Annotated in this window: 64 protein-coding genes and 2 pseudogenes (1 of these 66 running past the window's edge); 21 read left to right on the top strand and 45 right to left on the bottom strand. The window is 35.2% G+C overall.

The features are described 5' to 3' along the window. Positions 1 to 133: the end of a YugN family protein gene (locus AC3WTI_RS23110; RefSeq protein WP_087958552.1), read on the top strand. Its footprint begins 233 nt before the window's first position; the window shows 133 of its 366 coding nt (coding positions 234-366); its start codon lies beyond the left edge, outside the window; its stop codon occupies positions 131 to 133. 37 nt (positions 134 to 170) lie between these two features. Here the strand turns inward: AC3WTI_RS23110 and ctaG are convergent, their stop codons facing one another. The 6 genes from ctaG to ctaB form a co-directional block, all read right to left on the bottom strand. Continuing rightward, on the bottom strand, positions 171 to 1076 hold the full coding sequence (gene ctaG, locus AC3WTI_RS23105; RefSeq protein WP_087958551.1) for a cytochrome c oxidase assembly factor CtaG: 906 nt from the start codon (positions 1074 to 1076) through the stop codon (positions 171 to 173). Between the two features lie 85 nt (positions 1077 to 1161). Continuing rightward, positions 1162 to 1494 (bottom strand): cytochrome c oxidase subunit IVB, encoded by a 333-nt coding sequence (gene ctaF, locus AC3WTI_RS23100; RefSeq protein WP_000985699.1) that lies wholly within the window; start codon positions 1492 to 1494, stop codon positions 1162 to 1164. Positions 1495 to 1497: 3 nt separating this feature from the next. Continuing rightward, positions 1498 to 2121: a cytochrome c oxidase subunit III gene (gene ctaE / locus AC3WTI_RS23095; protein WP_000557861.1), complete on the bottom strand. Its 624-nt coding sequence runs from the start codon at positions 2119 to 2121 to the stop codon at positions 1498 to 1500. Further along, positions 2121 to 3956, bottom strand: coding sequence for a cytochrome c oxidase subunit I (gene ctaD, locus AC3WTI_RS23090; RefSeq protein WP_176539115.1), 1836 nt, complete (start codon positions 3954 to 3956; stop codon positions 2121 to 2123). Before ctaD ends, ctaE begins: the two co-directional genes overlap by 1 nt. Before the next feature lie 60 nt (positions 3957 to 4016). Next, the gene (gene coxB / locus AC3WTI_RS23085; protein WP_048530648.1) at positions 4017 to 5066 is read right to left on the bottom strand and encodes a cytochrome c oxidase subunit II; all 1050 of its coding nucleotides are present in this window, start codon (positions 5064 to 5066) and stop codon (positions 4017 to 4019) included. 93 nt (positions 5067 to 5159) lie between these two features. After that, complete coding sequence (gene ctaB / locus AC3WTI_RS23080) at positions 5160 to 6083, bottom strand: protoheme IX farnesyltransferase (protein ID WP_087958549.1); 924 nt, start codon at positions 6081 to 6083, stop codon at positions 5160 to 5162. A gap of 497 nt (positions 6084 to 6580) precedes the next feature. On the opposite strand from ctaB, the gene ctaA reads away from it, so the two are divergent. Then, positions 6581 to 7516: a heme A synthase gene (ctaA, locus tag AC3WTI_RS23075; protein ID WP_001188732.1), complete on the top strand. Its 936-nt coding sequence runs from the start codon at positions 6581 to 6583 to the stop codon at positions 7514 to 7516. Between the two features lie 86 nt (positions 7517 to 7602). Here ctaA and pyc read toward each other — a convergent pair whose 3' ends face one another. From pyc to AC3WTI_RS23060, 3 genes are all read right to left on the bottom strand, one after another. Beyond that, on the bottom strand, positions 7603 to 11049 hold the full coding sequence (pyc, locus tag AC3WTI_RS23070) for a pyruvate carboxylase (protein WP_097840548.1): 3447 nt from the start codon (positions 11047 to 11049) through the stop codon (positions 7603 to 7605). A 334-nt stretch (positions 11050 to 11383) separates the two neighbouring features. Beyond that, on the bottom strand, positions 11384 to 12565 hold the full coding sequence (gene ftsW / locus AC3WTI_RS23065; protein ID WP_097840549.1) for a putative lipid II flippase FtsW: 1182 nt from the start codon (positions 12563 to 12565) through the stop codon (positions 11384 to 11386). A 125-nt stretch (positions 12566 to 12690) separates the two neighbouring features. Then, a complete protein-coding gene (locus AC3WTI_RS23060; RefSeq protein ID WP_000135695.1) occupies positions 12691 to 12978 on the bottom strand; it encodes an Fpa/YlaN family protein in 288 nt (95 codons plus the stop codon). Between the two features lie 150 nt (positions 12979 to 13128). Between AC3WTI_RS23060 and AC3WTI_RS23055 the strand changes: the two genes are divergently transcribed. Next, entirely contained in the window at positions 13129 to 13626 is a 498-nt protein-coding gene (locus tag AC3WTI_RS23055) for a molybdopterin-binding protein (RefSeq protein ID WP_097840550.1), read from the top strand. Between the two features lie 47 nt (positions 13627 to 13673). On the opposite strand, the gene AC3WTI_RS23050 is transcribed toward AC3WTI_RS23055, so the two are convergent. Both AC3WTI_RS23050 and AC3WTI_RS23045 read right to left on the bottom strand, forming a co-directional pair. After that, on the bottom strand, positions 13674 to 15002 hold the full coding sequence (locus AC3WTI_RS23050) for a PhoH family protein (RefSeq protein WP_087958545.1): 1329 nt from the start codon (positions 15000 to 15002) through the stop codon (positions 13674 to 13676). Positions 15003 to 15242: 240 nt separating this feature from the next. Beyond that, complete coding sequence (locus tag AC3WTI_RS23045; RefSeq protein WP_087958544.1) at positions 15243 to 15704, bottom strand: pyridoxamine 5'-phosphate oxidase family protein; 462 nt, start codon at positions 15702 to 15704, stop codon at positions 15243 to 15245. A gap of 145 nt (positions 15705 to 15849) precedes the next feature. Here AC3WTI_RS23045 and AC3WTI_RS23040 point away from each other — a divergent pair, with 145 nt between their 5' ends. Then, complete coding sequence (locus AC3WTI_RS23040) at positions 15850 to 16050, top strand: YlaI family protein (protein WP_033662466.1); 201 nt, start codon at positions 15850 to 15852, stop codon at positions 16048 to 16050. Between the two features lie 35 nt (positions 16051 to 16085). Here the strand turns inward: AC3WTI_RS23040 and AC3WTI_RS23035 are convergent, their stop codons facing one another. From AC3WTI_RS23035 to typA, 3 genes are all read right to left on the bottom strand, one after another. After that, positions 16086 to 16361: a hypothetical protein gene (locus AC3WTI_RS23035; RefSeq protein ID WP_087958543.1), complete on the bottom strand. Its 276-nt coding sequence runs from the start codon at positions 16359 to 16361 to the stop codon at positions 16086 to 16088. 14 nt (positions 16362 to 16375) lie between these two features. Then, complete coding sequence (locus AC3WTI_RS23030) at positions 16376 to 16678, bottom strand: YlaH-like family protein (RefSeq protein ID WP_087958542.1); 303 nt, start codon at positions 16676 to 16678, stop codon at positions 16376 to 16378. 149 nt (positions 16679 to 16827) lie between these two features. After that, a complete protein-coding gene (gene typA, locus AC3WTI_RS23025) occupies positions 16828 to 18672 on the bottom strand; it encodes a translational GTPase TypA (RefSeq protein ID WP_000914759.1) in 1845 nt (614 codons plus the stop codon). Positions 18673 to 18812: 140 nt separating this feature from the next. Here typA and AC3WTI_RS23020 point away from each other — a divergent pair, with 140 nt between their 5' ends. Continuing rightward, the gene (locus AC3WTI_RS23020; protein WP_000400130.1) at positions 18813 to 18992 is read left to right on the top strand and encodes a DUF5325 family protein; all 180 of its coding nucleotides are present in this window, start codon (positions 18813 to 18815) and stop codon (positions 18990 to 18992) included. Between the two features lie 42 nt (positions 18993 to 19034). Here AC3WTI_RS23020 and AC3WTI_RS23015 read toward each other — a convergent pair whose 3' ends face one another. Both AC3WTI_RS23015 and AC3WTI_RS23010 read right to left on the bottom strand, forming a co-directional pair. Further along, on the bottom strand, positions 19035 to 19826 hold the full coding sequence (locus tag AC3WTI_RS23015; protein WP_087958541.1) for an inositol monophosphatase family protein: 792 nt from the start codon (positions 19824 to 19826) through the stop codon (positions 19035 to 19037). Between the two features lie 88 nt (positions 19827 to 19914). After that, positions 19915 to 20103 (bottom strand): YkzI domain-containing protein, encoded by a 189-nt coding sequence (locus tag AC3WTI_RS23010; RefSeq protein WP_001250164.1) that lies wholly within the window; start codon positions 20101 to 20103, stop codon positions 19915 to 19917. 206 nt (positions 20104 to 20309) lie between these two features. Between AC3WTI_RS23010 and AC3WTI_RS23005 the strand changes: the two genes are divergently transcribed. Further along, positions 20310 to 20936, top strand: coding sequence for a YktB family protein (locus AC3WTI_RS23005; protein WP_087958540.1), 627 nt, complete (start codon positions 20310 to 20312; stop codon positions 20934 to 20936). Between the two features lie 81 nt (positions 20937 to 21017). On the opposite strand, the gene AC3WTI_RS23000 is transcribed toward AC3WTI_RS23005, so the two are convergent. Beyond that, positions 21018 to 21287 carry a UPF0223 family protein gene (locus AC3WTI_RS23000; RefSeq protein ID WP_087958539.1) on the bottom strand — a complete coding sequence of 90 codons (270 nt, stop codon included), beginning with the start codon at positions 21285 to 21287 and terminating at the stop codon, positions 21018 to 21020. A gap of 367 nt (positions 21288 to 21654) precedes the next feature. Between AC3WTI_RS23000 and speA the strand changes: the two genes are divergently transcribed. Together speA and AC3WTI_RS22990 are read left to right on the top strand one after the other, a co-directional pair. Beyond that, positions 21655 to 23127, top strand: a complete 1473-nt coding sequence (gene speA, locus AC3WTI_RS22995; RefSeq protein ID WP_048530694.1) for an arginine decarboxylase — start codon at positions 21655 to 21657, stop codon at positions 23125 to 23127. Positions 23128 to 23202: 75 nt separating this feature from the next. After that, the gene (locus AC3WTI_RS22990; RefSeq protein WP_087958538.1) at positions 23203 to 24033 is read left to right on the top strand and encodes a protein-glutamine gamma-glutamyltransferase; all 831 of its coding nucleotides are present in this window, start codon (positions 23203 to 23205) and stop codon (positions 24031 to 24033) included. Positions 24034 to 24067: 34 nt separating this feature from the next. Here the strand turns inward: AC3WTI_RS22990 and AC3WTI_RS22985 are convergent, their stop codons facing one another. The 4 genes from AC3WTI_RS22985 to AC3WTI_RS22970 all read right to left on the bottom strand — a co-directional run bounded on the left by AC3WTI_RS22985 (position 24068) and on the right by AC3WTI_RS22970 (position 25048). After that, positions 24068 to 24196: a GapA-binding peptide SR1P gene (locus tag AC3WTI_RS22985; RefSeq protein ID WP_048530698.1), complete on the bottom strand. Its 129-nt coding sequence runs from the start codon at positions 24194 to 24196 to the stop codon at positions 24068 to 24070. A gap of 44 nt (positions 24197 to 24240) precedes the next feature. Continuing rightward, positions 24241 to 24369 carry a GapA-binding peptide SR1P gene (locus AC3WTI_RS22980; RefSeq protein WP_000536800.1) on the bottom strand — a complete coding sequence of 43 codons (129 nt, stop codon included), beginning with the start codon at positions 24367 to 24369 and terminating at the stop codon, positions 24241 to 24243. A 59-nt stretch (positions 24370 to 24428) separates the two neighbouring features. Beyond that, positions 24429 to 24557: a GapA-binding peptide SR1P gene (locus AC3WTI_RS22975; protein ID WP_000536778.1), complete on the bottom strand. Its 129-nt coding sequence runs from the start codon at positions 24555 to 24557 to the stop codon at positions 24429 to 24431. Positions 24558 to 24751: 194 nt separating this feature from the next. Continuing rightward, positions 24752 to 25048, bottom strand: a complete 297-nt coding sequence (locus AC3WTI_RS22970) for a DUF3055 domain-containing protein (RefSeq protein WP_048530699.1) — start codon at positions 25046 to 25048, stop codon at positions 24752 to 24754. A 128-nt stretch (positions 25049 to 25176) separates the two neighbouring features. Between AC3WTI_RS22970 and AC3WTI_RS22965 the strand changes: the two genes are divergently transcribed. After that, positions 25177 to 25569: a DUF1885 family protein gene (locus AC3WTI_RS22965; RefSeq protein ID WP_087958537.1), complete on the top strand. Its 393-nt coding sequence runs from the start codon at positions 25177 to 25179 to the stop codon at positions 25567 to 25569. A gap of 1 nt (position 25570) precedes the next feature. On the opposite strand, the gene AC3WTI_RS22960 is transcribed toward AC3WTI_RS22965, so the two are convergent. From AC3WTI_RS22960 to pdhA, 5 genes are all read right to left on the bottom strand, one after another. Further along, positions 25571 to 25798, bottom strand: coding sequence for a hypothetical protein (locus tag AC3WTI_RS22960; protein ID WP_048530702.1), 228 nt, complete (start codon positions 25796 to 25798; stop codon positions 25571 to 25573). Between the two features lie 235 nt (positions 25799 to 26033). Continuing rightward, on the bottom strand, positions 26034 to 27446 hold the full coding sequence (gene lpdA / locus AC3WTI_RS22955; RefSeq protein ID WP_061678278.1) for a dihydrolipoyl dehydrogenase: 1413 nt from the start codon (positions 27444 to 27446) through the stop codon (positions 26034 to 26036). A 5-nt stretch (positions 27447 to 27451) separates the two neighbouring features. Then, a complete protein-coding gene (gene pdhC / locus AC3WTI_RS22950) occupies positions 27452 to 28741 on the bottom strand; it encodes a pyruvate dehydrogenase complex dihydrolipoyllysine-residue acetyltransferase (protein ID WP_087958536.1) in 1290 nt (429 codons plus the stop codon). Positions 28742 to 28834: 93 nt separating this feature from the next. Next, on the bottom strand, positions 28835 to 29812 hold the full coding sequence (pdhB, locus tag AC3WTI_RS22945) for a pyruvate dehydrogenase complex E1 component subunit beta (protein WP_000068166.1): 978 nt from the start codon (positions 29810 to 29812) through the stop codon (positions 28835 to 28837). Positions 29813 to 29815: 3 nt separating this feature from the next. Beyond that, positions 29816 to 30931, bottom strand: coding sequence for a pyruvate dehydrogenase E1 component subunit alpha (pdhA, locus tag AC3WTI_RS22940; RefSeq protein WP_000536893.1), 1116 nt, complete (start codon positions 30929 to 30931; stop codon positions 29816 to 29818). A 513-nt stretch (positions 30932 to 31444) separates the two neighbouring features. On the opposite strand from pdhA, the gene AC3WTI_RS22935 reads away from it, so the two are divergent. After that, positions 31445 to 31591 carry a YjcZ family sporulation protein gene (locus AC3WTI_RS22935; RefSeq protein WP_048530707.1) on the top strand — a complete coding sequence of 49 codons (147 nt, stop codon included), beginning with the start codon at positions 31445 to 31447 and terminating at the stop codon, positions 31589 to 31591. Between the two features lie 150 nt (positions 31592 to 31741). Further along, positions 31742 to 32296: a peptide deformylase gene (gene def / locus AC3WTI_RS22930; protein WP_087958535.1), complete on the top strand. Its 555-nt coding sequence runs from the start codon at positions 31742 to 31744 to the stop codon at positions 32294 to 32296. Positions 32297 to 32357: 61 nt separating this feature from the next. Here the strand turns inward: def and AC3WTI_RS22925 are convergent, their stop codons facing one another. Continuing rightward, positions 32358 to 33131 (bottom strand): Cof-type HAD-IIB family hydrolase, encoded by a 774-nt coding sequence (locus AC3WTI_RS22925; protein WP_087958534.1) that lies wholly within the window; start codon positions 33129 to 33131, stop codon positions 32358 to 32360. A gap of 547 nt (positions 33132 to 33678) precedes the next feature. Here AC3WTI_RS22925 and AC3WTI_RS22920 point away from each other — a divergent pair. After that, positions 33679 to 33891: a DNA-dependent RNA polymerase subunit epsilon gene (locus AC3WTI_RS22920; RefSeq protein WP_048530714.1), complete on the top strand. Its 213-nt coding sequence runs from the start codon at positions 33679 to 33681 to the stop codon at positions 33889 to 33891. A gap of 4 nt (positions 33892 to 33895) precedes the next feature. Further along, a complete protein-coding gene (gene rnjA / locus AC3WTI_RS22915; RefSeq protein ID WP_000670370.1) occupies positions 33896 to 35563 on the top strand; it encodes a ribonuclease J1 in 1668 nt (555 codons plus the stop codon). A gap of 38 nt (positions 35564 to 35601) precedes the next feature. On the opposite strand, the gene AC3WTI_RS22910 is transcribed toward rnjA, so the two are convergent. The 10 genes from AC3WTI_RS22910 to AC3WTI_RS22865 all read right to left on the bottom strand — a co-directional run bounded on the left by AC3WTI_RS22910 (position 35602) and on the right by AC3WTI_RS22865 (position 42591). Then, positions 35602 to 36267, bottom strand: coding sequence for a potassium channel family protein (locus AC3WTI_RS22910; RefSeq protein WP_000504032.1), 666 nt, complete (start codon positions 36265 to 36267; stop codon positions 35602 to 35604). 83 nt (positions 36268 to 36350) lie between these two features. After that, the gene (locus AC3WTI_RS22905) at positions 36351 to 37217 is read right to left on the bottom strand and encodes a cytochrome C oxidase assembly protein (protein ID WP_097840552.1); all 867 of its coding nucleotides are present in this window, start codon (positions 37215 to 37217) and stop codon (positions 36351 to 36353) included. 254 nt (positions 37218 to 37471) lie between these two features. Continuing rightward, complete coding sequence (locus AC3WTI_RS22900; protein WP_097840553.1) at positions 37472 to 38602, bottom strand: N-acetyldiaminopimelate deacetylase; 1131 nt, start codon at positions 38600 to 38602, stop codon at positions 37472 to 37474. A 60-nt stretch (positions 38603 to 38662) separates the two neighbouring features. Then, positions 38663 to 39385 carry a 2,3,4,5-tetrahydropyridine-2,6-dicarboxylate N-acetyltransferase gene (dapD, locus tag AC3WTI_RS22895; protein ID WP_097840554.1) on the bottom strand — a complete coding sequence of 241 codons (723 nt, stop codon included), beginning with the start codon at positions 39383 to 39385 and terminating at the stop codon, positions 38663 to 38665. 71 nt (positions 39386 to 39456) lie between these two features. After that, positions 39457 to 40341 carry a transcriptional regulator CcpC gene (ccpC, locus tag AC3WTI_RS22890; RefSeq protein ID WP_048530725.1) on the bottom strand — a complete coding sequence of 295 codons (885 nt, stop codon included), beginning with the start codon at positions 40339 to 40341 and terminating at the stop codon, positions 39457 to 39459. Positions 40342 to 40482: 141 nt separating this feature from the next. Next, positions 40483 to 40926 (bottom strand): cyclic-di-AMP-binding protein CbpB, encoded by a 444-nt coding sequence (gene cbpB, locus AC3WTI_RS22885; RefSeq protein WP_048530727.1) that lies wholly within the window; start codon positions 40924 to 40926, stop codon positions 40483 to 40485. Between the two features lie 170 nt (positions 40927 to 41096). Next, entirely contained in the window at positions 41097 to 41288 is a 192-nt protein-coding gene (abbA, locus tag AC3WTI_RS22880; RefSeq protein WP_000817794.1) for an antirepressor AbbA, read from the bottom strand. A gap of 107 nt (positions 41289 to 41395) precedes the next feature. Then, positions 41396 to 41914: a ribonuclease H-like YkuK family protein gene (locus tag AC3WTI_RS22875; RefSeq protein ID WP_087958531.1), complete on the bottom strand. Its 519-nt coding sequence runs from the start codon at positions 41912 to 41914 to the stop codon at positions 41396 to 41398. A 74-nt stretch (positions 41915 to 41988) separates the two neighbouring features. Continuing rightward, on the bottom strand, positions 41989 to 42138 hold the full coding sequence (locus AC3WTI_RS22870) for a hypothetical protein (RefSeq protein WP_087958530.1): 150 nt from the start codon (positions 42136 to 42138) through the stop codon (positions 41989 to 41991). Between the two features lie 216 nt (positions 42139 to 42354). After that, positions 42355 to 42591 carry a YkuJ family protein gene (locus AC3WTI_RS22865; protein ID WP_000055151.1) on the bottom strand — a complete coding sequence of 79 codons (237 nt, stop codon included), beginning with the start codon at positions 42589 to 42591 and terminating at the stop codon, positions 42355 to 42357. Positions 42592 to 42824: 233 nt separating this feature from the next. On the opposite strand from AC3WTI_RS22865, the gene AC3WTI_RS22860 reads away from it, so the two are divergent. Continuing rightward, positions 42825 to 43061: a glutaredoxin family protein gene (locus AC3WTI_RS22860; RefSeq protein WP_087958529.1), complete on the top strand. Its 237-nt coding sequence runs from the start codon at positions 42825 to 42827 to the stop codon at positions 43059 to 43061. A 113-nt stretch (positions 43062 to 43174) separates the two neighbouring features. On the opposite strand, the gene AC3WTI_RS22855 is transcribed toward AC3WTI_RS22860, so the two are convergent. The 3 genes from AC3WTI_RS22855 to fadH all read right to left on the bottom strand — a co-directional run bounded on the left by AC3WTI_RS22855 (position 43175) and on the right by fadH (position 46082). After that, the gene (locus AC3WTI_RS22855; protein WP_048530737.1) at positions 43175 to 43663 is read right to left on the bottom strand and encodes a DUF3993 domain-containing protein; all 489 of its coding nucleotides are present in this window, start codon (positions 43661 to 43663) and stop codon (positions 43175 to 43177) included. Positions 43664 to 43845: 182 nt separating this feature from the next. After that, a complete protein-coding gene (locus tag AC3WTI_RS22850; RefSeq protein WP_087958528.1) occupies positions 43846 to 45063 on the bottom strand; it encodes an EAL domain-containing protein in 1218 nt (405 codons plus the stop codon). 254 nt (positions 45064 to 45317) lie between these two features. Continuing rightward, positions 45318 to 46082: a 2,4-dienoyl-CoA reductase gene (gene fadH / locus AC3WTI_RS22845; protein ID WP_087958527.1), complete on the bottom strand. Its 765-nt coding sequence runs from the start codon at positions 46080 to 46082 to the stop codon at positions 45318 to 45320. Positions 46083 to 46325: 243 nt separating this feature from the next. Between fadH and AC3WTI_RS22840 the strand changes: the two genes are divergently transcribed. Both AC3WTI_RS22840 and AC3WTI_RS22835 read left to right on the top strand, forming a co-directional pair. Further along, positions 46326 to 47183, top strand: a complete 858-nt coding sequence (locus AC3WTI_RS22840) for a metallophosphoesterase (RefSeq protein WP_097840555.1) — start codon at positions 46326 to 46328, stop codon at positions 47181 to 47183. Between the two features lie 97 nt (positions 47184 to 47280). Then, positions 47281 to 47517, top strand: a complete 237-nt coding sequence (locus tag AC3WTI_RS22835) for a hypothetical protein (protein ID WP_076539903.1) — start codon at positions 47281 to 47283, stop codon at positions 47515 to 47517. Positions 47518 to 47676: 159 nt separating this feature from the next. Here the strand turns inward: AC3WTI_RS22835 and AC3WTI_RS22830 are convergent, their stop codons facing one another. Beyond that, positions 47677 to 49785, bottom strand: coding sequence for a polyphosphate kinase (locus AC3WTI_RS22830; RefSeq protein WP_097840556.1), 2109 nt, complete (start codon positions 49783 to 49785; stop codon positions 47677 to 47679). Between the two features lie 107 nt (positions 49786 to 49892). Further along, on the bottom strand, positions 49893 to 51431 hold the full coding sequence (locus AC3WTI_RS22825; protein ID WP_097840557.1) for a Ppx/GppA family phosphatase: 1539 nt from the start codon (positions 51429 to 51431) through the stop codon (positions 49893 to 49895). Between the two features lie 172 nt (positions 51432 to 51603). Between AC3WTI_RS22825 and AC3WTI_RS22820 the strand changes: the two genes are divergently transcribed. After that, positions 51604 to 52062, top strand: coding sequence for a YkyB family protein (locus AC3WTI_RS22820; protein WP_000804864.1), 459 nt, complete (start codon positions 51604 to 51606; stop codon positions 52060 to 52062). 31 nt (positions 52063 to 52093) lie between these two features. On the opposite strand, the gene AC3WTI_RS22815 is transcribed toward AC3WTI_RS22820, so the two are convergent. Then, positions 52094 to 52756, bottom strand: a complete 663-nt coding sequence (locus tag AC3WTI_RS22815; protein WP_087958522.1) for a YkyA family protein — start codon at positions 52754 to 52756, stop codon at positions 52094 to 52096. 667 nt (positions 52757 to 53423) lie between these two features. Beyond that, positions 53424 to 54062, bottom strand: a complete 639-nt coding sequence (locus AC3WTI_RS22810; protein WP_087958521.1) for a diguanylate cyclase domain-containing protein — start codon at positions 54060 to 54062, stop codon at positions 53424 to 53426. Between the two features lie 164 nt (positions 54063 to 54226). Between AC3WTI_RS22810 and AC3WTI_RS22805 the strand changes: the two genes are divergently transcribed. Beyond that, the gene (locus AC3WTI_RS22805) at positions 54227 to 54460 is read left to right on the top strand and encodes a phage holin (protein ID WP_087958520.1); all 234 of its coding nucleotides are present in this window, start codon (positions 54227 to 54229) and stop codon (positions 54458 to 54460) included. A 32-nt stretch (positions 54461 to 54492) separates the two neighbouring features. Here the strand turns inward: AC3WTI_RS22805 and AC3WTI_RS22800 are convergent, their stop codons facing one another. Further along, the gene (locus AC3WTI_RS22800; protein ID WP_000708181.1) at positions 54493 to 54993 is read right to left on the bottom strand and encodes a hypothetical protein; all 501 of its coding nucleotides are present in this window, start codon (positions 54991 to 54993) and stop codon (positions 54493 to 54495) included. 403 nt (positions 54994 to 55396) lie between these two features. Here AC3WTI_RS22800 and AC3WTI_RS22795 point away from each other — a divergent pair, with 403 nt between their 5' ends. The 3 genes and pseudogenes from AC3WTI_RS22795 to AC3WTI_RS22785 all read left to right on the top strand — a co-directional run. Further along, positions 55397 to 56938: an MDR family MFS transporter gene (locus tag AC3WTI_RS22795; RefSeq protein ID WP_087958519.1), complete on the top strand. Its 1542-nt coding sequence runs from the start codon at positions 55397 to 55399 to the stop codon at positions 56936 to 56938. Positions 56939 to 57137: 199 nt separating this feature from the next. Further along, positions 57138 to 57314: pseudogene (locus AC3WTI_RS22790) on the top strand (MerR family transcriptional regulator); the annotation flags it as partial. Positions 57315 to 57360: 46 nt separating this feature from the next. Next, positions 57361 to 57671: pseudogene (locus AC3WTI_RS22785) on the top strand (transposase); the annotation flags it as partial.

The following is a 57671-nucleotide window of genomic DNA, read 5'->3' as shown; positions in this document are numbered from 1 at the left end:
AGGTAAACACTATTATCCTCACGGCGTTGAATATGGTGATGGTGAAACGTTCCCAACGAATGTACTTCAAAAAAGCGAACAACTCCTACAAAATGTTGAAAAAGAGTTAAAAGAATTCCAAATCATTGAATAAAATAAAAACGAGTGCATCATACTTGATGCACTCATTTTTATTTCGTCTGTAAATACGGCGGTAATTGTTGCAACTGTTCTTTATCCTTTTCACGCTCTCTACGTGCCCATCTAAAAAATACATAGCCAATAATCGTACCGTACACTATTTCCTGGACAATTTTCATAATGATGCCGCCTGTTTGTTGATCTTGCACGACCGGCATCCAGTGTAAAAATTCCGGTCCAGTTATATTTAAATCAGATAAAGTTCCCGCTGGTACACATAGTTCCATCGCCTTCATCCAAGCAGCCGGATCCGTATACGTTGCAAATAACGGCGCCGTCGCAAAAATGATTAACGCGCAAGCTGGCGTTAATAATATACCGTTAGCGAACATATAACCAAGTTTCTTTATATCACTTAACGTTTGATATTCTGGTAATGGATTTAACATCGGCCACCACATCATGATTGCTGTAAAGAACAATATAGCGAGACAAATAGGATGAGCAATTTGACTTTGTTTTACTGTATCAAAAACAACTGGTAAATGATAAAAAGAAAACAGGCCATTAAATACAAACAATGCAATAAGTGGCTGAGCAAATATCTTCAATATAATTTGAACGAACTTAAAAGAAGTAATATAACGATATAACCAAACTGGTATACCAAGCAACAATAACGGCGGAACGGCAATATACATGACTGCCATCTCAAACATATGTGCACTAAATATAATATGACCAATTAAATCAATAGGCCCTCCCTTTACAAAATACAAAAGAACAATCCCGGTCGTAAAATAAAAAACTTGCTTCTTACTTACCTTTGTCGCATGTGCAAATCGCATTCTATATGGCCCAATAATTAAAAAGTACCCAATAAGGATCGAAAGCATAAATAGTAAAAAGATCGGACTCCATAGAGCTTGAAAACCGAATATCCACAAGTTACTCATTGTCACACCTACCTTCTTAAGGTTACCCTTTCACATAACATGAAGAGGGAGCTGTGACGACACAAGCTCCCTTATTCTTCACTTTTCAAATCCATACAATTGTCATAAAAGCTAAAATTGTAATTAACCCGATTAACAGACCAGAATAAAGAAAGAAACTTGCTGCTTCATGTCCTTTATGACTCATATGCATAAAATAATACAATTGAAAAATCACTTGTACCACCGCTAATAGTAAAATAAATGGTACTGAGAAAGTCGGACTAAAAGTTTTCGGATATGCTACTGCCGCAAATGCAACTAATGTTAAAAAAATCATTAATGCAAATGTAATAACTTGATGCTTCATTTCCTCCGCACTTTTTCTCTTCCGATAAACAAGATCAACTTTAGGATTATTCGTTTGCTTTATCGCCATTGTTTATCCCACCATTCCCATCAAGTATACTACAGTGAAAATAAACACCCACACTACGTCAATAAAGTGCCAATAAATTGATGCAACATAAAACTTCGGTGCATTGTATAAATTTAGACCTCTCTTCGCATTTCTAAAGATTAATGTTAAAATCCAACATAATCCAAACAATACGTGGAGTCCATGTGTACCAACAAGAGCATAAAACGCGGAACCAAATGCACTACTTCTCATAGTATGCTTAAATTCATGCGTATAATGATAAAACTCATATATCTCAAATCCTAAAAAACCTAAACCTAACAGCACTGTTACTAGTAGCCAAAGTTGCATTTTTTTAAAGTTAAAGTTTTTCATATGATACATCGCATATACGCTCGTTAAACTACTCGTTAGTAAAAGCATCGTCATAATGAAAACGAGTGGCATTTGGAACATCTCTTGGGATGTTGGTCCACCATTTGTAGAATTCTTTAACGCCAAATATGTGCCAAATAAGGAAGCGAACAATACTGTTTCGCCTCCAAGAAATAACCAAAAACCGACAAACTTATTTTTCCCCTCAAGGGTTGCTTTTTCAGGCTCTGCTGGAAATGTTTCATTCGTTAATTTTTCATCTACATGCATTATGCCTTGCCCCCCTTATCTTCTAAATCTTCCTTATGAATATGATATCCATGATCATCGATTACTGAACGTAGGAACATTGCGCCAAATGTAATGATTAAACCGATAATTGCTACTAATAACCAAAACTTATCTTTTCCACCCTGCATATACATTGCACCGAATGCCGCTATAAACAATCCTAAAGAAATGACAAATGGTGAAAATGATGGATTCGGCATATGAATATCACCAACTGGTTCCGCCGCTGTCATCTCTTTATTCCCTTCACGTTTTTCAATCCAAAACGGATCTAATCCGCGAACAAATGGTAATTGTTTAAAGTTATATTCTGGTGTAGGTGCTGGCATTGTCCATTCTAATGTACGCGCATCCCACGGATCTCGACCAGCCTTTTCTTTTGAAACTGTCGTTTTAATTACATTGAATAGAAGAACGATCGTTCCAAGAGCCATAAATATCGCTCCAATTGAACTAATCATATTCCCCATTTCCAACCCTTGGCCTTCAAGATATGTGTAGTAACGACGTGGCATACCAATTAACCCAAGGAAATGCTGAATAAAGAACGTTAAATGGAAACCGATAAAGAATAGCCAAAATGTTATCTTTCCTAACGTTTCATTCAATACTTTATTAAACATTAGTGGCCAATAATAATGAGCTCCGGCAAGTAAACCAAATACAACACCGCCGACGATTACATAATGAAAGTGAGCTACTACGAAATAGTTATCATGAAATTGATAATCCGCTGGTGCAGATGCTAACATAACACCTGTAACTCCCCCCATTACGAATGATGGAATGAAAGCTACCGCCCACATCATCGGTGTCGTAAAACGAATACTTCCTCCCCACATTGTAAAGAGCCAGTTGAATATTTTAATACCAGTCGGTACTGCAATCGCCATTGTTGCAACTGAGAAGATAGCATTTGCAACTGGCCCAAGCCCAACAGTAAACATATGATGCGCCCATACCATAAATCCTAAAAATCCAATTAATACTGTCGCGAACACCATCGACGAATAACCAAATAATCGTTTTTTCGAAAATGTCGCGAAGATTTCTGAGAATATTCCGAAAGCTGGGAGTATAAGAATGTATACTTCTGGATGACCGAAAATCCAGAATAAATGCTCCCATATAATCGTATTGCCGCCCAATGCTGGATTAAAGAAACTTGTTCCAAATAAACGATCTAACATTAAAAGTCCTAACCCTACAGTTAACGGCGGAAAAGCGAATAATATTAGTGAAGATGTTACAAATGTCGTCCATGTAAACATCGGCATACGCATATACGTCATCCCTGGTGCACGCATATTAATAATAGTTACAAGGAAGTTAATACCTCCAATTAATGTACCAATACCGGAGATTTGTAAGCCGAGTACATAAAAATCAACACCATGGCCTTTAGAAGCTAAAGCTAAAGATGCATAAGATGTCCATCCTGCATCAGGTGCTCCACCTAAAAACCAACTTAAATTTAAAAATACTCCACCAAAGAAAAATAACCAAAATCCAAGCGAATTCAAAAACGGGAACGCTACATCACGTGCACCAATTTGAAGTGGTACAGCGGCGTTCATAAATGCAAACACGAGTGGCATAGCTGCGAGGAAAATCATTGTTGTACCGTGCATCGTTAATACTTGATTATAAGCATCCCCAACAAGAAAAGCATTGTTAGGAATCGCTAGTTGAAGGCGAATAAATAGAGCTTCTATTCCGCCTATTACAAAAAACAATCCACCTGCAATTAAATAGAGAATGGCAATCTTTTTATGGTCTACTGTCGTTAAATAATCCCATATGACAGCACCCATCCCCTGTTTTTTTGCTACAGAACTCACGTTTTCAACCTCCCCTTCGCGAATAATCCCTCTTTACTTTTCAACTTTTAACGTTTGTAAGTATGCATTTAATGCATCAATTTGATCATCCGTTAAGTTGCCATATTTACCAGTCATTTTATTTCCTGGTTTCATATTTTCAGGATCTTTCAACCATTTTTTTAAGTTTTCTTCATTGTTTTCGGCAATACCGGCAACTGTATCGCGATCCGCAAAGTTTGCTAAGTTTGGTGCGATACGAGCGGAAGGTGGTCTACTATCATTAGATCCAACTGCGTGACAACCAATACAGCTTTTATTAAATATTTCTTGGCCTTCTTGCGCCTTCGTTGAAGCTACTTCTTTCTTCCCATCAATCTTCTTCATATCAGCAAGCCACTGTTTGTACTCGCTTTCATCTAAAGCTTTCACTTTGAATTGCATTAAAGAATGTGATGGGCCGCAAAATTCTGTACAAAAACCATTATAAGTGCCCGATTTATCTGCCTTTAACCACATTTTGTTCACATTATCTGTGTTTGTATCCATTTTCCCAGCTAAAGATGGAACCCAAAACGAATGTTTAATATCGGCACCCTTCAAATTCAAATACACTTTCTTACCTGTGGGGATGACTAAATCTTGAGAAGTTACTATCTTTTCTGATTTATAAGAAAATTCCCACCAATAAAGATTCGCTGTTACATCAACAACGATAGTATCTTTATCAATATTCTTTTTCTCCATCGCACTTACATCAGCAAGTTTGAATGTATATGTAACCGTCGGAACAGCTAAGATTAACAAAAGAATAATCGGAATAACTGTCCATATAATTTCTAGTTTGTGATTCCCTTCAACTTGCTCCGGAATATAATCTTCCTGACCTTTCTTTTGTCGGAAACGCACAATTACATATAAGAAAATAATAGTAACTACTAGTACTACTCCTACCATGATTGCACTTGCTAGTAAGAGTAAATCATATTGCATTTTTGCTACTTCTCCTTGCGGAATTAAAGTAGATTGAAAGGCTTTACCGCATCCCCCTAACAGTAAAGCCAGCAGTGAAACGAACGAAAGCAGTCGCCACTGTTTCTTCATACAAACAACCCCCACTTTCCTTGTGAATTAGATTGTACTTTATAGTTAAGTAAAGTAAATCTCAACGTAAAGAAATCCAATTATGTCGTTGTCTTAGAAGAATGTAACTACAATCATTGATACAAATAAGATTGTTAAATAATTTAGGGAATAAACAAACATTTGTACGGACCATTTGATGTCATCTTGCTTACGGAAGCCATAAAATCCTAAAACGATCCATCCGATGTTAAGCAGTGTTGCAATTACCATAAATGTTATCCCTAGTCCACTCATATAAAATGGTAGTGGTAATAAACATACTGTCCAAATCATAATTTGGCGTTTCGTAATTTCAAATCCATGAACTACAGGAAGCATTGGAATTCCTGCATTTCGATATTCATCAACACGTTTCATTGCTAATGCAAGGAAATGTGGGATTTGCCAAATAAACATAATTAAAAATAACATCCAAGCAATTGGATGACCTAAAGATGGATCGATTGCTGCCCATCCAATTAAAGGTGGAACTGCACCAGAGATACTACCTACAACCGTATTTAGTGTATACTTTCTCTTTGTCCATAAACTATATAGAACAACATATGTGAAAGCACCAATAAACCCCATTAACACTGCCATTGGTGTTGTTAATAATAAAAATACAAATCCAAGAAGTAATATAACTAATCCAAATGTAAGTGCAAATCCTGGTTTATACTTTCCAGTAACCGTTGGACGGGTCTTTGTTCTTTCCATTAATGGATCGATGTCTCGATCAATGTAGTTGTTCAAACAACATACCCCTGCCATAACTAATCCAGATCCAACGATTGTAAAGAATAACTTATCCAGATTGTCCATCACACTTAATCCATTAAAGTGTAATGCCAACCAAAATCCTGTAAATACAGTAAGTGTATTTGAGTTTACAATCCCCATTTTAACGAGTGCTTTTAAATCTTGTAACCGAGTTGTTTCCGGTACACTTGTAACAGCAGACTCATCATGCAGCTCACTTGTTGCATGGTTCATCACTTTAACCCCCTCTTAAAACTTTCATCTTTCTTTTTGCGCCTATTTCAAATGAAATATTTCGCTTCTATATAGCAATATTATTACAGTAGAAACATTGTTAACCCATTCTACTACTAATCTACGCCCATACTCCAATATATTAAATCATATTTCCCGAACATTTTGTGAAGAAAACATGAACTTTTTGTGTCGAATGTAAAAAACTTAATTGTTACTTATCCATATCATAACATGATGTTACCTTCTATCATAAACTTTTTTGTCATATTTAACACGTATTCTCCCCATTTCTTTTCAAAATAGCCTATTTTTCACCTAAAAATTTCCTTATATATCTTATTTCCACACCCATTTTCTCTCCCCTGTCTCCACCCGCCATTTCTTTGCTATTTTATTATTTTTTATATATCATAGGAACTAGCGCGTTTTATTCTATACATAATGGAATGAAAATATTTCGCAATAACTTCATAGCAGAAAGATGGTGAAAGAGATTGCAACGCTTTATTAAATGGTTAGCAGTCATTACGAGTCTTGATTTATTAATAGTTTTATTAGGAGGCGCCTTAGTTACAAAAACAGGTTCTGGTCAAGGATGCGGTAAATCATGGCCACTTTGTAACGGTGAATTTGTTCCATCTAATTTATCAATGGAAACTATTATTGAACTAAGTCATCGCCTTACATCAGGATCAGCAGGAATTCTTGTCACTCTCCTTTGTATTTTGTCCTGGAAATATTATAAACATGTGCGCGAAACAAAAACGTTAGCAATTTTATCCTTCGTATTTTTAGTTGCACAAGCATTAATGGGAGCCGCAGCAGTTGTTTGGGGCCAAATGCCAGCTGTACTTGCTATCCATTTCGGTATTTCCTTAATTTCATTTGCTTCTGTTATTTTATTAACGTGTCTGATCTTTGAAATTGACCAAAAATTTGATGCACGTTCACTTATTATGGACAAAAAAATGAAATTTCATATTTACGGTGTAACAATTTACTGTTATCTCGTTGTCTACACAGGTGCTTTAGTACGTCACGAGCGAGCTAGCTTAGCCTGTCCAGACTTTCCTTTATGTAGCAAAAATAGACCTATGCCAACTCAGTTACATGAATGGGTTCAAATGGGACATAGAGTTGCAGCGATGTTAATTTTCGCTTGGATACTATACGCGATGATTCTCGCTATTCGTCATTACAAGCAGCAGCCTGTCGTATACTGGGGATGGATCATTTCATTTATCCTTGTTACACTTCAAGCTATCGTAGGAATTTTAGTCGTATTTACAAATGCTAGTTTAGCAATGGCATTATTACATTCGCTATTCATTTCTTGCTTGTTTGCAGTACTATGCTATTTAGTTATGTTAGGTACAAGAAGTAAAGTGAATGCAAAAGAAGCTGCATCAACTTCTAAACAAACAAAATAAATCCACATTAAAATACCTTGCCGAATTGGCAAGGTATTTTTTCATAATAAAGAAAAAGAGCTGCATTTACACAGCTCTTTCCTATTTTAGTGATCTAATTCAATAAGTAAGTCACCCGTTTGAATTGCATCTCCATCGTTAACATAAACTTTTTTCACTTTACCATTGAACGGCGCTTGAACTGTCGTTTCCATTTTCATCGCTTCTGTAATTGCCATAGAATCGCCTTTTTTCACTTCATCGCCTTCTTTTACAACTACTTTAATAACCGTTCCTGGCATTGTTGCGCTAATGTGGTTTGGATTTTCACGGTTTCCTTTCACACGTTGTGCCACTGTTGCTTTCACACTTTCGTCTTTCACAACAATCTCACGTGGTTGGCCGTTAAACTCCAAGTAAAGAACACGATTTCCATCTGGCTGAGGCTCTCCAATTGATACTAGTTTAACCATCAACGTTTTACCTTGTTCAATTTCCACATCGATTTCTTCACCAAGTCTCATACCATAGAAGAATGTCGGTGTATCAAGCACAGATACATTTCCATAAAGCTCAGCAACTTTTTCGTAATCCATAAACACTTTTGGATATAATGCATATGCAACTACATCAAAAATCGTCACTTCGCGTCCAAGTTTATGGAATAGTTCTTCTTTTAGTGCATCGAAATCTACTGGCTCTAATAATTCACCTGGTCTTACTGTTAATGGCTCTTTTCCTTTTAAAATAATTTCTTGTAACTTTTTCGGGAAACCACCATATGGTTGTCCTAAATCTCCTGAGAACATTTCAACAACAGATCCCGGGAAGTCCATAGAATGCCCACGCTCTAAAACATCTTGTTCTGTTAAGTGATTTTGAACCATAAATAATGCCATATCGCCGACAACTTTTGATGATGGTGTTACTTTAACAATATCACCAAACATGTCATTCACGCGGCGATACATTACTTTTACTTCATCGAAGCGATCTCCTAAACCAACCGCTTTCGCTTGTTGTTGTAAATTACTATATTGTCCGCCTGGCATTTCGTGCATATATACCTCTGTATGAGGAGCATTCATACCACTTTCAAACGGTGCGTAGTATTTACGTACATCTTCCCAGTAATGAGATAGTTTTTCTAATGAATCTATATTAACGTCTGGCTGTCTTTCATTTCCACCTAACGCATAGTATAGCGTGTTCGCACTTGGTTGTGACGTTTGGCCAGCCATAGAACTTACTGCTACATCGACAATATCAACACCTGCTTCAATTGCTTTCGTATACGTTAATATACCGTTCCCACTCGTATCGTGTGTGTGCAGGTGAATCGGAATCGATACCGTCTCTTTTAATGCTGAAACTAAATCATATGCTGCATTTGGTTTTAGTAAGCCCGCCATATCTTTAATACCTAAAATGTGAGCTCCTGATGCTTCTAACTCTTTTGCTAAGTTTTTATAGTAATTTAAATCATATTTACTACGTAACGGATCATGAATATCTCCCGTGTAGCACATAGTTGCTTCTGCAATTTTACCAGTATCTCGTACAGCATCAATTGCGACTCTCATACCTTCTACCCAGTTTAAGCTATCAAAAATACGGAACACATCAATTCCAGCTTGAGCAGAACATTCCACAAACTTTTGAATTAAATTATCCGGATAATTTTTGTAACCAACTGCATTTGAAGAACGAAGTAACATTTGGAATAAAACGTTTGGCATTTTTTCACGAAGATCTAGTAATCGTTCCCATGGATCTTCTTTTAAGAAACGATACGCAACATCAAACGTTGCACCGCCCCACATTTCCGCTGAGAATAGGTTCGGTAACATTCTCGCTGTCGGCTCTGCAATTTGATGTAAATCTTTTGTACGAATACGAGTTGCAAGTAATGACTGATGTGCATCACGGAATGTTGTATCCGTTAAAAGTACACGTTTTTGATCTTGTACCCATTTTACTAATCCGTCCGCTCCACGCTCATCCAAAATTTGTTTCGTTCCATTTTGGATTGTCTCAGAATGTAATACATTCGGTATACGAGCATCTGGGAAAATTGGTTTCTCTTTTTTCCCTACTCCTGGGAAACCATTTACTGTTACTGTCCCAATGTAATTTAACATTTTCGTTCCGCGGTCTTTACGTTTCGGGAACAAGAATAATTCAGGTGACGCATCAATGAATGAAGTGTCATATTCTCCTGATAAGAAGTTTTTATGTTTTACTACATTCTCTAGGAATGGAATATTTGTTTTAATACCACGAATACGGAATTCTTTTAAGTTACGTTCCATTTTCGCAGCAGCTTGTTCAAAAGTAAGTGCCCATGTTGTAACTTTTACAAGTAAAGAATCATAGTACGGTGTAATAACAGCACCTTGGAAACTATTACCTGTATCAAGACGAACACCGAAACCACCACCTGATCGGTATGCCATAATTTTTCCTGTATCCGGCATGAAATTATTTAGTGGATCCTCAGTCGTTACACGTGATTGTATTGCAAATCCATGTACAACAACTTCCTCTTGCTTTGGAACACCGACTATTTTGCTATGTAATGCATGTCCATCAGCTATTAAAATTTGTGATTGAACGATGTCTACTCCTGTAATCATTTCTGTAATCGTATGTTCTACTTGAACACGTGGATTTACTTCAATGAAATAGAAGTTATCATCTTTTACAAGGAATTCAACAGTTCCTGCGTTTAAATAGTTTACATTTTTCGTTAACTTTACAGCAGCGTCACAAATACGTTGACGCAAATCATCTGAAAGTGACACACTAGGTGCAATTTCTACAACTTTTTGATGACGACGTTGTACAGAACAGTCTCGCTCGTATAAATGAACAACATTACCCTCTTCATCTGCTAAAATTTGAACTTCTATATGTTTAGGTTTTTCAACGAATTTTTCTACGTATACTTCATCATTACCAAAGGCTGCTTTTGCTTCTGACTTCGCTCGATTATACGATTCTCTTAATTCTTCACTAGTACGTACAATACGCATACCACGACCGCCACCGCCAAGGGAAGCTTTAATAATAATCGGGTAATCATACTTTTCAGCAAATTCTTCGACTTCTTCTATTGAATCTACTGGACCATCACTACCAGGAATAACTGGAATTTGTGCTAGCTGCGCTTGTGTTCTTGCTTTCACTTTATCTCCAAACATATCTAAATGCTTACTCTTTGGACCAATAAAGATAATTCCTTCCTCTTCACAACGTTTTGCGAATTGAATATTTTCTGACAAGAAACCATATCCAGGGTGGATTGCATCTACATGATTACTTTTCGCAATCTCAATAATGCCCTCAATATCTAGATAAGCATCAATTGGCTTTTTCCCTTCCCCAACTAAATAGGACTCATCGGCTTTATAACGATGATAAGAACCACTATCCTCTTTAGAGTAGATTGCAACTGTTTTTAATCCAAGTTCCGAACAAGCTCGAAACACACGAATTGCAATCTCTCCACGGTTAGCTACCAATACTTTTTGAATACGTTGCAGCTTTGTCATGATTTTCCCCCTCTACTTTCCTACCACTCTAGAGATAAAATATATACACACCATAAAGAGCGTGAAGTTCTTCACTTTCTACATTATATTATACTTAGAAAGCTTCACTTTATTTTTATCCATCATACCTTATTTTTTAACAAATGATAAGTTTTCTGATCAATTTGTTTCACAAAAATAGTATAGCATAACTCTTCCTTTTCTAACAACTTAATTGTATATCACATTAAATTAAATGTGATATATTTTTTAGTATTGATTCGAATTAATATATCACATTTAAAATTTCTTAAAAAATAAAAAACACATCGCGCTTTAAAGCACAATGTGTTTTTTATTTCACAACTACAAGACGTGGTCCACCTTGTTCTCTTTCTTTCATTTCCTCATTTTGCTGTTTCTCTTGCCGTTTTACATGACTAGCAATATTTAATAATATACCCATCGCAATTAGATTAGCCAATAAAGAACTACCGCCATAACTAATAAACGGTAAAGGCACCCCAGTAAGCGGTATTAATCCAGACATACCACCAACATTAACAAAGGTTTGTATCCCAAGTAAACTTGCAATTCCGATCGCAATTAAACTCCCAAATGGATCTTTACATTTTTGCGCCACTCTAAACGACCGAATGATAATAAGTAATAAACAGATTAAAATGATAGCTACTCCTATAAACCCTAGTTCTTCAGATATAATCGCCATAATAAAATCCGTTTGCGGCTCTGGTAAATAGCCATACTTTTGTATACTGTTTCCTAGTCCTCTACCATTTAACCCACCTGAAGCAATTCCAATAAAGGAATTAACTAATTGAAATCCATCATTTTGAGGATCACTAAATGGATCAAGAAAAACTGAAAATCGCGCTTTTTGGTATTTACTTAATTTATAGTCCCCAATAAAATACAACGCAGGAATCCACACGACAGATGTTAATAAAAATCTTTTTATCCACAAATTAACATTAACTCCTGAACAGAAGAACATAATTAACACTGTTCCACCTATTAATATGTCAGTCCCTAAGTCATTTTGTAATAAAATTAATATCACCGCTCCACCGACAACAAATAGGGGAGGTATTATCCCTTGAAAAAAAGGTGTTTGCCTCTCTTGTTTCTTAGCAAAAAAACTTGCTAGCGTAATAATAACTACAATTTTTACAAACTCTGCTGGTTGTATACCTAGTATCCATCCTTTTGCACCATTGATTTCCTTGCCGAAAAGGAGAGCTGCTGTTAGTAATACAATACTCCCTAGCCCCATCGCTGTTAGAACTATTTTTTTCCTCCACAATTTGTAAGGGATTATAACAATAATCACAAGCATTACCGTTCCAATAGCAAGAGCAACTAATTGTTTTTTAAAAAAGTGATCTGCTGGCCAGTTATATTTCGACAAAATTGCGACAATGGAACTAGAACTATATACCATTATAACTCCCAACACACATAAGATAACAAGAGGAAGTAACAATGAGTAATCCATTGATTTCCATACTCTTTTCATTTCATTTCCTCTCTCTGTTTCAATTTAATTATTGTTGTATTCCATATGTACATTGATTCTTCCTGCTTTATTATACAAATAAAAAGCCCAAACTTTTTCAGTTTGAGCCCCCTTATTTGAACCCGTTATTGTTGTTTGTTTGTAAATGCTTCATGAAGTGCAGATAACTCACGTTCAAGCTCTCCTAACATTGCTTTCCCTTGTTCTTCTGCAATAAGACCAAGGCGAACTGCAAAATCGACCTCGCGGGATAGTCCAAACATTTGTGTGTCTAACACTTCTTCATATAATGGACATTGCGGCATTGTAAGATGGTCCATTTGCACCTTAATAAGTCTTAAAATCTTCTCCGCATCCGCTTGTAGAAGGGCTAGTGCCTTTTCCTGATGATTTGATACTGTCTCAGACGCCAAATTGATTCCCTCCGTTTCCGTCCTACTCTCTCCTATCTATTAATATTAGCGATAGTTTTAATAAATTGCAATAGAAACATTTTTTGTGACAATAGTGTCTAATACTATTATACTGAAAAGTGGGAGTATAACACAAATGGGGGAACAACAATGAGCGAAATTTTATTTATTAATGGAAAAGTTCGTTTTCCAATCACTATCGATCCAACCGTTTGGATCTTTGATGATCGAAAAGTAGATTTGACAACTTACTTTGATGAAACGAGAGAAAACATATCAGAACTAGAAACTTATTTAAAAAATACTTCAGAGCATTGGGATCGCGAAATTCGTGATGGCGCTGCGTTTCCACCGATACAACAAAGTGTAAAGAAATATAAAAAAGAACAGCTAATTACTGGAACATTCGGTATACCATTCCATCCTTTTCTTGCTAACGCCGAGATTTTAGATGACGCTACGCATGTCGATATTGAAACAGTAGATCAAACAATAACGCTTCCATTAGAAACTGTCAAAAATGCTATTCTTGGTTTTTCAAAAGAAGGGAAACCATTAAAAGAAGATGGACCCGTTCATCTATATTACAATGATGGATCTAATAGACAAAACCCGATCCGTAACATTCGTAAATTTACCATTATTTAACGTGTACATGCGAAAGAAAAAAGGAGTGAGCCAAGGCTCACTCCTTTTTATAATAAATCTGCTGCTAGTTGAGCTAAATTAGATCGCTCCCCTTTAACAAATTTCACATGACCACTAATACGTTGCTCTTTAAACTTCTCTACAACATATGTTAAACCGTTATTATACTCATCCAAATACGGATGATCAATTTGCTGAGGATCTCCCATTAATACGATTTTACTTTTTTCTCCTACCCTTGTTAATATCGTTTTTACTTCATGCTTCGTTAAATTTTGTGCTTCGTCAATTATAATGAACTGATCTGGAATACTTCTTCCGCGTATATAGGTAAGGGCCTCTACCTCAATCGAGCCCATTCCAGCTAAAATAGCATCTAACTCTCCTGGCTTTTTCGTATTAAATAAATACTCTAGATTATCAAAAATCGGTTGCATCCACGGTCTTAACTTTTCTTCTTTTTCTCCTGGTAAATAACCGATATCTTTTCCGACCGGAACAATCGGCCTTGCAACAAGTAGCTTTTTATATAACCCTAAATCTTCCGTTTGCATGAGTCCCGAAGCTAAAGCTAATAATGTTTTTCCTGTACCAGCTTTCCCCGTCAACGTTACTAGCGGAATATCTTCACGGAGCAACAATTCTAATCCCATAATTTGCTGCACATTTCGTGGTCGTATTCCCCATACTTGTTCATTGTGAAAAATAAGTTTCTTTACCTTCTTACCTAAATGATCCACAATGCCAAGTGCTGAACTAGATCCCCCTAATGCATCTTTCATTACTACAAACTGATTTGGATAAAAAGGATGATTTGCAATTTCGGATAAAGGCAATTCACCCTTTTCATAAAAAGAATCCAATTGCTCTTTTGATATATACCCTTCTAAAAATCCTGAATATATATTGTCTACTTCAATTACACGATCGCTTAAATAATCTTCCGCTTTCAAACCAATTGCATCGGCTTTTACCCTTACGAGCACGTCTTTACTTACTAAAATAACAGACTTCCCGTCCTCTTTTTCTTGTTCTTCTAAAGATAGATTTTTTGCTACAGCTAAAATCCGATTATCATTTGTCTTTTCTACAAAAATATCTTGTAGTTGAACAAATGAACGATGATTTAATTCAATACGAAATGTACCGCCGTTTTCTAGCGGAATACTTTCATGCAGCTTTCCTATTTCACGAAATTTGTCTATTAACTTAGATACATAACGAGCGTTTCGTCCTACTTCATCCATATAACGTTTTTTCGAATCAACCTCTTCTAATACAACTGCTGGAATCACTACTTCATTGGTTTCAAATGAAAAAATAGATAAAGGATCCTGCAAAAGTACATTCGTATCTAACACATAAATTTTATCCAACCTGTTACCCCCTGACTCCACTTTTAAATTTGTAGAACAAGGGTTTCATCCATAAAATATGGACGAACCATTGTTATAATTATATGTACCGTATAAACGAGGTAGAATCGAAATTCATAGCCATTAAACCTTTTATTTATTTTTTATTCATTTCTATTCAATATATTACTTTTAATTATAATTATTAACATAAAATCACAATAACTGATTAAAAAAGTTTTTAACTGACTTTCTTATTTATCACATTGATAATTCTTTTATCCCTACTAACACTTGGTTATCCAGCTTTTTCGCTGCACGAATATCATATGTTTTTTCATACGTTGGCTCAGTTGCAAGTTTCGCTCCATAAAACATAACATCACGCACTTCTTGTACATTTACTTCTATTACAGTTAATTTTAGAGGAATGCCTTCCATTCTATCAGTCAAAATTTCACCTGCACCACTTATGGAAAATACGGATTCATTCGCCATTATAGTCAATACCACCCCAGTACTATGCCGTATATTTTCCACAATACGTGAACGTTGATCTACTGCAAATCGAATACTAGTTTCACTCACTGCATACACCCAAGAAATAGCACTTACGTTAGGAACTTGTTTTTCGAAATCTGTTGTTGCTACCATAACAATACACTCTTTACGTAACGTTTGTACCAAATCATCTGTTAATGTAGGCTCTACTACATTCGCCATATTTCCACCTCCAAATATACTTAATATATCCTTATCATAACTTATTTTTTGAATTGCGAAAATATTATTTTTTCCCACTATTATTCAAAAACATTATACTTCCATGATATACTTGTACTGATAGAATTCGTATTGAGGTGACGAAATGAGAGTCAAATGTATGATTTGTGATAAAAAAGATATGTTAGATGATGAAAATCCTATGGCAAAAAAACTGCGTAATCGCCCTATTCATACATATATGTGCATGGAATGTTCGGAACGAATTGCTGAGCGTACTATAGAACGCCATGCGAGTGGTAATTTCCGATTATATCGTGATAAAAAAGTAGAAGACGATTGGTAAAACTCAAATAAGTCCTTATCTATATGATTAAGGACTTATTTGTATTTTTCTGGTTCACGATTCATTTGGTCCAAGAAACAATCAATAGCTTCTAATGGAAACCTTGCAGATTTTCTTTCTCCATTGATTTCATATGAAATCAAATACATTTCTTCGTTCTTTTCAACTTCCACATTCTTTAATTTGTGCTCTTCATATATCATGTTTTGAAATAGTATATACGTTTCTTTTGCTGCATTATCATCTGGACGTGCTTCGGCAACTGTTTTAATTGTTAACCAATTATATAATGCATCTTGCACTGAACGCATAAAACTCCACCCCTTCATCCTGCTTTTTGTTGTCTCGCTTGATGTAATCGCAACCTATAAATCCCAAGCACAATTGCTGCTACAACAAGCCCCTCTCCAACAGGTAAAAAAACTGCAAAGAAAGTTAAAACTGTACATCCAATCGCTAACGATATATATATCACTATATTTTTTACTATTGATAGTTTTCTTGCAAAACCTAAATTATACACAAGTGCACTTAATATAATAATAACGCCATACAGTAACCACATCCCTAGTTCTGGATTTTCATCAACTTTACATAATTTCGCAAAAAACGACATCCTTTCTAACATCATTTATCCCCCTTTCTTACAAATTTTATTTATGTACTTAATACAAGAGTAACCCGCAAAAAAAATACTGTCCACAAAAAAGAGTAAATATTCCAAAAATAAATACAATAAAAAAACAGCTACCTCTCAGAGGTAGCCGTTCTAATATTTTACGCTTCTACAGATTTCTTTTTCTTAGCAGCTCTTTCGCGCTCGCTCTTATCAAGAATCTTTTTACGTAAACGAATTGATTCTGGAGTTACTTCACAGAACTCGTCATCGTTTAAGTACTCTAATGACTCTTCTAAAGTCATTAAGCGTGGTTTTTTCATTGTTGAAGTTTGATCTTTCGTTGCAGAACGAATGTTAGTTTGTTGTTTCATTTTTACAACGTTAACTGTTAAATCATTCTCACGAGTGTGCTCTCCAACAATCATACCAGCATATACTTCTGTACCTGGTTCAACGAAGATTACACCACGGTCTTCAACTTGCATAATACCGTATTGTGATGCTTTTCCTGTTTCAAGTGAAACTAGAACACCTTGGCGACGTCCACCAACTTGTCCAGCGTGTACTGGTTGGTAGCAATCGAATGTATGGTTTAAAATACCGTAACCACGAGTCAATGTTAAGAATTCTGTTGTGTAACCAATTAAACCACGTGCTGGGACCATAAAAGTAAGGCGAACTTGACCGTTTCCGTTATTCACCATATCTAACATTTCACCTTTACGTGCACCCATAGATTCCATAATAGAACCAGTGTATTCTTCAGGTACATCGATTTGTACGCGTTCTACAGGCTCACATCTTACGCCATCAACTTCTTTAATGATTACTTCTGGCTTAGATACTTGTAGTTCATAACCTTCACGACGCATGTTTTCAATTAGGATAGATAAGTGTAATTCTCCACGTCCAGATACAATCCAAGCATCCGGAGAATCTGTATTATCTACACGTAAACTTACATCTGTTTCTAATTGTGAACGAAGACGCTCTTCAATTTTACGAGATGTGATGTATTTACCTTCACGACCTGCAAATGGACTGTTATTTACAAGGAACGTCATTTGTAGTGTTGGCTCATCAATACGTAATAATGGTAACGCATCTTCATGCTCAACTGGACATACTGTTTCACCAACGTTAATGTCTTCCATACCTGAAACGGCTACTAAGTCACCAGCTTTTGCTTCTTCAATTTCTTGACGTTTTAATCCAATGTAACCGAATAATTTTGTTACACGGAATTGTTTTACACTTCCGTCAACTTTCATTAAAGCAACTTGTTGTCCTACTTTCATTGTACCGCGGAATACACGGCCAACCCCAATACGTCCAACATAGTCATTGTAATCAAGAAGTGCTACTTGGAATTGAAGTGGCTCTTCGCTGTTATCGATTGGCGCTGGAATATGTTCAATAATTGTATCAAATAATGATTTCATATTCTCTTCTTGATTTGCCGGGTTTGAATCTAAGCTTGCTGTTCCGTTCATTGCTGATGCAAATACAACTGGGAACTCTAATTGATCTTCGTTTGCACCAAGTTCGATGAATAAATCGATTACTTCATCAACTACTTCATCAGGACGAGCGAAGTCACGGTCAATTTTGTTTACAACTACGATTGGAGTTAAGTTTTGCTCAAGAGCTTTCTTTAAAACAAATCGTGTTTGTGGCATACAACCTTCATATGCATCAACAACAAGTAAAACACCATCAACCATTTTCATGATACGTTCTACTTCTCCACCGAAGTCAGCGTGACCTGGTGTATCTAAAATGTTAATTCTTTTATCTTCATAGTGAATCGCTGTATTTTTTGCTAAAATTGTAATACCGCGTTCTCTTTCTAGATCATTTGAATCCATTGCGCGCTCTTCAACGTGTTCGTTTGCACGGAAAGTCCCCGCTTGACGTAATAACTGGTCAACAAGTGTTGTTTTACCATGGTCAACGTGGGCAATAATTGCTATATTACGTAAATCTTGTCGTTTTTTCAACATGTCCAACTCCTAATGTCTTTTTAATCCTTCTCTATTATAAGAGCGAAGGGGATACAATAGCAATTAAAATAAAATCAAGAATGAAAATATAGTTGTATTCTTACTTTTGTGAAAGTAAAATGAGATTGGAGGGTGAAGAAATGGAACACATTCAATATCGCTTTTTATTAACTGCAATTATCGGTGTTATCTTCTTAATCGGTATCGGCATTATGGTTGCTGAAAATAGTCCAATCGGTGTTATTATTTGCATTATCGGCACATTTGTTACAGTTGGATACGGTTTTGTAACAAAAAGAAAAATGCGAAAATCGCAATAACGTCAAAAAGTAAGAAGCGTGTATACAGCCTCTTACTTTTTTTTACTCCGATATAAACGATAACACTTCTTCATACACCCCTGGTTTCGCAACTAATACGCTGCTCTTCTCTACAATAGAAAGCGTTGCTCCAGAGAATGTTGTCACCTTGCCTCCAACTTCCTCCACTATTATCTGCCCCCCGCCAAAATCCCATGGTGATAATCTCGGCGTTACATATGCATCTATTCTCCCTGTTGCAACGTATACCATCTCTAATGCTGCACAGCCATATGATCTTGTTCCCCTAGCTTTCTTAACAAGTGCCATCATACTTTCCATATTAAGCAATGGATTGTCGGTAAGCCATATCGCATTTAACGCTACAATCCCTTGCTCTACAGTCCCTTTTTCTAATAAAGGTATTGGTACTTCATTGCAAAATGCTCCAGTCCCTTTTAGCGCATGATATAATTCATCATGAACTGGATCATAAATAAGTCCAATTTTTCCGATACCGTTCTCATAAATTCCAATTGAAATTGCAAAATTTCTCTTTTGATGAACAAAGTTCATCGTGCCATCAATTGGATCAATTAACCAAACAACCCCATCAGAAGAAGTTACCTCATCTCCATAACCTTCTTCCCCTAAAATATTATGATTCGGGAATGTCTCTTTAATTTTCCCAATTAAAAACTGTTCTATTTCTCGGTCCATATTTGTTACTAAATCAGCTGCATTGGATTTCGTTTCTATAATAAGTGCTTTTTTCATTGATGCCATTAAACGCTCTCCCGCATCTCGAATCCACTGTTTGGCGTGTGCATCGATGTCTTTCCATACTTCTTGCATGTTTAAACACTCCGATCTATACTGTTCACAGAAAAAACGAACCCTTTATAAGGTTCGCACCAACTAATTTTTTATACATATACTATTATTACGCTTCTAAACGAATCATTTCAAGTCTTAACACTTCTAACTTTTGTACACACTCTTCTTTTTTCTGTTTATCATCTTCCATCATCGCATCATATAAAGTTGCTAATTCATAATCTAGCTCCAAACGTAGCACCGGAATTCTCTTTTCAGCATCTGTTCTCTTTAACGCATTAATCACCTGTCTCATATTATTTGCCTCCTCCCAATATTCGTTTGCCCTCGGACTAGAATTGATTCAATTTTCTGATTTTTTGTTTTATACTATACTATGTTGGATAAATCATCTATGCAACAAAATTATATTTTTTTATTTAAATTTTTTTGTGCTGTTTTTTTTATGAATAGTACAAGCTATGCTAAAATAAAAGCAAAATAGGAGTTGGAGGAACAATCATGACACTACAAACATTCAAATCAACTGATTTTGAGGTTTTTACAGTTGATGGTCTCGAAGAACGAATGAGTGCAATTAAAACGAACATTCATCCTAAGCTAGAAGCTTTAGGGGAACAGTTTGCAGCATATTTATCAAAACAAACTGATGAGAACTTTTTTTATCATGTCGCGAAACATGCACGTCGTAAAGTCAATCCACCAAACGATACTTGGGTTGCTTTTTCAACAAATAAACGAGGATATAAAATGCTGCCACATTTCCAAATTGGATTATGGGGTACTCATGCCTTCATATACTTTGGTTTAATCTATGAGTGTCCACAAAAAGTGGAGACGGCTCACGCCTTCTTAGAACATTTAAATGATTTAAAAACAAATATTCCAAATGACTTCGTTTGGTCCATTGACCATACTAAACCAAGTGTAAAATCACATAAAACACTTGAAACAGAAGACTTACAAAAGATGATTGAACGCCTAGCTACTGTAAAAAAGGCAGAATTATTAGTTGGTATCCATATATCACCAGAGGAGTTTTCAGCAATGACCAACGAACAATTCCTTGCTAAGATTGAATCTACGATGCAATCACTCCTTCCTTTATATGCACTTTGTAATCGATAGTAGAAAACGGACAATTTATATTGTCCGTTTTTAGTTGTTATCACATTATATCACTTCAGTTTTTATTTTTCAAAATATTTTTTACATTTTCACAAGCTTTTGTTCTTCAGTATCTTTCGCCCTTTGAATCGCACGGTATATAGAATACCCACTTACTTCTTGAAACTCCTTATCAATTTTCTTTTCTTCTGCTTTCGATGGAACAATCTCTTTAAAACGACGATATAATCCCATTAATTCTTCCCTTGTAATCCCTTTTTCATATACTTTCTCAATTGCTTCATAAAACTTCACAATTGCAACCATTTCTTCATTTGACCAATCATAATCTAACGGATATTGATATTCCATTTTTGCACCTCATTCATCATTTCTTCTTATTTTAAATATGCTATCTTAAAGGGTTTTTTCTTCTTCACTATAGCCACTTTGCATTATACACTATTTATTCTTAATGATGGAATTCTCTTCCTCTGTACGTAAGTTCGAAATAACTATTTAACTTATCCACTATAAAAATATTTTTTTCTATACATCTATAATTATTGGTGATATAATGCTTTTGTTTTATAAAAAATATAGTGAACCTACCATCTCAAAAACACTTTTGTGAATGGCAGAAAAACAAGCCTCATACTAAAAAGGACTTAACTTTTTTAGAACAGGATTATATAAAACAAATTACACTAAATATTAAGAAGAAGAAGGGGTGTATAGATTGTCCCAATACGAAACACCATTGTTTACCGCTTTAGTTGAGCACAGTAAGCGAAATCCAATTCAATTCCATATTCCAGGTCATAAAAAAGGACAAGGCATGGATCCTACATTTCGCGAATTTATTGGGCATAATGCATTAGCAATTGATTTAATTAATATTGCGCCGCTTGATGATTTACATCATCCAAAAGGTATGATTAAAGAAGCACAAGATTTAGCAGCCGCTGCATTCGGTGCAGACCATACTTTTTTTTCCATTCAAGGTACAAGTGGTGCAATTATGACAATGGTGATGAGCGTTTGCGGTCCTGGTGACAAAATCCTAGTACCAAGAAACGTGCATAAATCAGTAATGTCAGCTATTATCTTCTCAGGTGCAAAACCGATTTTTATGCATCCTGAGATTGATCCAAAACTCGGTATTTCACATGGAATTACAATTAAATCTGTCAAAAAGGCGCTTGAAGAGCACCCAGATGCGAAGGGCTTACTTGTTATTAACCCAACATACTTTGGCTTTGCTGCCGATTTAGAACAGATTGTACAATTAGCACATTCTTACGATATCCCTGTACTCGTTGATGAGGCTCATGGTGTTCATATTCATTTTCACGATGAATTGCCGATGTCAGCGATGCAAGCTGGGGCTGATATGGCGGCAACAAGTGTTCACAAATTAGGAGGATCTTTAACGCAAAGTTCTATTCTTAATGTGAAAGAAGGCCTTGTGAACGTAAAACATGTTCAATCTATTATTAGCATGCTTACGACTACATCAACTTCTTACATCTTATTAGCATCTCTTGATGTTGCTAGAAAACGTCTTGCTACAGAAGGAACTGCACTCATAGAACAAACAATACAATTAGCAGAACAAGTTCGTAATGCTATAAATGATATTGAGCATCTTTACTGTCCTGGTAAAGAAATGCTAGGTACGGATGCTACTTTTAACTATGATCCTACAAAGATAATTGTATCTGTAAAAGATTTAGGTATTACAGGCCATCAAGCTGAAGTATGGCTGAGAGAGCAATATAATATTGAAGTAGAACTCTCAGATTTATACAACATACTATGTCTTGTCACTTTCGGGGATACAGAAAGTGAGACGAATACACTTATTGCAGCATTACAAGATTTAGCAGCAACATTTAGAAATAAAGCTGATAAAGGTGTTCAAATACAAGTAGAAATTCCAGAAATACCAGTGCTAGCACTTTCTCCACGAGATGCTTTTTATTCGGAAACAGAAGTCATTCCATTTGAAAATGCAGCCGGTCGTATTATAGCTGATTTCGTTATGGTTTATCCACCAGGGATTCCAATCTTTACTCCGGGGGAAATTATTACGCAAGATAACTTAGAGTATATTCGTAAAAACTTAGAAGCAGGTTTACCTGTACAAGGTCCTGAAGATATGACATTACAAACATTACGTGTGATTAAAGAGTACAAGCCTATCAGTTGATAGGCTTTTCTTTCACCCTTTTTCCCTTTTCTCATACGATATTATGTAATGTAACGTATAGGTGGGGATACTATTATGATTGTAATAGGCCGTTCTATTGTACATCCTTATATCACAAATGAATATGAGCCATTTGCAGCTGAGAAACAACAAATTTTATCTATAATGGCAGGAAATCAAGAAATCTATTCCTTCCGAACATCTGATGAACTCAGCTTTGATTTAAACTTGCGCGTTAATATTATTACTTCTGCACTAGAACTGTTTCAAAGTGGATTTCAGTTTCGCACATTTCAACAATCCTTTTGCAACCCTCAGTATTGGAAAAGAACGTCACTTGGAGGATTCGAGCTCCTTCCACACATACCCCCTTCCATTGCCATACAAGATATTTTTAAAAACGGAAAACTATATGGAACTGAATGTGCCACCGCAATGATTATTATTTTTTACAAAGCTTTACTATCATTGTACGAAGAAGAAACTTTCAACCACCTCTTTGCAAACCTTTTACTTTATACATGGGACTACGATCAAGATTTAAAACTCATAACAAAAACGGGTGGCGATCTTGTACCAGGTGATCTCGTTTATTTTAAAAATCCACAAGTGAATCCAGCTACAATTGAGTGGCAAGGAGAAAATACTATCTATCTAGGAAATTTCTTTTTTTACGGACATGGCGTAGGTGTAAAAACAAAAGAGGAAATTATATACTCGTTAAATGAACGACGAATCCCTTACGCTTTTATTTCAGCTTTTTTGACCGATACTATTACCCGTATTGATAGCCGTCTCATGAGCCACTACGCTTCTCCTAAAGCTCCACAGACATCCATAGGGTTTATTCCAATTCGAGATGATGCAATCGTTGCAACAGTTGGCAATACAACTACAATTTATTAAAAAAGCGCCTACATATGTAGGCGCTTTTTCTTATTTAAGCTTTTGCATGTTCTTTATGGTCACACTCGCAATGAGATCCACATTTTCCGTAAAGTACTGTTGATTTTTCATCTTCAAAATGTCCGATTGTTCCTTCACATACTTGGCATACGATTGTTCCCATTTTTATTTCCCCCTGAGTTTTAATAATAATCTACTTATTTATAATTAAGCTTTCGCCTTATCTTTATTAGCACAGTCACAATTTGTACCACATTTCCCGTAAAGCACAGTCGTTTTTTCATCTTCAAAATGTCCGATTGTTCCTTCACATACTTGGCATACGATTGTTCCCATTTTTCATTTCCCCCTAAGTTTATGGTCCTAAAAACTTTTAGCTGTCCATTTCCTATTAATTATTGGGCTTTTGTATGCTCTGTGTGATCACATCCGCAAGATCCACATTTCCCGTAAAGTACCGTTACTTTTTCATCCTCGAAGTGTGCAATTGTACCTTCACAATCTTGACATACGATCGTTCCCATTTTTCATTTCCCCCTAAGTTTATAATCCCAAAAACTTTTGTAACCGCTTAACTTTCTGTCTTTATTTTAATATGTTATACTTTTTACGTCAATAGGTTTTTAGTATAACACATTAAATATTTTAAATTTAAATTAGTATGCGATATTCAAACAAAAAAACAGCCATATTTATACGTACGACTGTTTTACATTATTTATTCTTCATATTCTGCATGCAAAGATGTAGATGGAACTAGAAATGAGAAAAACTGAGCTAACTCCGCTGCTTCACCTTCTGATCCTAATTTAAAAATTTCCTGTATATGTTGAACATTCTCTACATCATCTCGTCCAAGTAAAGTAGATCTTCCTGTTTGCATGCAAACAATGAGTGGCTTTCCAAAAAACATATTTGTATAAATAACACCAAAATCATAACGAGTATCATGTGTCATAAACCCCAAAAATCGTACCTTCACACTTTCATGCTCATCATACAATTTTTCAAACATTGATTTCCACCTTTCTCCATCACCTTTTATTTAGTATATTAAACAAAAAAAGTAATACTCCTTTTAATTGTCAAAAAATTCAGTAGGATGTAGAATGATAGTATTCTACTAAGTTAGGGGGAATTTATATGCAACATGCCTTTATTACGCTTGTACCTAAATCCAGTCAACAATCTGTTTCAATAGATGATATAAAACAACTTTTTCATTACTATCAAACAGTTACTTCCAAAACCGGTGTTCAAATTAATTACGCTTATACAAATACCGCTTTTCCCTATGAAATTTTAGATACATCAGAAACAACATTAAAACTACAATCTACTCACGATCGATATGACTCCATTTATGTTGGTATCGGTATAGAAAAGGAACGAACTTTTATTCAGGTTTCTTTACCACCTAATGCGACATTTGGTGATAAAGGAAAAGCAAATGAATTTTGCCGTTTTCTAGCGAAGAAATTAGAAGGAGAGTTACAATTATTTAATGGAAGAACAATGTATTTCTATAAACGTTAATTTAAAAAATAGAAAATATGATTAAGAAAAGTATGCAATTTGAACACGTAAGAAATAATGCCTGCTTTCTAATTTGCAATACAAAATATGCGATTACATATGCTAAATAAAGAAACACAAAAAATAGAATTACTTTATAATGCAACTTATCACCATTTGACAATGATAATACAACGGAAAAACCACTCCATAATAAAAAATGATAAAATATAACATGTAATCTTCTCATGGAACCTTCTCCTTTGACATGCTCTATTTTATTAATATATGGGATTATGTTTGAATCAATTACATATTATACGAAAGCATATGTAGCTTTTGAATTAATATATGTTCTAATCATTCAATTAAAGTATTATATATTCATTCGACAACTACATATAAAGACCTTGCAAGCCGTTTTTATTAAAATAAAAAATAGCCCATCTCTTTAAATAAGAGATGGGCTATTTTCATTACTTAAATTATTTTACAATGTGAATTGGCATTCCAAGAGCAACTTCAGCTGCTTCCATTGTGATTTCACCTAATGTTGGGTGAGCATGGATTGTTTGAGCGATATCTTCTGCAGTCATTCCTGCTTCGATAGCTAAACCAATCTCAGAGATAATATCAGAAGCGCCTGCACCTGCAACTTGAGCACCTACAAGAAGACCATCTTCTTTACGTGTTACAAGTTGTAGGAAACCGTCAGTGCTGTTTAATGATAACGCACGACCGTTTGCAGCGAATGGGAACTTAGATACAGCTACTGTCATTCCTGCTTCTTCAGCTTGTTTCTTAGTGTAACCAACAGATGCTAATTCTGGATCAGTGAAGCATACTGCAGGAATTCCGATGTAATCGATTGCTGATGCATGGCCACTGATTGCTTCAACAGCTACTTTACCTTCGTAAGAAGCTTTGTGAGCTAATGGTGGTCCAGGAACGATATCACCGATTGCATAGATGTTTGGTACGTTTGTACGACATTGCTCATCGATTTCGATGATGCCGCGGTCAGTCATTTTAACTCCAACTTGCTCAAGACCGATTTCTTGAGTGTTTGGACGACGACCTACAGTTACTAATACGTAATCTGCTTCTACAGTTTGGATTTCACCTTTAACTTCGAAGCTAACTTTTACGCCAGTTTCTGTTTCTTCAACGCCTTTAGCCATAGCTTTTGTATGGATATTTACGTTACCTTTCTTTTGAAGAGCACGTTTAACAACAGAGCTCATAGCTTTTTCGAAACCAGCTAAGATTTCGTCGCCAGCTTCTACTACAGTAACTTCTGTACCGAAGTTAGCATATGCAGTACCTAATTCCATACCGATGTAACCGCCGCCGATTACAACAAGTTTTTTAGGAATTTCAGGTAAGCTTAAAGCACCTGTAGAGTTGATAACACGTTTAGAGTATTTGAATCCAGGAATTTCGATTGGTGTAGAACCAGTTGCAAGAACAGCATTTTTAAACGTGTAAGTTTGAGCTGCATCTTCAGTCATTACGCGTAATGTGTTAGCATCTACGAAGTAAGCTTCACCGCGAATAATTTCAACTTTGTTACCTTTAAGAAGGCCTTCAACACCGCCAGTTAATTTCTTAACTACGCCGTTTTTCCATTCTTGAACTTTTGTAAAGTCAACTTTTACGTTCTCTGCAGTGATACCCATGTCATCAGAATGCATTGCATTCTCATAACGATGACCTGCATTGATTAACGCTTTTGAAGGAATACATCCAACGTTTAAGCATACGCCACCAAGGTTAGCTTTTTCAATAATTGCTACCTTTTGACCTAATTGTGCTGCACGAATTGCCGCAACGTATCCACCAGGACCTGCACCAACAACGACTGTATCTAATTCAATTGGGAAATCTCCTACTACCATTGTTATTACGCCTCCATTACTAATAATTGTGGGTCATTCAATAGACGTTTAATTTGGTTTAATGCTTTTTGAGCAGTTGCGCCGTCAATTAAACGATGGTCAAAGCTTAGAGATAATGCTAATACTGGAGCTGCAACAATCTCACCGTTTTTCACAACTGGCTTCTCAGCGATACGGCCGATACCAAGAATTGCTACTTCTGGGTGGTTGATAACTGGAGTGAACCATTGTCCACCTGCAGAACCAATGTTTGTAATTGTGCAAGAAGCACCTTTCATTTCAGCCGGAGCTAAACGACCTTCACGTGCTTTACCAGCAAGATCATTGATCTCGTTAGAAATAGTGAAGATTGATTTACGATCTGTATCTTTAACAACTGGTACTAATAGACCTTTGTCTGTATCAGCTGCGATACCGATGTTGAAGTAATGTTTATGAACGATTTCTTGAGAAGCATCGTCTAAAGCAGTATTCAACATTGGGAATTCACGTAATGCAGATGTTAAAGCTTTAACAACGTATGGAAGGTAAGTTAATTTAATACCTTTGTCAGCTGCAACAGCTTTGAACTTCTTACGGTGAGCAACAAGCTCAGTTACATCAACTTCATCCATTAATGTTACGTGAGGAGCTGTGTGCTTAGAGTTAACCATTGCTTTTGCAATCGCTTTACGGATACCACTCATTTTCTCACGAGTTTCTGGATATTCACCAGCTGGAATTGGTTGTGCTTTTGGTGCTTCTTCTTTCGCTGCTGCTGGAGTAGCTTCTACTGCTGCTGGAGCCTCAGTTGCTGCTACTGCTTGTCCACCATTTGCAAATGCATCGATGTCAGCTTTTACGATACGGCCGTTCTTACCAGAACCAGCTACTTTATGAATGTCTACGCCGTTTTCACGAGCATATTTACGAACAGATGGCATAGCGATTACGCGCTCATTTACCACTTCTGCAGTTGCTGCTGGAGTAGCTTCCGCTGCTGGAGCTTCTACTGCTGCTTCTTCAGCTTTTGGAGCTGCATCATGATCGTCACCTTTAAATTTAAGGTTTTCGTATCCAGGAGCATCAAATTTAATTAATGTATCTCCTACGATTGCAACTGTTCCTTCTTCTACAAGTACTTCAAGTACTTTACCTTTAACTGGAGAAGGGATTTCTACTACTGCTTTATCATTTTGTACTTCAAGAAGTACATCGTCTTCGTTTACTTCATCGCCTGGTTTAATAAACCATTTTACGATTTCACCTTCGTGGATACCTTCACCGATATCTGGTAGTTTAAATTCAAATGCCACGGAATTCAGCCCCCTGATTCATTTCATTATTATAGAATATGTACAAAAGAAACCAGCATGTGCTGATTTCTTTTGCACATGAAAAGCTAAAAATTAGAAGTTCATTACTTTGTTAACAGCTTCAACAATATCTTTATGGTTTGGTAACCATACGCTCTCAGCTTGAGAGAATGGGAATACTGTATCAGCAGCTGCAACACGTACAACTGGAGCTTCTAAGTTTAAGATTGCACGGTCGTTAATTTCCGCTACAACGTTAGCTGCAATACCAGCTTGTTTTTGTGCTTCTTGAACTACAACTACGCGGCCTGTTTTTTCAACAGAAGCGATGATTGTTTCGATATCTAATGGTTGAACTGTACGTAAGTCAACAACCTCTAAAGAGATACCTTCTTTTTCAAGTTCTTCAGCAGCTTTTAATGCAGCGTGAACCATAGCACCGTAAGCGATAACAGATACATCTGTACCTTCACGTTTGATATCAGCTTTACCTAAATCAATTGTGTATTCGCCTTCTGGTACATCTTGACGGAATGAACGGTACAATTTCATATGCTCTAAGTAGATAACTGGATCGTTGTCACGAATCGCAGAGATTAAAAGACCTTTTGCATCATATGGAGTAGATGGAATAACAACTTTTAGACCAGGTTGTTGAGCCACTAATCCTTCTAAGCTATCAGCATGTAGTTCAGGAGTATGAACACCGCCACCGAATGGAGAACGAACTGTTACTGGAGCAGTCCAACGTCCACCAGAACGGTAACGCATACGAGCTAATTGACCAGAAATTGAATCCATTACTTCATATACGAAACCGAAGAATTGGATTTCTGGAACTGGACGGAATCCTTCTAGTGCAAGTCCAACTGCAAGTCCACCAATACCAGACTCTGCAAGTGGAGTATCCATTACACGATCTTCACCGAATTCAGCTTGTAAACCTTCAGTAGCACGGAATACACCGCCGTTTACACCAACGTCTTCACCAAACACAAGTACGTTAGGGTCATTTTTCATTTCAACGCGTAAAGCATCAGTGATTGCTTGAATCATTGTCATTTGAGCCATGGCTTACTTCGACTCCTTTTCTTTGTAAATTTCATATTGTTCAGCTAAGTTGTAAGGCATTTTTTCGTACATGATTTCCATTAAATCAGTAACTTTTTGTTTTGGAGCTTGGTCAGCCTTAGCAATTGCTTGTTTGATATCTTCTTTTGCTTCTTCGATTACTTTCTCTTCAACTTCTTGAGACCATAGGCCTTTGTTTTCTAAGAATGCACGGAAGCGTACGATTGGATCTTTTTGTTCCCATTCGTTCTCGATATCTTTTGTACGGTAACGAGTTGGGTCATCACCAGCCATTGTATGTGGACCGTAACGGAATGTTAAAGTCTCGATTAAAGTAGGGCCTTCGCCGTTTACTGCGCGCTCACGAGCGAAAGCAGTTGCTGCGTATACAGCTAATGGGTCCATACCGTCTACTTGAATTCCGTAAATACCTGCTGCTACTGCTTTTTGAGCTACAGTTTTAGCTGCAGATTGCTTTTCTACTGGAGTAGAGATTGCATAACGGTTGTTTTGTACAACGAAGATTGCTGGAGCTTTGAATGCACCCGCAAAGTTCATACCTTCGTAGAAGTCACCTTGTGAAGCACCACCGTCACCAGTGTAAGTAATTGCAACAGATTTTTTGCCACGTAGTTTCATACCTAACGCAACACCAGCAGTTTGGATGATTTGCGCACCGATGATGATTTGTGGAGCAAGTGCATTTACGTTCTCAGGCATTTGGTTACCCATGAAATGTCCACGAGAGAATAAGAATGCTTGGTATAATGGTAAACCGTGCCATACTAATTGTGGCACATCACGATATCCTGGTAAGATGAAATCTTCTGCTTCAAGTGCGAAATGACTTGCTAATTGAGAAGCCTCTTGTCCAGCTGTTGGTGCGTAGAAACCTAAACGTCCTTGACGGTTTAAAGAAATAGAACGTTGATCTAGTACGCGAGTATACACCATACGGCGCATTAATTCTTTTAATTGATCATCAGATAATTCAGGCATAGCTGCTTCATTCACAACTTCGCCTTTTTCATTTAAAATTTGTAATGTCTCAAATTGAGCTGCGATAGCTTTCATTTGCTCATCAACATTAAATAGGGTCTTTTTTGTTTTAGTACCCATTCCGTTCACCTCTTCCTCTCTTGAACCATATTCTGAAACGCTTTCACTATCTATTGGCTAGACTGAAAACGCAACAATGTAAACCAACAAATTTATTTGTCGGTTGAGAATAATTTTGTGTACCTAACAATCTGTACTAATGTTTTTTCAGAAACATATTAATACAATCTTGATCACGTTTTTTAGTTTACAACTATTCTAATTACGATGTCAATTACTTTGAATACGTTTTTTTATAAATAATCTGCAGGTCTCTTCTACACAAACGTGTTTTTATTTTTCACATCTGTATTAGTAAGCATTAACCCGCTGTTATATTATTCCCTTTTTAACTTGTTTTTTCTCTTAGAATAATATGTAAACGATTTAATTCTCTTTAGTTTTTCTCTCTTCTTAGTAAAAATATACAAACTCTTCTTCCTTTTATAGGTAATTACCCATACATTTCTACTCTTCCCTCCATACATTATAGTAACCGCAATATTAGCGGGAAATGATAAAGGAGGTCATCTCATGTACGGATACTCATATTGCTATCCAACTTGTTCAACCCCTTCCTACGGTTATGGCGGTTCTTGTGGCGGGTCTGGACGCGGCTTCGCCTTAATCGTTGTGTTGTTTATTCTTTTAATTATCGTTGGTGCTGCTTGCATTCGCTAATGTAAAACGAAACAACTATGGAAAGAAACAGACGGCTCTGCCGTCTTTTCTTTTTATTACATACATATTCTATAGTAGAACGCTTTCCCTACTTGTCGATGACTTTTTTCATCTCCTTTGGTAGACTAAAGGGGAAAGGAGAGATTACATATGCTTACAATGAAAGATGTCATTCGCGAAGGAGATCCTATTTTGCGAAACGTTGCAGAAGAGGTAGTAATACCAGCGAGCGAAGAAGATACAAATACACTTCAAGAAATGATTGAATTTGTAATAAATAGCCAAGATCCTGAAATGGCTGAAAAATATAGTTTACGTCCTGGAATTGGATTAGCGGCTCCGCAAATCGGTATTTCAAAGAAGATGATTGCGGTTCATGTAACTGATACGGACGGTACGTTATATAGTCATGCATTATTCAATCCAAAAATCATTAGTCATTCTGTTGAACGTACATATTTACAAAGTGGGGAAGGCTGTCTATCAGTAGACCGCGAAGTACCTGGTTATGTCCCTCGTTATACAAGAATTACAGTGAAAGCAACATCTATTAACGGTGAAGAAGTAAAATTACGTTTAAAAGGTTTACCAGCAATTGTATTTCAGCATGAAATTGACCATTTAAATGGTGTTATGTTCTATGACCACATTAATAAAGAAAATCCATTTGCTGCTCCTGACGATTCAAAGCCTCTCGAGCGATAATAAAAAAAGGCGGGAGTTAATCTTCCGCCTTTTTATTATATGAAATGGGTTCCATATTCACTTATAGTAATCCAGCCCATTTTAATCCATGGTATATGCCGTCTTCAGTAACATCCTTTGTTACATGATTTGCGAGTTTTTTCAAGTCTTCATGACCATTCCCCATCACAATACCTGTCCCAACCGCTTCAATCATTTCTAAATCATTTAAGCCATCTCCAAATGCATACACTTGTTCACGATTAAATCCTAATTTTTCAATGAATTTCTCAATCCCTTTTGCCTTCGAACCACCATTTGGAATAATATCCATTGAATACGCATGCCAGCGAATAAAATGAAAGTCTGGGTACTGATTAATAAACTTCTCCTCTTCATTCACTTCACAGAAAAGAAGCGTTTGATAAATATTGCGTCCATCATAAAAATCAGGTTCATATGCCGGATGCTCAAAATTTAAGCTTCCAAAACCTTCTTTCACATAATCATGATATTCTACTGAAGCCCTCATTTCTTGATGATCAAGATATACAAGTGGATACCCTTCTTGCTTTGCAAACTGAGTAAACTTATGTAGAGCAGCTGGATGTAATGGGTTATTAAATACTACCTCGTCTTCAAATACAACGTACTGTCCATTAAAGCTAACATAATTATGGATATTAAGTTCCTTACGAATATCTTCAAACATAAATGGCGCACGCCCTGTCGCAATTGCTACATGCACACCTTTTTCTTGTAACTGTCTTACTGCATCTCTTGTAGATTGAGGTATCTTTTTATCATGATCTAATAATGTTCCATCAATATCAAAAAAGACAATTTTATCATTCATTTGTCAAAATCCTTTCTGTTACTCTATATTCCTATTTTGATTATCGCTTTTCAAATTCTAAAAAAAAGTATAACATATTAAACATCTGTGAAGAAAGCGTTCACTTTCTGACCTTATTTATGAAACCTGCATATATATATTAGTAAAAAATGTGGATACTTGTTCGTATGAATTTTCTTTTCTATTTTTTCTCATACTATACCTATAACTAACGGCTACTAATCGTTACTATAGAATAACTTTCCCAGTATGAGAAAAGACAAGATTCAACATTCACTTTTGTCTTCTTTCTTATATCAGAGACGGCGTTTTCACTAGTACTATGCATGTTTTAAATAAGGAAAGGAAGGAGTAATCATGCTGAAGAAGCTGAAGAAAAAGCTCAAGCGTTATTTAAAAGATCTAGTCCGTAAAAAGACAATCGCTTAAATTGTGCCCATTTCGGGCTTTTTCTTCATTCTCATTCGAAAAAACATGAAAATCGTGACTGTTTGCTTTATAATAAGTAACAGATAATGCAAAACATAGACAAGGAGAGGTTTTCCAAATGATTTTTAAAGTATTTTATCAAGACAAAATGACTGAGGTTCCAGTACGTGAAAATACAAAAGTTTTATATTTAGAGGCTACGTCTGAAAAGGATGTTCGTAAGAAATTAAATAAGTTCGCATATAATATCGAGTTCGTTCAGTCTGTTACTGGCAATCATCTTGAATATGAAAAAGAAAACGCTGATTTAACATTAGCGGAAATCGTATAGTCATATGAAATTTCTAAAGAATGATCAAGCAGCCGTTTTTGCTTTAGGTGGACTTGGTGAAATCGGTAAAAATACATATGCTGTTCAATTTCAAGATGAAATTATTATTATTGATGCTGGAATTAAATTTCCAGAAGACGAACTCCTCGGAATCGATTATGTAATACCAGATTACACTTATTTTGTGCGAAACGAAGATAAAATTAAAGGATTATTCATTACACATGGTCACGAAGATCATATCGGTGGAATTCCTTACTTATTACGTCAAGTAAACATTCCGATTTATGGCGGAAAATTAGCAATTGCACTAATCAAGAACAAATTAGAAGAGCACGGATTACTTCGTAAAGCAAAACTTTATGAAATTCAAGAAGATGATGTTATTAAATTTAAAAAGACATCTGTTTCCTTCTTCCGTACAACTCACAGTATCCCAGACTCATACGGAGTTGTTGTGAAAACACCTCAAGGACAAGTTGTACATACTGGAGATTTCAAATTTGATTTCACACCAGTTGGTGAACCAGCGGACTTAACAAAAATGGCTGAAATCGGAAAAGACGGTGTACTTTGTCTCTTATCTGACAGTACAAACAGTGAAGTTCCAAACTTTACAATGTCTGAGCGCCGTGTTGGTGATAGTATTCAAGATATTTTCCGCAAAGTAGAAGGTCGTATTATCTTTGCAACCTTTGCATCAAATATCCATCGCTTGCAACAAGTTGTTGAAGCGGCTGTTGAAAACAATCGTAAAGTGGCTGTGTTTGGCCGAAGTATGGAAGCAGCGATTGAAATCGGACAAAACCTCGGTTATATTCGCTGTCCGAAGGATACATTCATAGATACAGCTCAACTAAACCGCCTACCGGCTAATAAAGTTGTTATTTTATGTACAGGTAGTCAAGGTGAGCCAATGGCAGCACTTTCACGTATTGCCAATGGTACGCATCGTCAAATTCAAATCATTCCTGGCGACACAGTTGTTTTCTCTTCTTCACCAATCCCTGGTAATACAATTAGTGTAAGCCGCACAATTAACATGTTGTATCGTGCTGGTGCTGATGTAATCCACGGAAAACTGTCAAACATTCATACGAGTGGACATGGCGGCCAAGAAGAACAAAAACTAATGCTTCGCTTAATCAAGCCGAAGTATTTCATGCCAATTCATGGTGAATATCGTATGCAACGCATGCATATGAAGTTAGCAAATGATTGTGGTATTCCAGAAGAAAATTGTTTCATCATGGATAATGGAGATGTTCTTGCTCTTCGTTCAGATGAAGCAAGCGTAGCTGGTAAAATCCCATCTGGTTCTGTCTATATTGATGGAAATGGTATTGGAGATATCGGTAATATCGTATTACGCGATCGTCGTATTCTTTCTGAAGAAGGACTTGTAATTGTAGTTGTAAGTATCGATATGAAAGAGTTTAAAGTTGCAGCAGGACCTGATATTATCTCACGTGGTTTCGTGTATATGCGCGAAAGTAGTGATTTAATTAATGATGCTCAAACATTAATTACAACTCATTTAGAAAAAGTAATGGAGCGTAAAACAACACAATGGTCTGAAATTAAAAATGAAATTACAGACACATTAGCACCATTCCTATATGAAAAAACGAAACGTCGTCCAATGATTTTACCAATCATTATGGAAATATAAGAAAAAGGACAATACCTTCATGGTATTGTCCTTTTCTCTTATCTTAAAAAGTGTTTAAAACGATCTACTTCATCGTCATGACCAATTACAATTAATATATCTCCTGCTTGAATATTTTCCGTAGCTCGAGGAGATACAATTACTTCTTTACCACGTTTAATTGCTACAATATTCAATCCAAACTTCGCACGAATATCTAATTCGATTAAAGAATGACCATCAATTTTTTTATTTGCAATAATTTCTACAATACTATGCTCATCCGACAGCTCAAGATAGTCTAATACATTACTTGATGCAATATTATTAGCAATCCTTTTTCCCATATCACGTTCTGGGTGCACAATGTGATCTGCCCCTATTTTACTTAACACTTTTTCATGGTAATCATTTTGAGCTTTTACAGTAATATTTTTTACACCTAACTCTTTCAAAATTAATGTTGTTAAAATACTTGAATTTAAATTATCTCCAATCGCAACGACTACATGATCAAAATTACGAATACCAAGACTTTTTAATACCATCTCATCTGTTGAATCTGCAATTACAGCATGTGAAGCTATATTTGCAAACTCATTAATTTTATCCTCATCCGAATCAATTGCCATTACTTCCATACCTAATTGAGCGAGTTCTCGGCAAATACTTCCACCAAAACGTCCAAGCCCGATGACAGCAAATTCTTTCTCTTTTTCACCCACAGGAATTCCTCCAATAACATCGAATACTATGTATTTTTATTGTAACATACTTTAAATTTGCTACAAAAACTTGTATGTCATTCTTATTTTTGTTTTTGCATATAAAAATACTGTTGTAAATAAAATGCGATACTGAAAATTAACATACCAAATACAAATATGTTTCCAAATGAACTAAATGTTTCAAAAACGAATAATAACGTTTCTTGTCCGAAGAAAGCAAATAATAGTTGGATAAACGCGAATAACAATGCCAATATGTAATGATGTTGATGGAATAAATAATGCGTCGCACCTAAAAAAGCGATAAACGAAATGATGAAAATCCACCAACTTTCTAAAAACAGTTGCCAATTAGTAAATTGATATCCATTTACTAATATCGCAATAATCCCTATAACCGCCATTGTCGGCACGCTCCATAACAATGCACGTCCTCTAAAGAAACGCGTACCTTTTACATCTCCTTTTTCATTTGCAATGTATGTTAGCACAACAGTACTTATATACAAAACGGAGAGTATTGTTAATACAATAATGAGCCAAAAATGTAACTGGTAATATTCATGTTCTATATTCGTCACAATAGCAGCTAGCATGCATGGAATGAGCATTCCCGTCCAACCATCTACTTTTCTTTCATTCCAAAACACGGTGTTACCAATCCGTATACCTAACAACATAAAAATAATGATACCTAGTACAAATAATGTTGTTTTATTCCCTACTAAACTCGTTGAGAAAGCAATTAACCCAATAAATAAAAAGAGCACAAACCCATTCATAATTTCTAATACAGGTGATAAATATCTCTTCACCCATTTATATGTCTCGTCATATTCGTGATTATCTACTAAACGGTAAGCATAAAAACTTATCCCAAAATAAACCGCCGCAATAATCACATACGCATATAAGACGAAACACAATATTGCACTGCTAATTTGCACGTAATTCCCCACCCTTTTTTCTATGTTTCACCTTGATTTTACACACTTTCTACACGAAATGTAAACATATATAAGCTAGTTAACTAATCATCTTCTCAATAAGCGATAATGAATAATGAGCAGCGGCTCAAAACCACTGCTCATTATTTTATCCATTTGTATGCCGCTGTGCATCCAAAACAAATGTGAAAGACCTTTCCATCCTTGAACTAACAAGTACCCACTTTAAATTGTTGCAAAGTTGGCAAGCGATTTCACTTTCTAGTTCCCTTCCACTTCACATATTGATCTAAAAATACGATAGCTTTCTCGATCGCCTCTTCATCTGGTTTTAATTTTGCGTGATGTAAACCATATTCTGAATTTACCCCAAGCCAAAACATAAATCCAGGAATCTCTTGAAGCATATAACCAAAATCTTCACCTGTCATTGCCTCAGTACATGTAATGACATTCATATCAGTTTGTTCACTTACGAACTGCATAAACTCTCTCGTTAATGCTTCATGGTTATATACTTGATGATACATCGCTCCGTAGTCAATCACCGCTTCACATTGGAAGGAAGCTTCTATACCTGCAACAATTGCCTCAATTCTACTTTTCACACGACTCATTGATTCCACTGATAACGTTCGAATCGTTCCTTCTAAGCGGGACTTTTCTGCTATGATATTTTGAACTGTACCACCTGTTATTTTTCCGATTGTAATTACTGCACTATCAAGAGGATTCACATTACGACTAATAACAGATTGTAGTTGTGTAACAAGATGACTTGCTGCAACAATCATATCATTGGCAGTATGAGGGTAGGCTGCATGTCCACCTTTCCCTTTTAAATCAACATATAACTCTGATGTATTCGCAAATAATAGCCCCTCTTTTGTGGCGATTGTTCCTACAGGGTATTCAGGTGCAATATGAAGGCCTAGAATTACATTCGGCTTCCATTCTTTTAACTCTTCGCTCTCTAACATAGGAAGAGCCCCTCCTGGCCCTTCTTCAGCTGGTTGGAATAGAAACACTAGGTCATCATCTACTCTTTCTGTTACAGCTGCTGTTAGAAGGCCTAAACCGATTGTTGTATGTACATCGTGTCCACATGCATGCATCATTCCTTCGTGAATAGAAGCAAATTCATATCCAGTTTCTTCTGTAATTGGTAAACCATCTATATCTGCGCGATAACCGATAATTTTTTCTGGATTTTTTCCATTTACTTTAACAATGACACCTGTTTCCCATACTTTCACTTCCACATGTTCATTAGAAAGCGTTCCTATATAATCTAAAATATACTGTTGTGTTTTCCACTCTTTAAATCCAATTTCCGGTATTTTGTGTAAGTCTCTACGAATTTGAATGAATTTGCTTACTGCCATTTTTGCACCTCTATCTATAAAAAGCGTAAGAGCCCGTTTATGCCCTTACGCTTTTTGTTTTTATTTCTCTGGGTTTAATTGACGAAGCTCTTGTTTAATTTCAGTTTTTGCTTTTGTCTTCTCATCAATCTCTTTAATTACACGTGCTGGAGTACCCGCAACAACTGTATATGGAGGTACATCTTCTGTTACAACAGCTCCTGCTGCTACAACTGCACCTTTACCTACTGTAACTCCCTCTAACACAACTACGTTAGCACCAATTACAACATCATCTTCAACGATAACTGGTTTTGCTGAAGGTGGCTCAATAACACCTGCAAGTACTGCACCAGCACCTACGTGACAGTTCTTACCAACAGTTGCACGTCCACCAAGTACTGCGTTCATGTCGATCATAGAACCTTCACCAATTACAGCACCGATATTAATTGTTGCATTCATCATAATAACAGCGTTGTCGCCGATTTCAACGTGGTCACGAATGATCGCGCCTGGCTCAATACGAGCTTTAATACCTTTTAAATCAAGCATTGGAATTGCAGAATTACGACGGTCATTTTCAACAACGTAATCAACGATGTGCTTGTTTTTTTCATCAAGAATTGTCTTAATTTCAGACCATTCTCCAAATAACACACCAGACTTTTTATTTACAAATGCTTGTACCGTTTCAGGGAATGTTACTTCTTTTAAATCCCCTTTTATGTATACCTTTACAGGAGTTTTCTTTTCACTTTTTTGAATAAACGAAATAATTTCGTTAGCGTCCATCATTTTCATTCTTGTTGCCTCCTAAATCCATTTATAATGTTACTCTACCAAACGATAGAGCGAGTAGCAAGATAATAATCCTATTTTTCCATTTGAATTTCTTCTATAATTTCTAAAAATGCTTGTACTTGCTTCAATTGTCTAGCTGATTCACTCGTCAATAACCATGTTTCTCTCGTTAATTGCACAGGTGTTTTATACATATTTTCCTGCACTTCTTTTAAAACAGTAGAAGGTAAAAGAGCATAACCTATACCATTTAAAACGAGTTGTTTACAAGTCTCAATTTGATCAACGACAATTGTTCTCTTAGGTGGATTAGAAAATAAACCATACCACCAATTTTGTATTTGTCCATAATAAGTGGAATCACTTTTAAATTGAATAAAAGGTCTATTTGTTTCTTTTAACATCGAAATATCTTTTATTTCTTTATCCACTAAATAAAGTTCATCTTCAAATAATTGTTGCTTCTGACCTTTATATTCTTGTGTTCCCCTTAATATAGCAACATGTACGTCTCCTTCATAAAACTGCTTTTGTACTTCACTACTCCAGCCAGTAAACAGTGATATTTTCACAGAAGGATATTTATGCACGAACTTCTTCAAAACAGGAGGAAGCCAATATTGACCAATAACTGATGCAACAGCTATTTTTAACGTTCCGTGAGTTTCTGTTCTAAAAATAGCTAACTCACTTTTAATATCCTCTTCCTTTTGTAGCATTTCTTTTGCATAATTTGCGACTTTTTCCCCTTCAGGTGTAATTGTCAATCCTTTTTGCGAACGAATAAAAAACTTCATTCCCCATTGTTTCTCCATAGATTGTAATCGTTGACTAAGCGCAGGTTGTGAAACAAATAAACGTTCCGCCGCTTTTCTCATATTTGATTCCTGTGCTAACACAACCATCATTTGAAAATCATCAATTTGCAACTTTCTCCCTCTTTCCTTAGCTTCCATACACCTTATCTCAACAAGCTTTTCATCCTTAATTTAACCACATACTCTTATATTTTTTATCTTTTTAAATATAATACATACACACCTGATATGCACGAAAAAAAGTGACTTCTCCGCTTCTATGAAGTCACTTTTCTCACATTATCGATTATGTTGTCTTACTTTTTTATTCAACAATTTTAAAATCGCTCGACGTGTTAAAATCCCCTCAAAATATCCCTCTTCATTGACAGCGCAAATAAAAGGATGATCAATTGTCATTTCTAATGCTTTTGCAAAGGAATCTTCTAACTTAAGAACCGGAATATCTTCCTTCATCACCTGTTCTACTTTCATTTCGTCAAGTCTTTCAAACTCAATGCGTTCTAACCCTAGCATACCATCTAAAATCATAGCAGTACTAATTAACCCGTGTAATTTATACATCGGGTCTAAAACAGGTATCGCCGAATATCCAGATTTCACAAGTACGAGTAAAGCATGCTCTAAACCATTCCCTATTTGGACGTGTGCTACTTTTTCGGATGAAATCATTAAATCTTTCACAAAAATTTGTTGAAACTCGTCTTTTGGAATACTAATCATATTACATCCCCCATTTTCCCTTTTTCCTGCTTTTAATCACTGGCTCTATTCACATTTTATGACAGCGTTTTCATATTATTATTTTGTCCTTACATTATTTCAGGAAAAAACAAAATTACACAGCTATTTTAGCATACAACACAAAAAAAAGACTACCATTCCGGTAGCGCTTAATACCCTTTATTTTTTAATCTGTAAAATAACCTTGTGATTTTTTTATATTGCATCACATCTGTCTTTTTTAAACCATTCTCAATATCTGTAAGTTCCACAGCTAAAATTTCACTCGCATAATTTTGCTGAAATAAAATATCTAGTAACAAACTTTCCTCTTCTTCTGTTAAAACAAATTCCCTTTTCATATACCCCTCTCCTTATACTCGCATCGTTACTCCTATTATATAAAATTTTCAGCCTATTTAATAGATGTAATATTCAGTTTTTAGTGAAAGATATATGAAAATTGTTTTTATTTCGTATATCGATTTGCATAACTAAACGCCGCATAAGCATCTGGCTTAATTTTTGCCGTTAATCCCATCGCTTGAATTTTCGCTGTCATATCTAGAATAAATTCTTTTGTTAAACCATCATTTCCGATATCTAAGTGAATTTCCATTATAAATCCAGCCCCCTCTTGAGCGTATGGATGCAATAACTCCCATATTGTTTGTATATGATTGGGAGTAAATAAGCAGGCGATTTCTTGACTAAACTGCGTTTCTAAATATATCTTCTCACGTAAAGTTGCTGGCTTATCTTTTACTGATTGATGGTGTAAACATCCCCAGGCTCCTTTTCCGACGCGATGAATATGAATTGCCGTAATAAATCTCGTATCCTTTTGATGTGCTTGTGAGTCTGTCCCAATGGATAAGCGATATAAATTTCGTGGATCCTTTTCAATGAAATTACAAATACGGGTAAAGACCATATCAAAATTTAAATGTCTCTCTGAAACATTATAAAATTTATGTTCACCGGCCATATAGTCACGTCCTTTCAATTAGACAGACTTTTCGTATTCTCATTGTATGGGACAAAAATAGAAATTATAACTTCCTACCCTTTATTCGTTTCAATATTCCGAATTACATACTGGCAAACTTGGCACGTATAAATTACATTTTGATTTGATTGAGCCGTTAATACATGAATAATCTCAGCAGTATTGTGACAATTAGGACAAATGACAACTGGTAAACGTTCCATTCCATACACCTCCTCATTATGTTTATCTCCCTATTTACTATCCGTAAACACCAAATTGGTGATCGCTACTAATCAGTATAGAAATAAGAATCTCTACTGATTATAATTTCACATTATTACCATTGTAGGAAAAATGAAAAATCCCTATACATATATGCTAAAAAGTAATAGAACTAAAAAAGGTGCTGCCGTATGGCAACACCTTTTTTATATGTATCAAGAAATGATATCGTAAATCTCAATTGCAACCATGTCGATATTATCGAATTGATACACTTGAGGTTTTTCACCTTGTTGATACACTTCTAACTCATACATTTCACTTTTATCGAAAAATTTCACGCTACATTTGCGCTCACCGTTCACTTCAAAATAGCGTTGTGCTACTTCACCGCTTTCAGCTTGTTCTTGTAGACTAACAAGTCGAGTTAAAATTCCTTGGAGTAGAGACATGAAATCTCTCCTTTCTCTGATCTTCCTACCAATAGGTTTTACAGCTATACTCATTCTATCCGTCATAACAGAAAAAATGTTCCACACTCTAGGATAAAGGTTATTGGCCAGAAACTCAACTAAAAATTTGTCGAAATACGAAGGAAAAAACAGAAAGAACATCTTTTCCCTTCTTTATTGCGATTTTTATACTGGAAGAATATAATAAAAAACAGTAAAAAGGAGGAATTACAATGAAAAAAATTGAGGTTTACACACAACCTGATTGTCCGCCGTGTGTCATTGTGAAAGAATTTTTAAAACATAATGACGTTGTATACGAGGAATTTGACGTAAAAAAAGACGCCGCTGCACGCAATCGTCTTTTATATGACTATGATTCTTATTCAACTCCAACGGTTGTAATTGACGGAGAAGTTGTTGCTGGTTTTCAAATTGAAAAATTACAACAACTTCTCAATCTAGAATAGGAATAGGTAAAGACCTACTCCTATTTTCATCCCGCTATTTTTTGGAAGTAAACATCCAATTGTGGCGGGTTAATAATCTGCTTGATATGTCCCCTACTAATGAAAGTTTTACTTTATAATTGTTGTAACCTTTTTATTTCACTTAAGAGTTCTTGGCTTTCATGGTATCCAGCCAATTTCCATTTCCCTTGATCTCTTTGCAATGTTACAATTTGATATTGTCCACTTTTCGCCCGCTCATATACATATAAAATTTTATGCTCTTCATCATATGACATTTTCGTTTCTGAATTAAAAGAAAATGGTGCTTCTTTTGCTGGAAGTAAATATTCACCACTTTGTTTATCACTTCTACTATTTTCATCTGTAAATACTTGAAGGAAATTCTCTGTAAAATACGGTGATAACGTTTCTATCATCTTATTCATCGGCAAATGCTTTCCACGAAGTGAAAATTGGGTTTCATAGCCCTTTTGTATCGTTGTATACACTTCTTTCCGATCGACTTTCACTTCCTCTTTTCCTAAAACAGTTGTAACACTATAACCAACTAGAAAGGCAACGCATACAAATAGAACTAACCATATTCCATATTTCCTCATTTTTTCACCTTCCTTTTAAGAAAACTTGTCTTTGTAGTATTCATTGTAACAATGATTATGCAAAGAAAGGGCTGATTTCGTTCGCAAAATCTTTACAACGATAGACAGCATTTTTAGCACCATTTTCACTATTACCAATTTATGATAAAAACAAACAAAAAATGCACGAATCTCTTCGTGCATTAAAATAAAACATCTTCTTCATATAAATATTCATACGATAAATCTATAAATAAAAAGTTTTCATCATCAATCGGGAAAGAAAATGTTCGTACCATCTCACCGGTTTCAATATCAGCATATAAATCTGAAAGTCTTGCCTTATTCTCAAAGCGCATTTTCATAATATTTTCTAGAAAATACGGACGCCAACTCCAGTTCTTCATATAATACTCAGGCATCACAATCCATTCCCCATCTTTTTTCATAACGTTTCCTGATTGTTGAAAACCATCTTCGTTACAAATAAATATGCGAAAACTACATTGTGATACACTTTGGCTAAATTGTAATAACCAATCATTTATATCTTCATTCTTTTTCTGTTTCGCTAAAACATCACCGATTCGGTCACGTAACATTTCTGTTAAATTATAAATTTTTTGTAACTTCTTCTTCTCATGTTGAATGAATTGATGACACTCATTACCAAGTCGTTCTTTCAAAACGTTCGTTTCAATAAAATCAGGTAAGCATTCTTTCAAATAATTCCCTTGATAGTATCTACCACCGTTTTTCCAAGCGTATTGCAATTGGTAAAAAGCATCAATTTCTTCATATAACAATGTTGCACCAATTCTTCTAGCAAGTAATGATAAAGAATATAAAATATCTTGATAAGATTGTAAAAGTGCAGTTTGCCTTAAGTTTGTTAAATCTACTTTTAAAATATCCGGTGCTAACACGCTAATACGTTCTAAATTACTTGTACCCGTTCCGACTTTATTAATCGAAATTTGAATACCATATGTACGATAATACATAAGCAAATGATTAAACTGCTCTATATCTTCTTTACATTCATGTTCTGTAATCTCTAAAACAATGTGTTTCAAATTTAAACCTTGCTTTTCATACATCAATAAAAGTTGCAGTAAACTTTCATCATCATCGTTCATTAATACGTTCGCATTCCGATGTATAAATAATAATAGTTTTTGATCACTTTCCAAATAACGATTTAAAGCTTTTTCTACTATAATGTTGTCCGCTTCTAGTTGAAACTCACTTGGAATAGAATCATCGTGAAAGAAAGAAGCTAAACTTTGTATGCCTTCTTCTGTTTGAATACGTCCTACTACTTCATATCCAATTACAGTATGCTCATCAGCACTAAAAATAGCTTGATAATAAGGAAGGACTTTATCCAAGTTACTCATTACATCTAATGCATCTATCAACGTGCTTCCCTCCTTTACTTTTCAAAAATTATAACATGATATTTACGGAAAAATAATAAAAAATCCCTTCAGTTTTCCTGAAGGGATTAGAGGGGTAAAATGCTAAGGGGAATTAGCAATTCTACTATGAAGAAAAAAGAGGTCTTAAATATACCGTATATATGACCTCTTGTAAACACTTTTCTTTCATATGTCACAATTCCGTCACATTTAACCGTCGAAAAATGAATCAAACATTCATTTTCTCATCCCTTTTAAAATGGATATTGATGTAAATGTTGCCCTCCATCCATTGTCATGCAAGTTCCATTTATGTACGCAGCTTCATCTGAACATAAATAATAAGCTAGACCTGCAATTTCTTCTGGCGTGCCCAGTCTTCCAAGCGGAACACTTTGTATCGTACGCTTAGCCATTTCTTCTGAAATCCATAATTTATCAGCACCGCCCGTACGTTCAATAGGTCCTGGCGCAATTGCGTTAACTCGTATTCCATATTTACGTCCCCACTCAACAGCGAGTGTCTTCGTCATTGCTAATACTCCAGCCTTTGCTGCAGCCGAATGAATAACTCCCGGACCTGCATCCCATGCATATGTTGCTACCATGTTAATGATATTTCCTTTTATACCTTTTTCAATCCAATATTTCCCGACAGCATGACTACAGTAAAATGTACCGTTTAACACAATATTAATGACTGAATTCCAGCCATTTACAGATAAATCTTCTGCTGGACAAATAAAGTTTCCAGCTGCATTGTTTATTAAAACATCAATCCGACCAAACTTCTCATCAATCTGTTCTATCATTTTCTGAATGTCATCCGTATTTCTTACATCCATTTGTACAGGTAATATTTGCCCTGGAAATTGTTCAATTTCCAACTTTGTTTCCTCTAGCTTTTCCTTTGTACGTCCTGTAATAACAACTCGTGCCCCTTCTTTTGCAAAGCGAGTCGCCATTCCTTTCCCCATTCCGCTCGATCCACCTGTTATAATAACTACCTTTTCTTTCACATACATCCCCTCCCAAAAATGAATACACATTCATTTTATCATTTTATTTAATAGAAATCTTTATATTTTTAAATTTTTCTGATATTTTAACGTAAAGAGGTTTCTTTTCATTCGTTTTTTCGTAATCTATACTACTTTTATATTATTTAAAATATATTTTAAATAAACTGAAAGGAGATTTGAGTAACCTGTAAATGTAACGAACATATGTAATATAAGTCAAATAGGTATACTCATATTTTTATGAAGAAAATTACAAGAAGAGAATTTTTAAAAACTGGCATGCGCACCTGTCTATATTCATTTATAACAACTAGCATTGGGTACTATTATGCTAAATATATTGAGCCTCATCTACTCTCTTTTACAGAACATAAACTTACATCACAACTCATACCAAAAAGTTTTCATGGTATGAAGATTCTTCAATTTAGCGATTTACATCTCGGATACTATTTCTCTCTTCACCATTTATCTCAAATCGTTTCTAAAATTAATGCTGTAAAACCCGATATTGTCCTTTTTACCGGTGATCTCATTGATAATTATCAAACGTATACTGACACTCCTTTTGTTGCATCTATTTTAAAAAATATACAAGCACCCTTCGGTAAATTTTCTATTTATGGTAACCATGATCACGGCGGATATGGAACAGAGTACTACGAACACATCATGCGTGAATCTGGATTTGAACTGCTACTAAATAGTGAAAAGAAAATTCGTCTACTGGATAATAGTGAAATTTCAATTTTCGGTCTTGATGATATACTACTAGGCAAACCAAAAATAGAAGAGACACTACGTCACGCGAAGCAAAACACTTATAACATTGTTCTTGTTCACGAGCCAGATATTGCACCCAAAATTGCTCAATATCCAGTGAACTTACAACTTTCTGGTCATAGCCATGGTGGACAAGTACAAATTCCTTTTTTAGGCGCAATTATTACCCCCTCACTTGCTAAAAACTATGTAGAAGGTTTCTATACGATTCAAGATTTAGCTCTCTATGTCAATCGAGGCCTTGGCAGAACACGTGTCCCATTCCGATTTATGTCAAAACCTGAAATTACGATTTTCACGCTCCAGCATTCGTAATAATTCGCCTATTTTCTTACATAACCTTTCTTGTACGCGCTCATCCATGTTTCATTTACCATATGATAAAAGTGAGTCCAATAAAGGAGGTTTGTTCATGTATCCATATTATCAACCAATCCCAGTCCGTTCAGCACCTATTGGTCCAGTAGGCGACTCACGCTTTTTGCCGTTTTTTGGCGTCCCATTTCTAGCTGGTATTGCTGGCGGACTGCTCGGCGGAGCATTAGCTTTCGGTCCTAGACCGTATTACCCACCATATCCACCACCTTTCCCACCGCCAACACCTTATCCTTGTTATGGTGGACCTTGTCAACAACCATACTATTATTAATGTACCGCAACAATTCTACTAATGTTATTTCCTTTCTTAACTGATTCATGATCCATTAACATGCTTACCATAAAAACTATTCTCTCTACGCATCCTATATAATAAGTAGAGAACAAAGTAAAAAACCTCTTAAAAAAGAGGTTTTTTACTTTGTTCTCATTATTCGGCATCCGTGTTTTGATACGCCATCTTAAACAACTTCACTTGGCTATCAATTTCTTCTGCCCCATTATTAATAACATAATAATAGTCACCGTCTTTATTTTGTTCACGTGTTTTCACATTATCAGCTAATGTAAGTTGTAAAATTGCCTTAATTCTCGCCTTCATTTCAATATCTAATATTGGGAAAGATATTTCTACCCGCTTCTCCATATTTCGCGTCATCCAGTCAGCTGAAGATAAGTATATTTTCTCTTCTCCATTATGATGGAAATAATAAATTCTACTATGTTCTAAATATCTCCCGACAACACTAACTACACGAATATTTTCACTTACATTCGGAATACCAGGTCTTAAACAACATGTTCCTCGAACGATAAGCTCTACCTTTACCCCAGCTTGTGATGCTTCATACATTTTTTTTATTAATGGTTTGTCTGTTAATGAATTCATCTTAGCGATAATATATCCATTTCCATATTGCCTATGGTAACGAATTTCTTCATCTATTAAATCGATAAATTGCTCTCTTATATCAAATGGCGCAACCGATAAGTGATGAAAATGTGGCTTTGTTGTATAACCACTCAAATAATTAAAAAAATTTGTTGCATCAACCCCAAAGTCTTTTCGTGATGTAATATACCCGAAATCAGTATATAACTTTGCTGTTGCATCATTATAATTTCCAGTCCCAAGATGTACAAACCTTTCGATTTTTCCGTTTTTTCTTCTTACAACTAGCGTAATTTTACTATGTGTTTTCAAATGACTTACACCGTAAATAACGTGACAGCCTGCCTTTTCTAACTCTTTAGCCCAATGCACATTATTTTCTTCATCAAACCTTGCCTTTAATTCAACTAATACCGTCACTTGTTTTCCTTTTTCAGCGGCTACCTTTAATGCCTGAATAATCGGCGAATCTCCACTTACTCGGTATAATGTTTGTTTAATTGCAAGTACATTCGGATCGTCTGCCGCATCACGTACAAAATCAACTACTGGCTGAAACGATTCAAACGGATGGTGTAATAAAATATCATGTTCAATTACTTTTTCAAAGACATCTTCCGCATCCCCTAAGTCTTGAGGGCGTTGCGGAATAAGAGCCGGATATACTAGATGTTCATATAAAGGAGCTAGTTTTTTATATAAGGAAAATAAACATGTTAAATCTAACGGTCCATCCATTATATATACATCTTCATCTTTTACTTCCAATACCTCATATAATAATGCTAATACTCTTTCATCAATATGTTCTTTGCCAACTTCTAAACGTACAGCAGCTCCCCACTTACGCTTCTTTAATTCCTTTTCAATTACCTTTAATAAATCCCTCGCACCTTCTTCATGAATCGTCAAATCCGCATTACGTGTAATACGGAAACGAGTAACAGACGACACTTTATATCCAGTAAATAATTTATGAGTAAAACCACTAATTACATCTTCTAATAAAATAAATTTATGCTTTTGCCCTTCACTCGGCAAAAATATGAAGCGTTCAAGTAATGAAGGAACTTGTACAATCCCTAACTTCGTGCGGTTTTCTTCCTCCACTTGTTTCTCATCATATAAAAGAGTAGCTAAATTCAAACTTTTATTTAATAACATCGGAAATGGACGATATGCATCAATAGCTACAGGTGTTAAGACTGGGAAAATCTGCTCGTCAAAGTACTCTTCTATGAATTCTCTCTGTTCTTTCGTTAAATCATGGAACGTTAAACGCTCAATTCCCTCTAGCTCCAGTGCTGGCAATACATAATTTTTAAACGTATCATATTGTACAGTCATTAGTTCATGAGCCTTTATCGTAATTTTATTTAATTGCTTTTTTGGTGTTAATCCAGCCTTATTTTCGGGTTGGTTAAACCCAGCACTCACTTGATCCTTCAATCCTGCCACGCGTACCATAAAGAATTCATCCAAATTTGAGCTGAAAATGCTAATAAACTTTAATCTTTCCAAGAGCGGATTCATTTCATCCTGTGCTTCTTGTAGTACACGTTCATTAAATGCTAACCAACTTAGTTCTCTATTGTTGTAATAAGCTGTATCATTTAAATTTACTATATTCCCCTTAGATAATTCCATCCTCTTCACACTTCCCTTGAAACTTTTTTACTATAATTTAGTTACTTTCATTTTAGCAAATTACAATATTCCAAAGTGTTAATTTTTTGTAAAGACGTCCGTACAACTTAAAGTTTTGCTTCGAAGGATAAGTTAATAGTTGTTTTCAATACTCTTTCCAGCTGTTTTTTTTGTTTTTCAGCTTGCACTTTTTCCGCTAATGCAGGTTGTTCACATACAATTGTAAACGTTAATCCTTCTTTACTTTCTATTATAGATATCGATTCAACAAGCGATCTTTGTCTTATATTTAGAGCTGCTGAAAATTGCAAAACAGCCCCTAATAGGCGAATTTTTTTTTGTTCGTTCTTATCAAACCATCCTTCAAATGGAGACAAATGTTGTTTGAATAACATTTTTGATTTATAAGACGCAATAAGGGCTAATCTAACTCGTTCTTTATGCATCATACCATCAATTGTTTTATTCGCTAATAAATAAAACGTATGTAAGCGACTCGCTTCCTCGTCTATATATTTACCTATATTAAATACTTTCGCTGCTTGATGGAATACTTCCCAGTCTTTTGCTGACATAGAAATGAGCCCTGTTTCTTCAAGCTGCTGACAAATCAATCTTCCATGTTTAATAAGCTGCATTACAAATTCCATATCCATTTCATATTCATGTGATAATAAATACAAACTTTCTTCGACTACGTTCGGATAATATGAAATCCCCAAATCTTTTGTCAACTCTTCATAGAAAACACCTTCTCGTAATCCTTTTCTACTTAATACAAATGCTGGTGCCTCTATAACATTAACAAGTGTATGAAATACTTCGACTGCTGGAAGAATTGTATCTGCTCGATCTTTTGCCAATCCTTCTAATTTTTGGAGTTCCATAAACGACAATACTTCCAATTCTTCTTTCACATTTTTAATATCTTCTTCTTTCATCTTGTATAAATGTACCCCTGCTATCGGATAACAAATTAAATTTTGATGGATTTTCACTAAGTTCCTCGCACTACCACCAATTGCAATAAGAGGAAATTTCTTGTCAATTAACCATGGTAATGTTCGAAATTGATATTCTAAGTACGTTTGAATCTTTTCCAACTCTTCTTTAGTAGGTATATCCTCTTTAATAAATTGTTGCTTTAAAGAAAGTGCTCCAAAAGGAAAGCTATGATACTCTAAAATCTCCCTATTTCGAAAGTATGTAACTTCCGTACTTCCTCCACCAATATCTACTGTAATTCCTTCAGAGAACGAAGTTGAATTCATAACTGCTAAATAGCCGTAACGCGCTTCTTCATATTCCGATAATACTCTAAGAGTAAAGTCTGTTCGTCCTTCAACAAGTTTTTTAATTTCCTCTTGATTCTCAGCCTGTCTAATTGTTGCTGTCGCGACACAAAGTACATGATGCAACTGGTGGAATCGTGTACTTTCTTGAAATTGAAATAATGTTTGTAACAATACCTCTATTCCTTCTTCAATCAATACACCATCGATTAAGTAATTCCTTAATCGCGCAACCACTTTCGTATTTTCAATCTCTTTATAAAAACCTCCGTTTTGTTTTTCATAAATAACTAAACGCATTGTATTAGATCCAATATCTATAATGGCATATTGCTGTTTTAATATTTCTTTCAAAATTCTCACTCTTTCATTATCAAATTTCTAAAACACATTACTATTATACAAAATAGTTGTTTTTTGTAACAATATTGCTTTAATATTGAAAATATATACAATCACTTTTTGCATATAATAAAAACCTCTTTTATTTATGGTATAATAATGAAAAATTGAAAGGAGATTCAATATGAAACCTTCACAACCACAATCTCAATTACAAAACCAACATTCTATTAATCGACTAGCTCAATCTATTTTCGTTGTGAATCGTCATGCTAAAGCTGCAACTAATCCGAAGTATTTATACTGGTTAAAAAAGACGGCTTTAGAACGCTTAATTGCTGAAAAAAAAGCTATTAAAGAAGGATTACATTTTTCTAGAAATCCACGTTTTAGCCAACAACAATCCGATGTTCTTATACGTTTAGGTGATTATTTTTTCCATATTCCTCCTACCAAAGAAGATTTTCGAATCCTACCACACCTTGGTCATCTTGAATCCTCCTATCGAAATCCGAAAACAACCTTATCTTTAACAGTAGCAAAAAAGACACTTCAAGATTATATTGGTCCTGAAGCACTGAAACAAGAAAAAAAATTAAGTGAACCTGTCCCGTGGTATAGTCGTACGTATACAAAAAAATAAAACAGTTTGGCCCATTGTAGGCCAAACTGTTTTATTTTTTCTCTTCTTTAATTTTAATATTTGCTTGTTTATAAAAAGCTATTTTTTCTGTATTATAAGATTTTGTAAATTCATTAAACTTGTCTTTTTCTGATTCAATATCTTTATAAGACTGATTTACTGTTTTTACTTTTTCACTAATATCTTTTAATTTTGTACCTTTATCTTGTAGCATTGTATATAATTCTTTTTCTTGTTTTAACGATTTACTATAGCTATCATACATCTTGTTAAATGAATCATGTCGTTTCTCATATGTGCTTTTCACTTTATCCGCTTGATCTTTTAATTTCTTATCTTCAATTTTTTTCACATATTTATCTGCTGACTTCACTTCTTCTTGTGCCTTATTTAAAGATTCTTTTTCTTTTGTAAGCACCTTTTCTCGTTCATCTGTATTTTTCACTGCTTTGTTCAGTTTTTCCTTAACAGTTTGATTATTATCTTTTCCTTCTTGAACGATCTGGTTATATAATTCTTGTCCCTCTTTTTCTAAAGTTTCAAGTTTCTTTGCATCTTCGAACATTGTTTTTTCTTGTTTTGCAGCATTTTCAAACGCAACATATAATTCTTCTTCTGGTTTCGGCCCGAAACAACCGGCTAATAAAGTCATTGATAATGCAGTTACAATTGCTAATTTACTATACTTCAACATCTTTTTCCTCCTACTTATATACGATCATCGTGTAAAAAACCATGAAAATTATGTATCCTTCTATACAATTCACACTCACATCTTTTTACGAAGATCATTCCTATTGTTTATAACGTTTGTACAAAATTATTACTTGAAATTACGTTTTACATCACTCTCTTTGAATTATCCAGCAGTTTCATATCCATCTTAATAGCGTGACTTTACTTAGTACTTCTTAAAACTTGTTCACACTATGTGCTACATTCAAGTACAGCGGAATTCATCACAGCCATAATAATTTGAAGAACAACAGTAATAATTCACCTGATAAAAGATGTTCGTTGTTTTCTCACGTCTATCATTCTATCATTCCCTTTCCTGCTTTCTATCAAATAATCCCTTTGTTCATTTTACACAGTATAAATGCTACCTTGCAACAACTTACAAATACTCTTTTCATTTCCTAAAAAGGAAAAGTGTAGAGCATGCTTTCCTCTACACTTTAAAAATGAAACACATTGTGCAAAATGCATTGACACATCCATCATAATTATATGCTTATTTCATATATTTTTAAAGACTTTTATTACAATAAAAGTTATTTTTGTAATAAAAGTCAAAAGAATGTTACATTAAAAAACTTCTTCATATCATATTTCTTGAAATCAAAGTTTCACTAATTTCCTTACAAATCCCTATGCTGATACAATTGATTTTGTGCTTTTCTTAACAATTCTTCAAAAGTTTTCCCTTCTATTGGATAACTAGCAGCTCCAAATAATAGAGTCATACTTAACAAGCCATTTTCTATTTCACTTTCAATATTTTTCATTAATCTGTTTGTTATTGTCGACTTTTCATGTCCGTTATCAATTGCTACAATAACATACTTATTTTCATCCCATCTAGTAACGACATCTCCTTTACGAATTGTCTTTACAATCGTACTCTCCAATTTTTGTACTAACACCTCCATTTTTTTTTCTTGCACCGTTTCTTTTAGTTCTTTCCATTCTTTCATAGAAAGAATGTACACTGTAATATTATGAGAATCTCGTTCTGATAAAGCAGCTACTTTCTCAAAGAAATCAACTACAAAATCATTACTTGCCATTCCTCCTTCCGTATCCGTACGCCCGCTCGCTCTTTTATCATACCAATGCCCAAAATAATAACTGAGTACCATTTGCAATATATAAATAATAAAGACGGTATAAAATGATCGCGAATCCAGTTTTGTAATTACATCCTGAAGCGCAATCCATTCTGTAACTGCCACTGTATTCCCAAGTAATAATCCACTAATTTTCCCTTTATGTTTCATATTTCCCCTCCTTTCTATACCAATATATGTTTCTATAACAATTATGTTTTTCTACAAAATAAAAAATGTACATATTGAGTGTACATTTCCGCTTAAGCTTGTCTACCATCTCTATTCTATTTCATATATATACTATATATCGTTTTAGAAAGGTGGTGACCCATATGCTACAAAAAGAAAATCTATCAGATATTATGCGTTTACTAGCCGGTTTTCTGTTATCGTTAAAATTACTGTTTAATTCTTTCGGAGTGAACTTTATTACCAACGATCAAATAGACGCTATTGTAAATGTTGCTTCCTTTCTGTTCATTCTATATTTTGGTTATACAAATAATTATGTAGGTAAAAAAGGAATCGAGCAAAAAAAAGTACTCAAAAAGCACAACCTTCACTAAAAAAAGGAACCTTTCATATAGGTTCCTTTTTTTCATTGTCGCACAACAACTTCATTTGTTTGCAGTGGACCATATGATACTCCGTTATATTGAAATGTATATGTAGCCTGAAATAATGCGTTTTTGAGTGCTTTATCTTTATTTGCTTTTATTTTACAAATTAATTCTACCTTTTCATTCGGTAATAAATTATCGATTCGCCACCTTACAAGTTGGAATAGAAACTCACTTATCCCCTTATCTACCTTTAATGAATTAGGGATATATGCAAAATAATCGCGAATCATATGACTTACTACAACCCGTGAAATCATTTCTATTCCTTTATTTTCAACTTCAATTCGAATAATAAGTATGTCGTTTACATCATAGGTCAGTTCATATGAAAATTTTTCTTTATACATACTACGGATTTGCAATGTAACTGCTACATTGGGACATTCGTTTTCCTTTTTTGAGCCATCAATCCATAATACCGGTTGTAGCGGTATTGAACGTCTTCCTTGATCCGAAATTCGTTTCCATATTTTCATAATAATATTCACCCCATTTCAGATGCATCATTCATACGACCTTATTCTGCCTCTCTACCCAATACAAACGATATATAGTTATTGCTCTTTCTTTTATCCTATTCGACAATGTAAAGAAAAAACCATTTTTCATCTGCTAACAGAAGGTATTCTTACTGAAATATTTTTTTACAATTTCCTTCATTGACTTTATACCAATATTAAGTATTACTCACTCTTTCGCAGTCCATACAACAGAATATTTTGACGGATGAAAAAGTTTGCCTTTTAGTCAAATTTGACTATAATATTCTTTATGGCTTGTGCACTTGTGTAAATTGATTTGAAAGAACTGTCCTTTACATTTTTATGCGCTGCACTCAAAACTTAATATAGTTTACTTATTTTTAAAGGAGGGTTATATTTGGAATCTCAATTATCAAAAAAAGACTCCAACAAGACAAAATTTGTTGTTGCTGGTTTACTACTTGGTATTTTAATGGCGGCAATGGATAATACAATTGTTGCAACAGCAATGGCAACGATCGTTGGAGACCTAGGAGGATTTGACAAGTTCGTTTGGGTCACATCTGCATATATGGTAGCAACAATGGCAGGTATGCCTATATTCGGAAAACTTTCTGATATGTACGGACGGAAACGTTTTTATATCGGTGGCCTCATTCTTTTCTTATTCGGTTCTGCGCTTTGCGGAACAGCATCTAGTATTGAGCAGTTAAGTATTTATAGAGCAATTCAAGGGATTGGCGGGGGGGCTCTTATGCCTATTGCCTTCACAATTATGTACGATATATTCCCACCAGAAAAACGCGGAAAAATGACAGGACTATTCGGTGCCGTTTTCGGGACATCTAGTGTGTTCGGTCCTTTATTAGGTGCTTATATTACAGACTATATAAGTTGGCACTGGGTCTTCTATATTAATATTCCATTAGGGCTTATCTCCTTCTTCTTCATTACTAAATACTACAGTGAATCTCTAGAATTTAGAAAACAAAAAATTGATTGGGCTGGCGCTATTACACTTGTTATTAGTATCGTTTGCTTAATGTTCGCCTTAGAACTTGGTGGTAAAGAATATGCATGGAATTCCACTGTAATTATCGGTTTATTTACAACAGTTGTTATTATGCTCATTATTTTCTTCTTCGTAGAACGAAAAGCAACGGAGCCTATCATTTCTTTCCATCTCTTTAAAAAACCTTTATTCGCAGCTAGCCAAGGCGTTGCCTTTTTCTATGGTGCCGCTTTTATTATCTGTACAGTTTATATTCCAATCTTCGTTCAAGGTGTTCTCGGCGGTTCAGCTTCTAATGCTGGATTAATTTTAACACCTATGATGGTTGGCTCTGTAATTGGAAGTCAAACAGGTGGACAGTTAGCTTCACGAACAAGTTATCGTAACATCATGATCGTATCTGGCGTTTTCTTTGTAATTGGTATTTATTTATTAAGCACTTTAACGATGGATACACCTCGTCTACTTGTAACACTATTTATGGTTCTCACTGGACTTGGAGTTGGTTTCTCGTTCTCAGTTTTAAGTATGTCTTCTATTCACAAGTTAGAAATGCGAGACCGTGGTTCTGCTACATCAACAAACTCATTCTTCCGTTCACTCGGTATGACTCTTGGTGTAACAATTTTCGGTACCATTCAAAATCATATTTTTACTAATAAATTAAGCACGGTGTTCCCTCCTGAACTAGCTAAATTAGCTCCACAGGGCGGAGACACAAGTTTCTTATTATCACAAGGTGCTACCGAGAAGATGCCACCTGAAATATTAACTGGTATTAAAGAGGCTCTCGCTACATCTATTGCCAGTACATTCTTCTGGGCACTTATCCCAGCTGTACTAAGTATTATTTGTATTTTACTTATGGGAAATGAACGACTATTTACAGGTCCAAAAACGAAACAAAAACAAAAGCAAGTAAGTTAGTATAGAAAAAAGAAACGGCATATCCTTTATGAAAAAGGGTATGCCGTTTATAATATATAAAGCAAATCTTTAATCAGTAAGGAACCATTCCCACTGGCTATTATCCCTAACCAAGCGGGATAAAGTTTCTATATACAGGAGAAAGAAACAGTAAACAATAACATAGACAAAAGTGTGCATATATAGCAAAAAAGTAATTATGAAACAATATAAACCAAAAGAATTTTCAGAAATGCTTAATGTCTCTGTTAAGACATTGCAAAGGTGGGACAATCAAGGTGTGTTACCTGCTTACCGAAACCCAAAAGGAAGAAGATATTATAAAGAAGAACAGTATAAGGAATATATGGGTATTCAAGAAGACCTTGTTCAGGATTTAATATCTATCATTCATGTATTTAGGTGTAGAATATATGGATTGAGAAAATACAACTGTAAAAAGTGGCACAGTATATCAAAGAGCAGGAAGATATTTTGTATCTGTACTTTGCGAATTGGAAGAAATGGCAACAAAGTTAGCACTCAATAAAATAGGTCTAGGGATTGATTTAGGAGTGAAGGATTTTGCTACAAGTAGCGATGGTATCGTTCATGAAAACATCAACAAAACAATAAAAGTAAAAAAGATAGAAAAACGGTTAAAACGTGAACAACGCTCTTTAGCACGTAAATTTGAAAATCTAAAAAAGAGAGGTGAAAAATCTGTTACTAATAAAAGAGTGAATATAGATAA

It is taken from the genome of Bacillus sp. EB106-02-03-XG38, assembly GCF_058792175.1.
The sequence above is the reverse complement of the archived record's forward strand: the minus strand, read 5'-3'. Positions and strand labels throughout refer to the sequence as shown.

Coding starts and splice junctions, on each gene's coding strand:
- AC3WTI_RS22830 (WP_097840556.1), bottom strand. CDS start 49,785: ATGGAATTATCTAAGGGGAATATAGTAAATTTAAATGATACAGCTTAT.
- lpdA (WP_061678278.1), bottom strand. CDS start 27,446: ATGGTAGTAGGAGATTTCCCAATTGAATTAGATACAGTCGTTGTTGGT.
- def (WP_087958535.1), top strand. CDS start 31,742: ATGCTTACAATGAAAGATGTCATTCGCGAAGGAGATCCTATTTTGCGA.
- AC3WTI_RS23015 (WP_087958541.1), bottom strand. CDS start 19,826: ATGCAAGAAGTATGGAAAGACATCGATGCACACGCCAAACAGTGGATT.
- AC3WTI_RS23000 (WP_087958539.1), bottom strand. CDS start 21,287: ATGGAATATCAATATCCGTTAGATTATGATTGGTCAAATGAAGAAATG.
- typA (WP_000914759.1), bottom strand. CDS start 18,672: ATGTTGAAAAAACGACAAGATTTACGTAATATAGCAATTATTGCCCAC.
- AC3WTI_RS22960 (WP_048530702.1), bottom strand. CDS start 25,798: ATGAGAAGATTACATGTTATATTTTATCATTTTTTATTATGGAGTGGT.
- AC3WTI_RS22800 (WP_000708181.1), bottom strand. CDS start 54,993: ATGAAAATATGGAAACGAATTTCGGATCAAGGAAGACGTTCAATACCG.
- AC3WTI_RS22975 (WP_000536778.1), bottom strand. CDS start 24,557: ATGGGAACGATCGTATGTCAAGATTGTGAAGGTACAATTGCACACTTC.
- AC3WTI_RS22985 (WP_048530698.1), bottom strand. CDS start 24,196: ATGGGAACAATCGTATGCCAAGTATGTGAAGGAACAATCGGACATTTT.
- ctaB (WP_087958549.1), bottom strand. CDS start 6,083: ATGAACCATGCAACAAGTGAGCTGCATGATGAGTCTGCTGTTACAAGT.
- AC3WTI_RS22970 (WP_048530699.1), bottom strand. CDS start 25,048: ATGTTTGAAAAATTGTATGATGAGCATGAAAGTGTGAAGGTACGATTT.
- ctaG (WP_087958551.1), bottom strand. CDS start 1,076: ATGAGTAACTTGTGGATATTCGGTTTTCAAGCTCTATGGAGTCCGATC.
- abbA (WP_000817794.1), bottom strand. CDS start 41,288: ATGAAAAGGGAATTTGTTTTAACAGAAGAAGAGGAAAGTTTGTTACTA.
- AC3WTI_RS22865 (WP_000055151.1), bottom strand. CDS start 42,591: ATGTCTCTACTCCAAGGAATTTTAACTCGACTTGTTAGTCTACAAGAA.
- AC3WTI_RS22925 (WP_087958534.1), bottom strand. CDS start 33,131: ATGAATGATAAAATTGTCTTTTTTGATATTGATGGAACATTATTAGAT.
- AC3WTI_RS23010 (WP_001250164.1), bottom strand. CDS start 20,103: ATGAGACAGGTGATTAATGCGTTAAAGAGAACAGATGCTGAAAAGAGA.
- pdhA (WP_000536893.1), bottom strand. CDS start 30,931: ATGGGTACTAAAACAAAAAAGACCCTATTTAATGTTGATGAGCAAATG.
- AC3WTI_RS23035 (WP_087958543.1), bottom strand. CDS start 16,361: ATGCGTTCAGTGCAAGATGCATTATATAATTGGTTAACAATTAAAACA.
- AC3WTI_RS22990 (WP_087958538.1), top strand. CDS start 23,203: ATGATTGTAATAGGCCGTTCTATTGTACATCCTTATATCACAAATGAA.
- ccpC (WP_048530725.1), bottom strand. CDS start 40,341: ATGGAAGCTAAGGAAAGAGGGAGAAAGTTGCAAATTGATGATTTTCAA.
- AC3WTI_RS22810 (WP_087958521.1), bottom strand. CDS start 54,062: ATGAAACATAAAGGGAAAATTAGTGGATTATTACTTGGGAATACAGTG.
- AC3WTI_RS22840 (WP_097840555.1), top strand. CDS start 46,326: ATGAAGAAAATTACAAGAAGAGAATTTTTAAAAACTGGCATGCGCACC.
- AC3WTI_RS22920 (WP_048530714.1), top strand. CDS start 33,679: ATGATTTTTAAAGTATTTTATCAAGACAAAATGACTGAGGTTCCAGTA.
- AC3WTI_RS22980 (WP_000536800.1), bottom strand. CDS start 24,369: ATGGGAACAATCGTATGCCAAGTATGTGAAGGAACAATCGGACATTTT.
- ctaE (WP_000557861.1), bottom strand. CDS start 2,121: ATGCATGTAGATGAAAAATTAACGAATGAAACATTTCCAGCAGAGCCT.
- AC3WTI_RS22935 (WP_048530707.1), top strand. CDS start 31,445: ATGTACGGATACTCATATTGCTATCCAACTTGTTCAACCCCTTCCTAC.
- AC3WTI_RS23005 (WP_087958540.1), top strand. CDS start 20,310: ATGACACTACAAACATTCAAATCAACTGATTTTGAGGTTTTTACAGTT.
- AC3WTI_RS22855 (WP_048530737.1), bottom strand. CDS start 43,663: ATGAGGAAATATGGAATATGGTTAGTTCTATTTGTATGCGTTGCCTTT.
- ctaD (WP_176539115.1), bottom strand. CDS start 3,956: ATGGGTGCTGTCATATGGGATTATTTAACGACAGTAGACCATAAAAAG.
- AC3WTI_RS22965 (WP_087958537.1), top strand. CDS start 25,177: ATGCAACATGCCTTTATTACGCTTGTACCTAAATCCAGTCAACAATCT.
- AC3WTI_RS23040 (WP_033662466.1), top strand. CDS start 15,850: ATGAGAGTCAAATGTATGATTTGTGATAAAAAAGATATGTTAGATGAT.
- AC3WTI_RS22870 (WP_087958530.1), bottom strand. CDS start 42,138: ATGGAACGTTTACCAGTTGTCATTTGTCCTAATTGTCACAATACTGCT.
- AC3WTI_RS22860 (WP_087958529.1), top strand. CDS start 42,825: ATGAAAAAAATTGAGGTTTACACACAACCTGATTGTCCGCCGTGTGTC.
- coxB (WP_048530648.1), bottom strand. CDS start 5,066: ATGAAGAAACAGTGGCGACTGCTTTCGTTCGTTTCACTGCTGGCTTTA.
- AC3WTI_RS22875 (WP_087958531.1), bottom strand. CDS start 41,914: ATGGCCGGTGAACATAAATTTTATAATGTTTCAGAGAGACATTTAAAT.
- dapD (WP_097840554.1), bottom strand. CDS start 39,385: ATGAAAATGATGGACGCTAACGAAATTATTTCGTTTATTCAAAAAAGT.
- ftsW (WP_097840549.1), bottom strand. CDS start 12,565: ATGAAAAGAGTATGGAAATCAATGGATTACTCATTGTTACTTCCTCTT.
- AC3WTI_RS22815 (WP_087958522.1), bottom strand. CDS start 52,756: ATGTTGAAGTATAGTAAATTAGCAATTGTAACTGCATTATCAATGACT.
- rnjA (WP_000670370.1), top strand. CDS start 33,896: ATGAAATTTCTAAAGAATGATCAAGCAGCCGTTTTTGCTTTAGGTGGA.
- ctaF (WP_000985699.1), bottom strand. CDS start 1,494: ATGGCGATAAAGCAAACGAATAATCCTAAAGTTGATCTTGTTTATCGG.
- pdhB (WP_000068166.1), bottom strand. CDS start 29,812: ATGGCTCAAATGACAATGATTCAAGCAATCACTGATGCTTTACGCGTT.
- AC3WTI_RS22805 (WP_087958520.1), top strand. CDS start 54,227: ATGCTACAAAAAGAAAATCTATCAGATATTATGCGTTTACTAGCCGGT.
- AC3WTI_RS23055 (WP_097840550.1), top strand. CDS start 13,129: ATGAGCGAAATTTTATTTATTAATGGAAAAGTTCGTTTTCCAATCACT.
- cbpB (WP_048530727.1), bottom strand. CDS start 40,926: ATGATTAGTATTCCAAAAGACGAGTTTCAACAAATTTTTGTGAAAGAT.
- AC3WTI_RS23045 (WP_087958544.1), bottom strand. CDS start 15,704: ATGGCGAATGTAGTAGAGCCTACATTAACAGATGATTTGGTACAAACG.
- AC3WTI_RS22900 (WP_097840553.1), bottom strand. CDS start 38,602: ATGGCAGTAAGCAAATTCATTCAAATTCGTAGAGACTTACACAAAATA.
- AC3WTI_RS22835 (WP_076539903.1), top strand. CDS start 47,281: ATGTATCCATATTATCAACCAATCCCAGTCCGTTCAGCACCTATTGGT.
- AC3WTI_RS23030 (WP_087958542.1), bottom strand. CDS start 16,678: ATGTTAGAAAGGATGTCGTTTTTTGCGAAATTATGTAAAGTTGATGAA.
- pyc (WP_097840548.1), bottom strand. CDS start 11,049: ATGACAAAGCTGCAACGTATTCAAAAAGTATTGGTAGCTAACCGTGGA.
- AC3WTI_RS22820 (WP_000804864.1), top strand. CDS start 51,604: ATGAAACCTTCACAACCACAATCTCAATTACAAAACCAACATTCTATT.
- AC3WTI_RS23020 (WP_000400130.1), top strand. CDS start 18,813: ATGGAACACATTCAATATCGCTTTTTATTAACTGCAATTATCGGTGTT.